This is a genomic window from Alteromonas gracilis, from assembly GCF_043642145.1.
GTDB lineage: Bacteria > Pseudomonadota > Gammaproteobacteria > Enterobacterales > Alteromonadaceae > Alteromonas > Alteromonas gracilis_B.
The window spans coordinates 1-57671 of record NZ_JBHZRZ010000003.1 but is presented as its reverse complement, the minus strand read 5'-3'; the positions used below and the strand labels follow the sequence as shown (position 1 = coordinate 57671).

Here is a 57671-nt window from a genome sequence, read left to right as displayed (position 1 = left end):
GCCTACGTTGAAGTAGTTGAATCATAAATATTAAGAGATTAATGAGTACACCAATTAAAATAGCAATAACGCCGGGAGAACCGGCTGGTATCGGGCCAGATTTAATCATTAAACTGGCACAAGAGGCATGGCAAGCGCAGCTTGTCGTGTTTGCCGATGCCGATATGCTTAAAGCTCGAGCGGCCGCTTTGGGGCTCCCGCTAACGCTAATCAATTACGATGCTAATAACCCGCAGGTACAGGCTGCGGGTTCATTGTTTATAAAGCAGATAGATAAATCGGTTGAAGTTACGCCAGGCACGCTTGATAGCGAAAATGGGCTGTATGTTGTGGAAACCTTGCGCCAAGCTTGTCAGGCAAATATAGATGGCGACTTCGATGCGGTGGTAACAGGCCCTGTTCACAAAGGAATTATTAATAAGGCGGGCGTGTCGTTTAGCGGTCACACCGAGTTTTTTGCCTACCAGTCAAACACCATCGATGTTGTCATGTTGCTGGCTACTGAAGGCCTAAACGTAGCACTCGCTACAACGCATATTCCTCTTGAGTACGTATCAAAAGCGATAACACGTGAGCGATTACACAAAGTCATTCACATTATAAATACCGACCTTAAACTTAAATTTGGTATTAAACAGCCGCATATCTACGTGTGTGGTTTAAACCCTCACGCTGGTGAAGATGGTCACATCGGTACCGAAGAAATTCATACCATAACTCCTGCGCTCAATGAGCTAAGAGAAGAAGGCTTAAATATTACAGGGCCTCTGCCCGCAGACACCATTTTTCAGCCCAAATACTTAGAAAATGCCGATGTGGTACTTGCTATGTATCACGACCAGGGTCTTCCCGTGCTAAAATACAAGGGTTTTGGGGCATCAGTGAATATTACACTAGGGTTACCCTTCGTCCGCACCTCGGTAGATCACGGTACCGCATTAGATTTGGCCGGTACAGGTGAAGCCGACGCAGGTAGTTTCAGAAAAGCATTGGAAAAAGCCATTGAGCTTGCACATCATCAACAATGAGTAAAACACATTTAGGCCATACGGCCAGAAAGCGATTCGGTCAAAACTTCCTTCACGATGACTATGTGATAGGTAAAATTGTTGCGGCCATCGCACCAAAAAACGAACAAAACTTGGTAGAAATTGGACCAGGTTTAGGTGCACTTACAGACCCTGTTTGTGAAGAAGTTGACGCGCTTACGGTTATCGAACTAGACCGTGACCTTGCTAAACGATTGCGACATCATCCTTTTAACGGCGATAAGCTGACTGTTATTGAGCAAGACGCAATGACAATGGATTTTGGTGCGCTGTGTAATGAGATGCCGATAAAGGATAAGAAGCTTCGCGTGTTCGGCAACTTGCCTTACAACATTTCTACACCACTTATGTTTCACCTTTTCGACCATGCGCATTGCATTGAAGATATGCACTTCATGCTTCAAAAAGAGGTGGTTAACCGCTTAGCTGCTGGACCTGGGTCTAAAAATTACGGAAGACTTTCTGTAATGGCGCAGTACTATTGCCACGTCATTCCAGTGTTGAATGTTCCTCCGGGTGCCTTTAAGCCACCGCCGAAGGTTGACTCTGCGGTAGTGAAACTTGTTCCGCACCAAGCTCCGCCTGTTGAAGTAGAATCGGTGAATACACTAGAACGCGTTTGTGCTCAAGCTTTCAATCAGCGCCGCAAAACCATTCGCAATTCATTGAAAGATTGCTTGAGTGAAGATGAAATTCGTGAGTTAGGTATTGACCCGACCTGTCGCGCTGAAGTGCTTTCACTTAACGATTTTGCAACATTAGCTAATGCTATGTCTGCAAAAGAGAGCCAACAAGAACAATAGGCGCTCTATGGATGTACTTGATATTCAGGTGCGGGTGAAAACCCGCCACCTGCCAGAACACTTACCCTCAGATTCCAAACAATTTGCTTTTGCCTATCACATCACTATCGAAAACAATAGTGAGCATACGGTGCAGCTTCTTAGCCGCTACTGGAAAATAACCGATGCAAATGGAAAAACATCTGAAGTTGAAGGCGATGGCGTTGTAGGTAAACAGCCTATACTGAAAGCTGGCGAACATTTTGAATATACCAGCGGTGCTGTCATTGACACACCCGTTGGCAATATGGAAGGCTATTACGTTATGGAAATGGAAGGCGGTGAGCGCTTTCGTGTTCCAATTAGTGTATTCCGCTTAGCTATTCCAAGTATACTTCATTAAGGATTTTATGCCCCAAGGTAACACCTACGTCATCGGCGATATTCAGGGCTGCTACAACGGTCTTCGTCGCATTTTAGACAAAGTAAAATTTGATGAAAATAGTGACAAACTACTCGCGGTAGGTGATTTGGTTGCTCGGGGAGAAGACTCATTAAGCACACTGCGTTATTTGCGCTCGCTTGGCAGTAATTTTTGCAGTGTGTTAGGCAATCATGACCTTCACTTGTTGGCTGTTGTAAACGATGTTCGCAAGCCTAAGAAATCAGACAAACTAGAACCTTTACTTAATGCCCCTGATTTACCAGAACTTGTTGATTGGCTTCGACAGTTCCCTCTGGCAATGAAGATAGATGACCATTCCATCATGGTCCATGCTGGGCTCTATCCGAAATGGTCTCTCAATGACTGTGTAGGGTTTAGCGATGAAGTAAGTCGTCTATTAAAGTCAGACAACTATCGCGCCTTTCTTTCTGATATGTACGGCAACAAGCCCAGCAATTGGTCTGATAAGCTACAGGGCGTGGAGCGACTCCGTTTTATTGTGAATGCGTGTACTAGAATGCGCTTTGTTCACAGCAACGGTACATTAGATTTCGATAATAAGTCGCACCCAAGCGCTGTTTCACACAGCACAAGTAGCACCATCAAGCCTTGGTTTGAGCTGACTAATAAAGCGTTACTGCCTAAAGAACGCGTTGTTTTTGGGCATTGGGCAGCACTTTCAGGGCAAACCAACTCATCAAAATTTATTGGGTTAGATACAGGCTACGTTTGGGGGCAGCGCATGACTTTGCTTAACTTACACTCTTCGTCAACAACGAGCATTTCTGCCTAGACCACTATCAACTTGCTCTTTTCCTATTTAAATTTGCTGGCTACAACGCTCGTTCAAGGGTTTTAACTGGTACTACCAGTAAAGGTTTGGATACTTTAATGCTAAATAAAATAAACATTAAGTGACTGTAGCCGATATAATTACTTAAGCCAGTAACGATGATGTTTCATTATCTTATCAGTGTCACTTCAAACTTGCGTGTTTAACGCTATATTTTGTTGGCTGAGACGGGTAATATCGTTAGATATAAAAACAAAAACACTCATCCAGGAGTTCCGATGAAAATAACGGTAGCCACACGCGTAATCGGGGGATTTGTCGCGATTAGCGCACTTCTGATTGTTATCAGTGTTGTTTCACTTTATAACCTCAACTCAATAGGCTCTGCGACCGAAGAAGTCAACGATGTAGCGTTGCCAACGGTAGCTGGCAGCAATGCACTTAAAGCAAGCTTCCTCAACATGGGCCGACTTACTTTCGAAAGCTACATCGAAGAAGACCTCAACGATTTAAAAGACAAACGCGCATCTTTTAATTCCGCCAAAGACACGTTTGAAAGCGAATATAAAAAACTGGCGCAAGCCGTAAGCGATGAACCTGACTTACGCAACACACTTAGTTCTGTACGCGAATCTTATGAGGCGTATGTTGCTAACGTAGAGACCATGTACAAAAACCATCAAATGTACCTAGATTTGCGCAACAGCATTCAGGACAGGTTAGGCGATGCCGAAGACAATGCTGACGACGCATCTACTTATCTTCTAGACTTCTCAGACCTTGACGCTGTTGAGCGCGACCCTAACCTTCGACGCGCGGCAGAAATTGGTAGCCAGCTTGAAACATCACTACTTTCTCTGCTTACTGTGTCTTACGAATACATTAAAACTGAAACACTAGTTCGCTCGCAAACACTAGGCAACGAAGTCGATCTTGTGGTTGAAAAAGTAGTGACTCAGTTAAGTGAAATGGTGCAAACGGCAGGCGGTCGAGACGACTCTGGTACCTTGGACGATATTAACGATTTAGTTAACAACGCAATCAACGCCATTAAAGCTGATGATGGTGTAGTACAACTTCATGTCGACCGTCTAGAACGCCGAAACGATGCAGAACAAGCTCTAAAAGCTTCAGATTCGAATATTGCGCAAGCCGTAGTGACGTTGGAAGACCTACTTAAGCTAGCGGATCAAAAAGCGACGCATATCGAAAAACAAGTAAACGGTGCTATATCTACCGGCAACACGTTTGTTATTGTGGTTGTAATTATCTCTATCGCCGTTGCAGCTTTCATAGGCTATGTCACTGTTCGCGCAATTACACGCCCGCTTTATCGCGTGAATGAACTACTTACGGTAGCCGCATCAGGTGACCTTACGCATCGCTTAGACGATTCAGCACAAGATGAGTTTGGCCTTTTAGCCCGAAATTGTAATAACCTTATTGGTAGTCTAAAAGAGTTGATCACGGCTATTAACGTTCGCGCAGAACAGCTAGCGGCCGCGTCAGAGCAAACTTCTGCAGTAACAGCGCAAACGACGCATTCAATTCAAGACCAAAAATCACAAATTGGCCAAGTAGCGACAGCGACTACCGAAATGCACTCTACGTCACAGCTTGTGGTGCAAAATGCTGAAGATACTCTTAGCCAAATTCGCCACGCCGATGCCGAGGCTGAAAACGTGCGTCAAATTTCATTGGAAAACAAGAACATCATCGAAGTTCTATCGCGCGATGTTCAAGAAGCGGCTGACGTAATCAACAAGCTTCACCAAGACAGCGCAAGTATTGGCGGTATCCTTGATGTAATTCGCGGTGTTGCAGACCAAACCAATTTACTTGCGTTAAATGCTGCCATTGAAGCGGCACGAGCTGGTGAGCAAGGTCGAGGCTTCGCGGTTGTTGCTGATGAAGTACGCACACTGGCAAGTCGAACCCAAGAATCGACGCAAGAAATCAACGCGATGATTGAAGTACTACAGGCCGGTGCTGAAAAAGCGGTATCAGTAATGAATCAAGGTAAAGAGCAAACCGCAGCGTGCGTTGCTCAAACCGAAAAGGCTACACAAGCACTGGATATTATCTCAGATGCTGTTCACAAAGCACATGACGTTAGCTCTCAAATTGAGCAGTCTGCGCGCGAACAGAACACGGTGTCTCAAGAGATCAGCGAGAAGCTTGAAACTATTGTAGGCATTGCAGAAGAGACAACGGCGGGGGCACAACAAACGTCTGAGTCTAGTCACGAAGTCGCGCGTCTTGCCGAAGAGTTACAGCAGTCAATTAGACAATTTAAAGTGTAACTCGCTTTATTTAAAGCAATTCAGTTTAACGCAGTAAATCAAACGCCAGCATTGCTGGCGTTTTGCTTTTAAGCAAAGTCAAATACTTCGATTATACTTAAAGGTTTAAACATACTGGTTTAAGCTTTGCGACTCACGACACTTCGCTCACAACTTATCATTGCCGTAACGCTTGTTGTGGCGACAGTTGTTGTTGTGCAAATTTGCATTAGGGCGTTTGTCATATTGCCGCAATTAAAAGAGTTGTCGCTGGAATATGTAAGGTTTGAATTACGACGCACAGCTTCTGAGGTTAACCAAGAATTTAGAGCCTTGGAAAACCTTGTGTATGACAATGCAGTTTGGGATGAAACATTCTCTTCAATTTCTAAAAAAGATACAACTTGGTTTGAAAAAACCTTTTTTATTCCTGCGAGTTACTCAACTTTAGGCATAACTGGATGGTATTTTTTTGATTCAAATGCACAGTTTGTGGCTGGGCAACACAGAAACCGTTCGGTAATTAACAGAACCATAGTTGAACAGATCGTCGCGAGCGGGGCGCTTTCGTTACCTAATAATTCAGATGAACTAGTGAAAACAACATTTGCTGTCATCGGCGGCTCACCAACAGCCTTGATTGCAAGCCCAGTACTACCATCAGATGAGCAAGGTGAAAGCAACGGAATAGCGCTTATTTTACAAGAAATCAACAAGGCATTTATTGATAGGATCACCCCTGATATAGACGACGACATACTCTTTCACACACTTTCTTCACTAAGCGAAAATGAAACTAAACAAGCCGTTAGATATAGCGAACTTAACACTTTACTAAGCAGCGACTTTAAACCCCAGAGCCAGCTTGAGCGTTTATATATACTATTTGCAAATTCACAAGATGACGCTTTGTTTGCATTATCAATAAAAAGGCCAAAGACACCAGATAAAGGCTTTATATTCGATATTAGCCTATTGGCAGGCATGCTTTTTTCTGTATTTTCACTTTTAATATTCTATGTGTTTATAAACAGAAAGCTTATTGCTCCAGTTTACCGATTGCTTGATTTTGTAAAGTGCGCACAAGATCAAAGAGATTTCACGCAGCGATGTAACTTGGATGGAAATAATGAAATGGCCCAACTCGGGGGCCAGCTTAATCAATTGTTTTCAACTATCGAGGAACACCAAAATGTACTCGCTGAACAAAACCGTGTATTACAAAGTTTAAGTACAACTGATGCGTTGACAGGCCTTTCTAACCGTAGGCATTTTGACGAATGGATGGAAAATCTCGCCAGAGATGAAAAAGCAAAAAATACTTCTATAAGCATGCTCATGATCGATATTGATCATTTCAAACTGTTCAACGACCAGTATGGACATGCAAAAGGCGATGAAGCCCTGCGCAAAGTTGCTCAATGTATAAAAGAGTCCTTACACCAAGCAACCGACCATCCCTTTCGCTTCGGAGGTGAAGAGTTTGCTGTTGTATTGCTAAATACAACGTTAGAAGAGGCTGAAAAAGTAGCGGAAAACATTAGGGCTTACGTAGAAAGTAAAGATTGTGAGCATGCAGCCTCGCCAACAAGTTCAGTCGTAACCGTTTCTATCGGCGCCTCATGCAGCCCCACAGGAGTATCTTTAGACAATCGTGAATTATTTAAAAAAGCCGATAGCGCCCTTTATGCTGCAAAAGAAGAAGGTCGAAATAGAGTTTTTAGCAAAAACTAGGCTAGCTTAACTAACTGCTCCATCGTGTTAAACAACGTGGAAGATGAACACACCTATTACTGAGTGGAGGCTCTCACAAATCATACTGAAGTGAAAAGTATGGCTCATACGAATTAGCCTTAAATTTTACTCTTATTGGGATTAAAGATAAGCGCCTGATTAATACTCCTTTTAACTTACTGTGAACCCCATAATAGAAGGCAAAACAAAAACGGCCGCCTATCAGGCGACCGTTTCCAGCAATGAATAAAATTTGCCGTGTTATTCGAACAGCGCAGTGTGAAGCTTGCGAACTACATCATCACTGTCGGTCTCGTTAACCAAAAACGATAAATTATGCGGGTTTGCACCGAAACAAATCATACGCAGATTGAAATCTGATACCGCAGCTAGAATTTTACTTGAAACCCCGGTAGCCGTTTGCATATTGTTACCTACCACTGTGACTAGGTCGTAACCCTTTTCAACTTTTACATCACAGATTGTTTCAAGTTCAGCAATGGTTTCTTTGTTTAGTCGCTGTGCCACAGAGTTGGCTGGATTATCTAGTGTAAATGATACCGAGATTTCTGATGTAGTGACCAAATCAACACTTAGTTTATGCTTAGCGATGATAGCGAACACCTGCTGTAGGAAGCCCTGTGCGTACATCATCTTAGGTGTTTTCACAGTTACCATTACCTGCTCTTTACGGCGAGTAATTGCGCGATAAGGAGGCTCGTGCTCACAATCACGCACAATCCATGTACCGCCCTTTTCAGGCTCTTTACTTGAACCAACAAACACTTTAATGTCTTTACGAAGCGCAGGCTCCATAGTGGCAGGGTGAAGTACCTTTGCACCAAAGGTCGCCATTTCCGCCGCTTCTTCAAAGCTTAGTTCAGGCAGTGGACGCGCTGCTGACGTAATGCGTGGGTCAGTGGTATAGACACCAATAACATCAGTCCAAATCTCACATGACTCTGCATCAAGCGCTTCAGCAAGTAGCGCCGCCGTAAAATCAGAACCACCTCGCCCTAGCGTTGTCGTGCGACCTTCCTCATCTGCACCAACAAAGCCTTGAGTTACTACTATTGCATCTTTAATTTCTGGTTCAAGTAGTTGTTTAGACAGCTTCTCAATTTCTTCAATTTGCGGTGCGCCTTCCCCAAACTCGCTGTCAGTGCGCAATACCTTTCGCACGTCGAAATTCATTGTCTTGACGCCTTGCTCAGCAAGCACAGAAGCAAACATTAGCGACGACATTCTTTCACCCATTGAAAGTAACTGATCTTTCAAATCATCGCGGTGCAGAATTTCTTCGTGAAACGCTAAGCTACGCATTTCTTCCAACAAATCGTTTAGCTTGAGCTCAATGGCTTCTTTGTCTTTCAGCTTGTTAAGAATTGCCAACTCAATGTTAATAATAGCTTGGCAAGTCTCTTCAATTTGCTGCTGTGTCATTGGCGTATGCGCTAAGCTTACCAGGTGATTGGTCACACCAGCCGCTGCGCTTACTACTACAATGCGCGTTTTGTCATTACCGGCAACAATTCGGGCGCAGTTTTGCATTACTTCGTAATTCGCAACGCTAGTTCCACCGAACTTAGCTATCGATAAGGCATTTGTCACTATATTTAACTCCAGAATAAAGCTAGCATGTCGCTAGCAGCAACCGCGCGTATTACGCGGTTAATCAATCGTTATTTGGTCGCCTACTTTAATATTATTCTCGGCAAACCACCCTTGGTTCATTTCCAACGCGTAAAGTACCTCTTTCGATGATCCGACCGACTCCAAACTGTGAGGAGTGAGAGGTTTTATATCCGTTATTACGCCTTTTCTGTCGATAAATGCTACGTCTAGAGGAACAAAGGTATTTTTCATCCACATGCCCGCAAACTTGGGGCTAGAAAACTTGAAAAACATACCACAGTCTTCGCACAAGGATTTGCGAAACATTAAACCTTGGGCGCGTTGCTCAAAAGTTTTGGCATACTCAACTTCATAGTGCTTGCCGCCAATCTCCAGTGTGATGGATTCAAAGTCCACTGAATTCAGCGACGATACAGGGTCAACCTGCGCTTTTGCACACCCTAAGGTTAATACAAGTGCAGCAACAATAAAGAAAGATTTTCCCATTAGACATTCCTTTTCGCCATAAAAAAGCCGGTCACCATTACGGTCACCGGCTTAGTAGTTTATACACTATTTTAAGCAACATTCAATGTTGGAATAATACGCGCTTTGGCTTCTTCTTCAGCCTTTTTAAAGCTGGGCATTTTATCGAAGTTTAAGTAGCGGAATACTTCACCCGACATTGCGTTAATCTTGCTGGCGTATTCCATGTACTCTTCAGCAGTTGGAATTCGCCCAACAATGGCGCCCACGGCAGCAAGCTCTGCTGAGGTTAGATAAACATTGGCACCATCGCCCAGTCGGTTGGGGAAGTTACGTGTTGATGTGGAAAGTACAGTAGTGCCTGCATCAACCCGCGCTTGGTTACCCATACAAAGCGAACAACCTGGCATTTCAGTTCGAACACCTACGCGACCATAAATGTTGTAATAACCTTCTTCCATTAACTGAGCTTTATCCATCTTGGTCGGAGGCGACATCCATAAACGGGTTGGCAGAGTTTTGTTGTATTGCTCAAGTAGCTTACCAGCTGCACGGAAGTGACCAATATTTGTCATGCACGAACCAATAAAGACCTCATCCACCTTGTCACCAGCAACATCAGATAAGGTTTTCGCGTCGTCAGGGTCGTTCGGACAGCACACAATTGGCTCTTTAATGTCGTTAAGGTCAATGTCGATAACCTCAGCATATTCAGCGTCTGCGTCGGCGCGCATTAATTCTGGGTTTGCTAACCACTCTTCCATTTTCTGTGCTCGGCGCTCTAGCGTACGTGGGTCGCCATAACCTTCGTTAATCATCCAGCGAAGCATAGTAATATTTGACCGCAGGTATTCAGCAATCGACGCTTCAGAAAGATTGATGGTACAACCCGCTGCTGAACGCTCTGCCGATGCGTCAGAAAGCTCGAACGCCTGTTCTACGGTTAGGTTCTCTAACCCTTCAATTTCTAAAATACGACCAGAGAAAGCGTTAATCTTGCCTTTTTTCTCTACCGTTAACAGCCCTTGCTTAATGGCATATAGCGGTATGGCGTGTACAAGGTCGCGTAACGTAATGCCTGGCTGCATTTCACCTTTAAATCGCACCAGTACCGACTCGGGCATATCAAGGGGCATAACGCCGGTTGCCGCAGCAAACGCCACTAAACCAGACCCCGCAGGAAACGAAATACCTAATGGAAAACGGGTATGAGAATCGCCGCCAGTACCTACTGTGTCAGGCAGCAACATACGGTTTAACCAGCTGTGAATAATGCCGTCTCCCGGACGAAGCGACACACCACCGCGATTCATAATAAAATCGGGCAGCGTATGCTGAGTTTCTATATCCACCGGCTTTGGATAAGCAGCGGTGTGACAGAACGACTGCATGGTTAAATCGGCGGTAAAACCAAGACAGGCTAGGTCTTTTAATTCATCGCGGGTCATAGGGCCTGTGGTATCTTGCGAGCCCACGGTTGTCATTTTAGGTTCGCAGTAGGTGCCCGGGCGAATGCCTTCTACACCGCACGCTTTGCCCACCATTTTCTGCGCTAGCGAGAAACCTGCGCCACTGTCTTTGGGCTGTTCAGGCGTGCGGAATAAATCCGTTGGGCCTAAACCTAATGTCTCGCGGGCTTTTTCGGTAAGACCTCGACCAATAATCAAATTGATACGCCCACCCGCGCGCACCTCATCCAGAATTACCTTAGACTTGTAGCCGTACTCAGCCAAAAGCTCACCGGTTTCGTGGTTGGTGATTTTGCCTTCAAAGGGGTAGATATCTATCACATCACCCATACTCATTTTGTCCACATCAGCTTCAAAAACTAACGCACCGGCATCTTCCATAGTATTAAAGAAGATTGGCGCAACTTTTGAGCCAATGCACACACCGCCACCGCGCTTATTCGGCACACCAGGCAAGTCTTCGCCAAAGAACCACAATACTGAGTTAGTTGCCGACTTACGTGAGGAACCGGTTCCGACTACATCACCAACAAAAGCAACGGGGTAGTCTTTACTTTTCACCTCTTCAATTTGTGTCATTGGCCCTTTTACGCCAGGTTCTTCTGGTTCTAGTCCTTCACGCGGCATTTTATAGGCAGCAAGGGCATGCAGAGGAATATCTGGTCGAGACCATGCATCAGGCGCTGGTGATAAGTCATCAGTATTGGTTTCACCTGTTACCTTAAATACGGTGTACGTAATTTTATCGTCCATTAACTTGCGCGATGTAAACCACTCACCTTCAGCCCAAGATTTAATGATGTCTGTGGCGTACTCATTACCCGCTTTATGTTTTTCTTCCACATCGTGATAAGCATCGAACATTAACAAGGTATGCTTCAGCTCTTTAGCAGCCATTGGCGCAAGCGCTTCATCATCAAGCAGCTCTACCAGTGTGGCAATGTTGTAGCCACCGTGCATGTTCCCTAGCAGTTCAACGGCTTTTTCTTTAGAGATAAGCTCACAACTGTCTTCGCCTTTTGCGATAGCACTTAAAAATCCGGCTTTAACGTAAGCCGCTTCATCAACCCCTGGCGGTACACGTTCTGAAAGTAGTTCTAATAGAAAGTCCCCCTCACCTTCTGGCGGATTCTTTAATAAATCAACCAAGCCAGCCACCTGCTCGGCATTCAGAGGTTTAGGCGGAATATTTTGAGCGGCACGTTCTTCAACGTGATTGCGATAGTCTTGTAACACAGTCTCTTCCTCTAAGTTAGCTTGCGCAATGGGAGTAAACGGTCTTGTACGCACTTGACGCAAGGTGTGTTTAATTAATCGTCAATAGTATAGCTTTTCAGGCCTTATTTTTACATTTGTGGCCCTTTTAATTTACTTATAATCGCTATTCATACCATTGCTTTTGAACGGCAAAAGCGATTAAAGATAAGCTATAACCACTATAATTAAAAATGCACGATGAATGTATAAAGCATTGAGTAGTAAAGACAAGGAAGTAACCTAAACAGTGCAATTGCAACTAATGAAAAACGTAAACGAAAGGTAACAGACGTCGCCTTGAACAACGAAGATGCTAATCATGCGGGGCTATTTTGGTAAATCATCCGAAGGTCTAGTACGAAGGTAACTAGCAAACCTTGGTTTTCCGTTTTTCGTTACGCCATAAAACTTGAAGGTAACCCAGCTTCCAATAACGGGTGGAGACTGGCGTTCATCTTCTGAAAACCCTGTGCCTAATTTAAACTGGATCCCATCTTGCGTTTCCACAAGAAGCGAGCCCATCATGCCCTTAAATCGGCCTTTTCCAGGGAGGTGTGCCAGTACTCTCGCTTCTGCATCCTCGAATCGTTTTATTTTGAGTAATTTATTGCTTCTACCGGGCGTGTACATAGCTTTACCATGATGGAGCATTAACCCTTCTCCCCCCTCCTTCGTGATTTGTTCTAGTTTTGCTTCAAGTGCATCAATGGATAAAAGTTTGAATTGAGAAATAACAGCAAATGTTGAATTGGGCGTCGCTTCATCAAGGCTGTTAAGTGCGTTTAATCGCTCATCAAACGGCACACCTTCCATTGGCATGTCAAAAGCCATAAATCTCACCTTAGCCCAACGTTTGCTTGATGCATTTTGTTCTGCAACGTTGATGTCGGGGTGAGATTCACTGCTAGCTACAGAGGTAGATAAAGTACTTGTTAACGCATACGGCTCAACATGAGTTAGCTTTGAAAGCACAATAGAAGCTGTGAGCTCAAATTCTCCTCGTCCTATCCAAAGCTCACCATCAATGGTTGCTTTGGGCCAGTTAGCAGTAAACCACGCTGGCGCGAAAATTTTGTTTCCGTTGCGGGTATGTAACTCAGTGCCATTCCAACGAGCGCGAATACCGTCTAGCTTTTCACTAACCCAATAATCTGCCACGTTGATTTCGTTCTTTTGGCTTTGGTTATATTGCTTAGCAAGCTGCAAACCTTCAACAATATTCGGTTGGGGCTGTGCATTAACGTAGTTAAAGGCGGTGATTAAAAATACACTCACAACAGTCAAAAAGTATTGCATTGGCTCTTCCTAGTAATCCGTAAACCTTGATTGCCTTAACGCTTTTAATAGAGAAGCCAAAACAAAGAAGGCAGAGTAAATTACTCTGCCTTCTTTGTTTTATTAACTGTACTTAGGAATGTTTTTTAACATTTTGCAATGCTTTAGCGTGTAACGATGTCTATGATAGAAAAGATAACGTCCTCGGCAATGGCTTCACCGGTGGTTCTTTCTTCGTCACGCTGTAATTGGTAAGTCTCCAAGCAGGCATTCAACTGTTCATTGGCAGTATTCACTTCATGTACATTGGCACTATTGGCTTGTGTAATGCAGTGCTCGGTTTGTTGGGCAGTAAGGGTGCTGCAACCGCTTGTACACACTGTAATTCCAACAGCTAAAGCGGTGTGCCAAACTAGCTGTTGAAGTGCACTTTGATGTTTCAATTAACCTACTCCTTAAGCAGAGACTGTAAGCGCGTTTGTCTATTTACGTAAATCTGATGACCGTCGTGCTCAGACGTAGAAAGCGCCAACGCCTTATTTACGCTTTCAAGCGCTTTTTTATATTCGCCCATCTGCTCGTAGCCGTATGCCAAACCATTGTATGCATCTGGCATTTCGGGGTACTTAGCGATGCCATGCGTAAATAGCGCTATGGCTTTGTCATAGTTTTGCAAACCTACATAGTGATAGCCAAGCTCGCGAATTACCCACTCAGGCGCAACAAGTGTCTCGCCGCGCTGCTGCGACACGCGGGCATAGTACTCATCGATACTGTCAATATCGCCATTAAATTGCTGGGCTCTTAAATAAGCAGGCAGAAATAGATGATGATAAGCGCTAAATGAGGAAGCGGCTGTCACTAAATTATGCGAAACCCCAGCATACGCTTCATTTTTCCATCGCAATCCAGCAGGTTGATTGGCTCGCATGCCAGAAATCATGTCGTCATAGTAAGGTCGCATTGGCGCGCCTTCGTTACCAATTGACGTATAGATAAAATGATCTAGTTCCTTGGACGATTTTAGGAAAGCGACGGTATTTTTAGCCGATGCGCCGTAATTCCACCATACCGCTGCGCTGTAAGTAAGTGCAGCGTTAAATAGCTCAGGCTTCTGACTAAGCGCGTAAAGTGCAAATACACCTGCTGCCGATGCGCCTTCAATTACGCGATAATCATGAATGCGATATTTGCTTTCAACCATTGGCATAAGTTCAGTGGTAATGAAAGAAAGGAATTTTTCACCACCACCGCCATAACCTACAGGCCCGTTAGGGTCTTGATTTGCTGTGGGGTACAGATCGCGAAGACGATCCGTATTTTCAATAGCAACAATGATAACTTCTGGGGCGGCATTCTGAGATTGCAGTGACTCAAGCACCGCATTCATCATGGGTAAATTGCCTGCGCCGTCTAGACGATAAATAACCGGGTATTGCTTGTCTGGGTTATCAGCGTAGCTTTTAGGCAGTTGCACTACTACCGTTCGCTGCTCGTTAAGCACTTTAGAATGAAACGCTTCAACGTTAAGTGAGTAACCTTGTTCGTTGCTGTTCGGTTCGCCTTGAACTGCGGGGCTGATAAACGTTAAAAGGAATATCGCTAACGTGGTGTGTAAGAGTAATTTCAACTTAAATCCTTTTTATGTAGCGCATTGATTATATGTTTAGTTTTAGCGCGTTTTTATCTTAGGCCAATGATTTAATAGGGTAATTGGCGATTAAACATTCAAGTTACTCTGTATACGTCGCTTTGGCAACATGTGAATTATCTGCTAACGTTTCCTTGCCTAAGTGCTTCATTAGCACTGTGTAAAGCTCCGTTTTATTTACTGGTTTTGTTAGGTAGCCATTCATGCCCGAGGCTAACGCCTTTTCAATCTCTTCGGAAACCACAGCAGCAGTGAACGCGATAATAGGAATATCAATATTAGATTGCCGTAAAATGAAGGCTGCTTCAGACCCGTTCATCTCAGGCATATGTAAGTCCATTAATATCAGGTCGAAATGCTGGTTTTGTGCAAGCTGTACCGCTTCTTTACCATTGTTTGCCAGCACCACGTTTAACCCTGTATCTTCCAACAATGATTTCGCCACTACCTGATTAATATCATTGTCTTCTGCCACCAATACCGTACGATTTGAGAAGACGGGGGTTTTGTGTTTTTCTTTAACAGCAACTACGCTTTTTGCGACCTCAAAGGGCAATTCGAAATAAAATTCACTTCCCTCTCCTGCGGCACTCTTTACGTAAACGGTTCCTCCCATCGCTTCAACCAAGCTTTTTACAATTTGTAGGCCCAGCCCTGTTCCGCCGTGTATGCGATTTATGCTGCTATTCGCTTGCGTAAAGGCTTCGAAAACGCGCTCTTGCTCAGATGCGTCGATCCCCTCTCCTGTATCGGTTACCGAAAACCTTACAAGCTGATGAGTAGATGATGCCTCCCCTTTATCAAGGCCAAGCGTTACACTTCCTTTTTGAGTAAATTTAATCGCGTTGCTTACTAAGTTATTCAATACCTGAGAAAGGCGTGTAGCATCGCCAACCACACATGTATTTAATGCCTTATCTACACTTATACGCAATGAAATACCTTTGTTTTGTGCTAATTGAGCGTAAAAGGCAACACAGTCCTTCGCCGTCGCTTTTAAGTCGAAAGGAATTCGCTCTAGCGATAGTTTTCCGGCATTTAGTTTAGATAAGTCTAATATGTCATTTAAAATACGGTTTAGCGACAACCCCGAGCGTTGAATTTTTTCTAAGTTGGGTCGCGCATTTTCTGAGATGTTATGGGAAAGCACGACATCAGTTAGCCCTAAGATACCGTTAAGTGGCGTGCGAATTTCGTGTGACATAGTGGCCAAAAAGCGTGATTGCGCTGCAGACGCCTGCCTCTCACTTTCAAGGGCCCGATTTAATTCCAGCGTTTTCTTTCGACTCTCTACAAGGGCTTGTTCTAACTGGTTTGCTAAAACATAAATGAGTAACGACACTACTAGGTTTGTCACACACAGCCTCAACCAAAGGCCTTTGTCATAGGGGCCATCGTAAAAAGGCACCAAAAACGTACAACATGCTAATACCATCATGGCGCTCACTCTCCATCCTTTGGAGAGCAGCAGTATAGGAAATATCGCTGCAATAGGTACTAACGTAGCAGGTAAGATCCCATTGCTAATTACAAGGTAAGGCGCTACTGGCATTGTCATCAAAGCCCACAGCTTGGCTAGCCTCTCTCTATAATGTGGCAGACTAATTCCCACCACAGCGAAGGCAAACCATGAAATACCGAAATATAAAGCAACGTAAACGTTCTTGGGTTGCGCTAGGGCTATTACCACTAAAATAAGAAGAGAAAAAACCAGGAGTATCTTAAACCCGGCACTTCTAAGCGCTGATGTAACGCCGTCAAACGATTCATACTCGGTTTGGTACTGCTCTGACATTACTTGTTCTTATATAACAAAGTACTTATAACTCAGTATAAACATGAAAGAATAAATCTGCAGTAAATTAATGGGGTCAGAGTAACGGTGCCATTAAATTTACTCTGACCCTAATTTTTCAAAAAAAAAGCCCCAACCGAAGTTGGGGCTTTTAAACTATTTAGATTGCTTTAAATACTTACACGCGTTTAACAGCAAGATCAGCTTCAAACTTTGGTGCTACTGCCAAATCTTCTGAAGGAGGTGCAAACTTTGTAAGGTCAATGCCTGCAACCGCTTGCTTGTACTCTTCAGTTGTTGGGAAGCGACCTAGAACTGTTGAAAGCACTACTAGCGGCGTAGAGCCTAGTAGTGATTCACCTTTCTTCTCGGCAGAGTCGGCTACAACGCGGCCTTGGAATAAGCGAGTAGACGTGGCAATTACTGTGTCGCCAGGCTCTGCTTTTTCTTGGTTACCCATACATAGGTTACACCCAGGGCGCTCTAGGTAAAGAATGTTGTCGTACTTAGTACGCGCTGCTTCTTTAGGCTTCGCATCGTCGAATTCGAAGCCTGCGTATTTCGCAAGTACTTCCCAGTCGCCTTCAGCTTTAAGCTCGTCAACAATATTGTATGTTGGCGGCGCAACAACTAGTGGCGCTTTAAACTCTACAGAACCGTTTAGTTTCTCTAGGTTACGCAGCATTTGTGCAATAATTTGCATGTCGCCTTTGTGAACCATACAAGAACCCACGAAACCTAGGTCTACTGGCTTGCCGTCGTAATAAGAAACCGGGCGAATAACGTCGTGCGTATAACGCTTAGATACGTCTTCATTGTTTACGTCTGGGTCAGCAATCATTGGCTCGTCGATTTGGTCTAAATCAACAACCACTTCTGCGTAGTATTTTGCGTTGTCATCTGGTGCAAGCGCTGGCTCTTCGCCCGACTTGATTTCAGCAATACGCTTGTCAGCAAGGTCAATTAGGCCTTGAAGCATATTCGCTTCGTTGTCCATACCCTTGTTGATCATGATTTGGATACGGCTCTTTGCAAGCTCAAGTGACGCAATCATTGTCTCGTTATCAGAGATACAGATTGACGCTTTAGCTTTCATTTCAGCAGTCCAGTCAGTGAACGTGAACGCTTGGTCAGCTAGTAGAGTACCGATTTGTACTTCAATTACGCGGCCTTGGAATACGTTTTCGCCTGCGAATTGCTTAAGCATTTGCGCTTGAGTCGCGTGAACTACATCACGGAAATCCATGTGCTCTTTCATGCTACCTTTAAAGGTCACTTTCACAGACTCTGGAATTGGCATTGCCGCTTCACCTGTCGCAAGTGCTAGTGCAACCGTACCTGAGTCGGCACCGAATGCTACACCTTTAGACATACGCGTGTGCGAGTCACCACCAATGATGATTGCGCGGTCGTCTACTGTGATGTCGTTAAGCACTTTGTGAATAACGTCAGTCATTGAGTGATAAACACCTTTAGGATCACGCGCTGTAATTACACCAAAGTTGTTCATGAAAGACATAAGCTTAGGAATGTTAGCCTGCGCTTTCTTATCCCATACTGATGCCGTGTGACAACCAGACTGATATGCACCGTCAACAAGTGGAGAGATAGTTGATGCCGCCATTGACTCTAGCTCTTGGCACGTCATTGGGCCTGTGGTGTCTTGAGAACCTACAATGTTAACTTTAACGCGAACGTCAGAACCCGCGTGAAGTGGTGCATCTGAGTTTACGCCAACCGCGTTGCGGTTAAAGATTTTCTCAACAGCTGTAAGGCCTTGGCCTTCGTGAGACACTTCTTTTGAAGCTGCGTAAACAGCTGGAGCTTTAGTACCTAAGGTACGTGCTGCGAAAGACTGTAGCTGCTTACCGAATACCACTGCATAAGAACCACCCGCTTTCATGAACTCCATTTTCTGAGGAGTAAATGATGCAGATACATCTGCTAGTTCTTCTGAACCGTTGTAAAGCTTCTTCGCTTTAGTATCGATAGTAAGTACAGTGCCTGTTGCTACCGAGTACGCTTCTTCAAGTACTGGGTCACCGTTTGCATCGCGAACGATTTCACCATTTTCGTCTGTCTTTTTAACCCAGTTCTTAAGGTCAAGACCGATACCACCGGTTACGTCTACAGTAGTAAGGAAGATTGGCGCGATACCGTTTGTACCAGCAACAATTGGCGCTTTGTTTACAAATGGAATGTAAGGACTAGTTGGCTCACCTGCCCATAGCGCAACGTTGTTCACACCAGACATACGTGAAGAACCTACACCCATTGTGCCTTTCTCAGCAATAAGCATGACTTTCGCGTTAGGATGCTTTTTACCTAGCTCAACAATTTCTTGCTGCGCTTCAGGTGTAATCATGCACTGGCCGTGAAGCTCACGGTCGGCACGAGAGTGTGCTTGGTTACCTGGAGAAAGAAGGTCAGTTGAAATATCACCTTCAGCGGCAATGTAAGTCACAACTTCAATTTTCTCTGGCACTTCAGGAAGTTTGGTAAAGAATTCAGCTTTTGCGTAGCTCTCAAGTACGTCTTTTGCAATCGCGTTACCCGCTTTAAATGCTTCTTCAAGACGCTCAGTATCAGCTTCGTAAAGGTAAACCTGTGTTTTCAATACTTCTGCAGCAGGTTTTGCAACCGCTTCATCATCAGAAAGTGCAAGGTCAAGTAGCGCTTCTACAGACGGGCCACCTTTCATGTGTGAAAGTAGTTCAAGTGCGAACTCAGGCGTAATTTCTTCTACTTTTTCTTCGCCAAGTACAATTTCTTTAAGGAATTGTGCTTTAACACCTGCAGCAGGTGTCGTACCTGGCAACGTGTTATAGATAAAGAATTTAAGAGAGTCTTCGCGGTGCTCGTTTGTTGTATCTTTAATTTGAGCAATAATTTCAGACAGCAGTTCTGCACTGTCGATTGGCTTAGGGTTAAGACCTAGTTCCGTTTTACGGGTTTCGATCTCTGCCAGATATTCTGAATACAAACTCATATAGTTCTCTCGGTCTTAGTTTTACTTGGGCGTAGTGTTAAGTCGGTCTTAGCTATACGCATATAAAAATGAGGGATATTTTAACCGATTTTTAGCAGTTACGTAATGACTGAAAGTATTCTAGAGCGCATTCACCCGCAAAAACGGTATTAGTGCAAAAACGCTTAATGAAGAGGTGAAAAATAGACGCATTTACAACGAACTTAAGTACTTAATATTTTTCAATAACTTATAAATCACATTCCCGAATAAGTACGGTAAACTACCCCTCAATGGTTTGACCAATAAAGATAAATAATAGTGTTGCAGTTATGACAAACATTCATTTTATTTATGGTGATACCAGTTCAAATAACCGTCAATTTTGCAACTAAGTTTCATTTTTCTCTGTTTTAACAGTGAACCTTATTCAGGTGATAGTTTGACCACTCTCGCATTTTCACCGTCGGTAAGAAGCAAAATGTTACCGTCGTGATCAGCAGCAACATCTCTGAACCGCTCATCAAGTTTATTGAAAACCATGTTTGACGTGTATCCGCTAGCGCTTTCATGAACAACAAATAAAGCTTTTGACTTTAAACTGGTCACCAAAAGGCCGTTCGTTAACGCTGGGTGCTGTGAACTGGTGTAATAGAACATAGACGATGGCGCAATTGACGGTGTCCAGTCTACTAATGGCGCTACCATGCCAGGGTAGGTTGAAAAAGGCGATATTCTAGCGCCTGAGTAGTCTTTACCAAGGGTAACAACAGGCCAGCCGTAATTACTTCCTTTGTGAAGAAGGTTCACTTCATCGCCTCCATCTGGACCGTGCTCGTGCAAAAACAACTGCCCGCTAGGCCCGTACGCTAAGCCTTGTGGATTGCGATGCCCTAGTGAAAAAACAAAGGGGCTTTCGGGAAAAGGTGGGTTAACAAGCGGCTTGCCATTTATGGTGAAACCCAGCACTTTACCTAACTGTGAACTTATTACTTGTGCTTGCTCACGATAATCGAAGCCATCACCGGTGGTTACCAGAAAGCTCAAATCTTCAAGTGACCTATTCCCAACAAGCTGAAGTAGCTTCCCCCCATAATGAACAGGTGTATCTTTTGCCTGTGCAACCTCTATTACCGGTTCAATGTGGCTTACTCCTGAAGTGAGCGAAAGCTGGGCTTTAACCACAGCCAAGCGGTTAGCACTATCATTGCCTTTAGAGTAACTAAGCAGCACTGTGCCGTTTTCAGGAAATTGTGAGGGGATCAAAATATCTAGCACGCCGCCCTGCCCATCGGTATATAAGTCATCAAGCGGTAGCTCAAAAGTCACTTCTTCGTTTTTATCATTAACGATAATGAGCGCGCCGTCTCGCGTAACAATGAGCACATGGGTAGTTGAATTCGTTTTGTCGATCACCGTTTTCATTGCTTTAGGAAAGGCAAGAGAAGTAACAATGTCTTCAACAACAATATGATTCGCAAAAACATTGAGACCATTAACGTCTGTGTGTACCGCAGCAAGCTGCTCGTTTTTTGCAGAGGCTTCGCTGAACCCAATAGTGAGACACAGTAAATACCATACCGAAAGCCATGACTTCATTGTAAATGTCCTCTTTTACTTATGATTTTTTGCATCGCATACTATGGTATACCACATTTGGGCGTTCACATTTCATAGAACGCACTAGGGCTTGTTGACCTTGGATAATCAAACATGACCAATTTTTTGAAACTCGTTGCGTGTCGTTTCCTACCCGCATGGGCTGTGGCATTTGCTTTAGCCAGTATATTTCATTCTAGCTCGGTGTTGCTAAGGCTTACCCAAATCAATGTGAACCTAGAACTTAGCGATTGGTTTTTTATGCTATGGCAGGATGCGCTCGGCTTGTTACCCACCTACGGTGTGATTATCGCTGTCACTCTGTCGTTAGCTTTTTTTATCACACATTTCATACTCAAGCGCCTTTGTTCCTCTAATGCAACACACAGTCCTACTTCTGTTCGATTCTTACTATTCTCGGCAGCTGGAGGCTTATCTTTCCTGCTAATGCTTATTGCAATGCAACCAATTTTAAATGTAACCCTTATAGCAGGCGCTCGCTCTTTTTCAGGCACAGCGGCACAGTGTATGGCGGGGGTGTGCGCAGGCTTTATCTACACTTACCTAAGTAATAAAAAACCTTCAAATTAATAAATAGTAATTATAGTACTAAATAACCCAACACAGATGTAAATGAAAAGTTAATTTTGCTACTGTTAAGGCACTAAGAAGATATTCACTTTACCCTACTCACATTGCCTTAATAGGAACAAGCAACATGATTACTTATCCGGAAAACGTGACCTGCCTTGCCGACTATATTGAAAGTGTTTTGCAGAAATTCGCAGATAGGCCCGCTTATACGGCCTTAGGACAAACGCTCACGTTTGCTGAAATAGACAGTAAATCATCAGCATTAGCACGCTATTTTGTTCACGAAGCCAAGCTAGCTCCGGGCACCAAAATTGCCATTCAACTACCTAACTTAATTCAGAACCCTATTGCTGTATATGCCGCACTGCGCGCAGGGCTTGTGGTTGTGAACACAAACCCGCTTTATACCGAGCGAGAAATGAAGCACCAGTTTACCGATAGTGGTGCAAAGGCATTGGTCATTCTAGGTGATTTGCTTCCAAAATTTACCAGCATAAAGAACGACACCAGCATTGAAACCGTAATTTGTACGTCGGCCACAGAGCTTCTAGACCCTAGTTCAGCACCTGAATTAGACGGCACCGTTTCGTTAAGCAAAGCGGTAGAGGTGGGTAGCACTTTGGCTGAGTTTGAGCGCCCAGCAATTAATTTCGACGAGTTGGCCATGTTGCAATATACAGGCGGAACAACGGGCGTATCAAAGGGTGCTGCACTTAGTAATAAGAACGTACTGGCAAACTGTATTCAAATGCTCGATAGAATTGGTGAAGGCTTTAAAGAGGGTGAAGAGGTGTTGGTATGCCCATTACCGCTTTATCACATTTATGCCTTCACGGTAGGCATGATGGCGCTTTTTGCTAAAGGCACACATATCATTTTGATTCCGAACCCACGGGATATCGACGGCTTTATCCAAACGCTTAAACCTCACAAAATATCGTCGTTTATGGGTATAAATACGTTGTTTGTTGGGCTTGGCAGACACCCTGAGTTTGCAAAGCTAGACTTCTCAAAGCTTCACCTTACTATGTCTGGCGGTACTGCACTTACACAAGCAGCAGTCTCTATATGGCAAGAAGTTACAGGTAATACAATTACAGAAGGCTATGGACTGTCTGAAACCGCTCCCGTTGTTTCGTTTAATATTCCAGGCAAGGAAGAAATTGGCACCGTAGGACAGGCGCTAGAAGACACTGAAGTTGCACTGCTAGATAGCAACGATAAACCTGTTGCAGACGGCGAGTCTGGCCAAATTGCCGTACGCGGTCCACAGGTAATGCTGGGCTACTGGAACCGAGACGATGAAACCGCAAAGGTAATGACCGACGATGGTTTCTTTAAAACGGGGGATATTGGTATTCGTACTGAATCTGGGGCAATAAAAATTGTCGACCGTTTGAAAGACATGATTATTGTGTCTGGGTTTAATGTATACCCCAACGAAATTGAAGATGTACTTACGTCGCACCCAAGCGTGATGGAAGCCGCAGTAGTCGGTAAGCCTGACGATAAAACCGGTGAGCGTGTGTGCGCATTCATTACTGTATCAGGGGAAGTGTCGACCGACGAAGTCGTCGAATTCTGTAAGCAGCACCTTACCAATTACAAAATCCCAAAATCGATTACTGTTTTAGAAGAGCTACCGAAATCGACAGTAGGCAAAATTCTTCGCAGAGAGCTGCGCTCCGCTTAAGTACAAGTTATTAAGGTTAGCCCTGCTTTTGGGTGGGGCTGCTTGTAAGATGCAGCACGTAAGTGCTGATAGTAACCTATAGCCGAAAACGTGTAAGTATTTGCTTATCGTTCTGCTTTTCGCTTTATTCGCCGCGCTTCTTGGCACGTTTGTTCTTGCACTTTTTTCCGCGTTATATACCGTAAAACCTACCGTTGTTTAGAATAAAAAATTAGCCTTAAAAAGGGTCGATTAATTAATGGAGTGAAGCAACCCTTTTTCACTTTTCTACCCGTTTTACGTGATATTACTCAAACCATGCTTCATTGATTTTAAGCGGAAACAGTAGGGGCGCTAAGTCTTCATAATGCCTTTTGTGCGCTTCACAGGTTGCGTTTTTAAGATAATTCTTTTCCCAAGGATCGTTTACAATCCAAAGTGTGTCTTCAATTGCTACTAACCCTTCCATTGACGCATTATCCATCGTGTACTGCTTACAACCCTCGTCACCTGCCACCTCGAAAATGATTGGAATTCTCTTGGTTGGTTTGCTGCCCTTGGTGTCTATTACCCACAGTTCGTTGTCGTTTCTTGCTGCAGCAAATAGGTAGCTCTCATCTGATGAATGGGTAAACATGGCTAAGCCATTGATGGGGTGATTCCCTGAAACGAATGAGGGAAGCTGTAAATCAGGTTCACTTACGGTGGCGAAATCGCCTGACTCAAAAAAGTCTTCACCAATATCAAGGGTGAAAATTCGAGGTTGGCCTGCTTTATCTTTTTCCAAAGCCAGATATAACGTGCCATCTAAGGCCATCGTCATACCTTCAATACCGTCGTTAGGAAAGTTACCTACCTCAAATTCAGTGGGAAATTGCAATGGACGCACATTAGACATTTCAACGTTGCCGTTTTCTTTGCGTGTTAACTTAACCAGCAAGGTTGGATAGTCAGTGGAACCCGTCTCTTCATATTTAGTTTCACAGCGCGGGCTCAATGCGCCAGTGCGGGTAGCGTCTTCAGTCACGGTGTAAATGATATTCGTATTTCTAGGGTCTACGGCTAACGCTTCTAAATCAGGTTGGTCGCTCAAATAGTTATAAAAACAGCTTCTGCGCACTGAACTTGCAAATGAGAAACGCTCTCTGGATGCATTAAGCGTGGCGGTTGCAGGAGAAATGCTGTGTAACTTCAGTTGTTGCGATGTATCCGCACTGGCATCTGCGATAGTGATGAGTTGACCGTCTAACACTTCTAACCCTGACGTTTGAGGGTCAAACATCACTTTACCTTCCTCATCGAGGATCCACTTTCCTATTGCAGACTCGGTTAAATCTTTAGGCTCAGGTTTAATGACAACGTCTTTCGGTTCGCTGCACGCACTTAACATAAGTCCCAAAATGACGGCAAGGGTGAGTTTTTTAAACATGGTGTGAAATCCTAGTTCGCTTTCGCAAGCAATTCGCAAACCTGTAAAACTGAAAAAATTGTAAGGGAGTATATCGAGCATACCGTTTATTCACAAAAAAGAGTAAGGTTATAGCGTTATGAATTGTCCTAAGAACAGTGTAAACAGTTTTGGTGACGGTAAATAACCTTATAGCCGCTAATGTTTACGTTTATGTGTATTTAAGCTGAAGATAAGTAAAGGAGAGCGTCATTTCTACGCAGCACTTGCCCCAGGTTATTGCAGGGCCAATAGTTAGAAAGGTGACATCTACGCAGTGTCATATTTGGGTTGTAACCAGCAATGTTGGTACACCAACGCTACGTTTATCAAGCAACGACGAGACTATCTCTGGCGACAGCCAGTGCGAGAGTGTTCGCGTTGGAGAGCGCGCTTTTATTCACCTGCTTTCATTTTCAGCGTCGCAGCCGTTTAACGATAGAGTACGAGTAAATTACTCAATGTCTTTTGACGACAAGGCTAATCAGGCTTCATGGGAAAAAGAACAAGCCGCCTTACTTTATGACGGGCAGACGGCTTTGAGTTTTCATTACACAGAAACCCCAGAAACCATACTTCACGGTTCTTGCCGCAAACCTCATTTTCCTGGTGAGGATGCGCTTGCGCAGGTTGATGTTCTTCATAAAAATGCATTTAAACAACAAGCGAACTTTCCCGATCTACTATTAATGTCCGGCGATCAAATTTACGCTGACGATGTTGCAGGGCCCATACTAAAGGCAATACATAGCGTTATTGACCGCTTAGGCTTGTACCATGAAGCGTTAGACGGTGCAGTGGTTAATAACACCAAAGAACTTGCTACGCACAAGCACGGATTTTACGAGCGCGAACAACTTTTACCGCAAATCGCAACCAATACCGTACTGTCTTCCATATTTTTTGGTGCAAAGAAAAAGCCTGTTTTTACTTCAGTAAATGCGCAAAACCACTTAATTGGCAGTGCTGAGATCTTCGCCATGTACCTTTTGGTATGGTCTGACACACTATGGGCTGATGTCGCCATAGACAAAGAAGGGATCTCTGAAAAATACAGCGCTATTTTTGACAAAGAAAATGACGCGCTTGCAGGCTTTGTAAAACAGTTGCCACAGGTGCGCCGAGCGCTGGCTCACATTCCAACCTATATGATCTTTGACGATCACGACGTAACCGACGATTGGAACTTAACTCGTGGTTGGGAACAAGAAGTATACGGTAACCCGTTATCGAAGCGCATGGTTGGCAATGCGCTTATTGGCTACTTACTTTGCCAAGGCTGGGGCAATGCGCCAAAGAAGGTCGCTCCATTAATAATTAAAGTGCAAGAGTCGATGGGAGAGAATGGTTTAACTTCTCACGATGATTTTATTGATGATCTTTTGGATTTTAACGAGTGGCACTATCGCTTAGATACTACGCCGCCGATTGAGGTTTTAGACACGCGTACACAACGCTGGCGCTCAGAATCGAGCATGAATAAGCCTTCAGGATTGATGGATTGGGAAGCGCTATGCGATTTTCAACATTCTATCATTGGCAAACAATCTGTCATCGTTGTGTCTGCCGCGCCTATCTATGGCGTGAAAGTAATTGAAGCTATTCAAAAAGTTTTTACGTTTTTCGGCAAAGCCCTTACTGTTGATGCTGAAAACTGGATGGCGCACAAGGGTACCGCCAACGTAATTCTAAATATCTTTAGGCACTACAAAACGCCCCCTGATTTCATTATTTTATCAGGCGACGTGCACTACTCTTTCGTGTACGACGTGCGCCTTCGTTTCAGACGCAACAGCCCGCACATTACACAGTTCACCTGTAGTGGCCTTAAAAACGCGTTTCCCGATGGCTTGATAAAATGGTTAGGTAGGCTCAACCGAGTACTGTATCGTTCAAAGTCTCCTCTTAACCTTTTCACCAGACGCAGAAATATGTCGGTGAAAGCAAGAGAGCCAAGTGAGGGATATGGCGAATTATTCAACGGTTGCGCTATTGGTGTATTAAAAATTTCACAGAAAAACACCGATGTTCAGTGCAAGGCTTTGTTGAGCAACGGTAAAGAGGTAGAATTCCCAGCTTCCAAAGATGATTAGTTCAAAAGAGGTATCGAATGAGTGATAGCGCACTGTCAATCGGGTTATTTTATGGCTCAACAACCTGCTATACCGAAATGGCGGCTGAAAAAATTCAAGCGCAGCTCAATAGCCTTTTTGACGAAGAGATCGTTAATCTTCACAACATAAAAGACGTTAACCTGACGCGAACCGCCGAGTACGACATCATCATTTTTGGCATTTCTACATGGGATTTTGGTGAGCTTCAAGAAGATTGGGAATCTCACTGGGAAGACGTTCACGGCCTAGATTTGGCGGGTAAAACCATTGCGCTATTTGGTCTTGGCGATCAATTAGGTTATGGCGAGTGGTTCCAAGACGCCCTTGGCATGCTGCACGATGCCATTGAACCGTCAGGTTGCAAAATTGTGGGCTACTGGCCAAACGAAGGTTACGAGTTCACAGCCTCTAAAGCGCTAACTGAGGACAAAAGCCAATTCGTAGGTTTATCGCTTGACGATGAGAATCAGTACGACAAAACAGACGCACGCATTGAGGCGTGGTGTGAGCAATTGCTCGTCTCGATGGCCTAGCGCTTAATTTGCTTAAATTGGAAGCTTGCGTTGGAAAATAAAGGCCGAATTCATCAGCAGTTTTACAGAAACGGCCCGAGCCATAGGGATGGCGCTGATGTTTCGTTTCAAGATATTCGTAAACTGTTTAATTTCGCCACGATTACGGTTGGCAGATGGGTAACAGCTGAAGAACAACAGATCGCGGCAAACCTCTTTTTTGACGCGCTTTACGATCTAGTTGCGATCCTCAATATTAATGAACAAGTCTTGTCGTTAAACGGATCGCTTTCACTTGCTTTTGGCAGCGGCGGCCAAAAACACAGTAGTGCTCACTATAACAGTGCGAAAAGGCAGCTTGCTTTGGCGAAGAACGCTGGTGCTGGTGCCCTAGCACACGAGTGGTTTCACGCGTTCGACCATTACATAGCACCACGCATGTTCGACGGCATAGCCTCAGGCAGTTTCGCAACACAAGCTTGGCTCGACAATGCGCCCATGAACACTCACCCATTGAATCAAAAATTGAGCGATTGCTTCTCACTATTGTTTTTAAATGATCAAAAAAGACCAAATGAGTACTTTGTGCGATCCGTAGAGGCTGATCGCGCATTAAAAATGTATTATTATGCTATGCCTCAGGAGATGGCTGCCCGAGCCTTTGAGGCCTGTATTCAAGATCACGAGATCAAAAATGCGTTTTTGGTGCAGGGTACAAAAAAATCAACGGAAGCTAGACTTGGCATTTATCCTCATGGTAACTTGCGCACATCACTCAATCAGGCATTGATGTTGTATTTTTACCAATTAGGTGTCGCTATTTCACACAAACAAACCTAGTTTGTTGTTTTATTACTGTGAAACTGAGTATTTTTTCAACAACAAGTGTTAATGAGCCCACTGTTTTTGTACAAAACCCTGTATATTTTTGTAACAAGCAGTATACTAAAGCGCTCGAACGTAACAGAAGAAAGAAGACGAGATGAAAAGAAAGAAGCATACCTCGGCTGAAGACGAGGCTCAGATTGATATGACCCCCATGTTGGACATCGTGTTCATCATGTTGATTTTCTTCATCGTAACGACCTCGTTCGTGAAAGAGAAAGGTTTGGATGTAAACCGTCCTGAAGATAATCAAGCGAAAAACGACCAGCCTTCAAAAGCGCTCTCTATCCGTATTGATGCTAACGGCACAATTATGATGGGTGGCCGCGAGGTTGATATTCGTCGTGTAGTTGCAAACACGCAAACGTATCTTGCTAACAACAACACAGACTCTGCTGCTATCCAAGCACACGAAGACAGTGAGCATGGAACAGTAGTTGAAGTAATGAACCAAGTTAAAATTGCAGGTATTCAAAAAGTATCTGTGTTGGTTAAAAAGAGCAGCTAACGCGCTTAGTTAATCGAAAATTAAACAAAAGCCACCTTCGGGTGGCTTTTTTCGTATAAGAGCTTATACCAAAGTATCTATTGTGCTATCGCATGAATTTTGTTCAGATAATACTATTCGGTGTGTCTGGAAAATCCATGTTGAAACTCGGTTCCAGACTAGGATGTCACTGGAGCCATTATGAAAAAGAAAATACTCTACACTGCTGTTCTTGCAGCCGTTATGTCAGCACCCTACGTGTCTGCTGCAAAAATCGAATTAAGCGAAGCCTTTGAATACAATGCCTTTATATTCGATAGCTACACTGGCCAATCGTCAGACGTTGAAGGCAGAATGGCTGTGGGTGGAGAAATGCGAGTCACCGATTTCAATGTCGGTTTGCTGCTACCTCCAAACATGGCAGAATCTGCGCTTGCCGTTGGCGGCAATTTACACTTCAATCGCGGTGATGTTCACGGCGGCACTACAACTGTATCAGGCATGGTTTTTGGTTCTGAACTTACGTTCGATAAAGCCTTAAACGCGCAACAAACCGTAAATCTTATCAATTCAACTGTCGAATCTGGCGGAATTTCATCACAGGGTGACGTTAAGCTTGGCAATTCGAAAGTGATTTCTGGTGACATTCACGCAAATACCGTAAAACTCGGCGGACCGAACAGCGTTTATAGCAGCGTAAGTAACACCGGTGAATATGGTTCTCAGGTGGAAGATGGTAACGTTTATGCTGAATCTGGTGTTGAGCTCGATAGCAGCGAAGTTAACGGCGCAGTTACGCTTAATGACGCTAATAACTATAGTGCTATCAACGGATCAAAATCAGCGGCCATCAACCAAGGTAGTGTAAAAAAAGCAGTTGTTGATAATATCGACTTTGATGCAATTGCCACTGAGGTAACTGCACAATCTCAAGAGTTCGCGTCAATGGCGGCAAATGGCGTAACGACATTATCTTGTACTGACGCAAGTGATCCGAATAAAGCTGTGGCCTGCACGGATCCTAACGACACCACATTGCATACTATTACCTTTTCTGGCTCTGACGATATCAACGTCTACAACATTGATTCGGGTTGGTTTAGTGCTGCCGACAAAGGCATTGTTTATGACTTCTCTACCACCAGCTACAACATTATTAATGTTTACGGAGAATCAGTAGAACTCTTTAACACTGGCTTTTTTAACACTGCATTCACGCAGGAAAATAAATACTTTAGAGAAAACGGCCAGTACAAAGACAACGATAACAACGTTAATAGGCGTCATGACGGCCGCTTTACGAACAATATTTTGTTCAACTTTGTTGATGCAGACTTTCTTACGCTGCATAGCGTAGGCGTAAAAGGTAGTGTACTTGCGCCATACGCAGAGCTTAGCTTTTACAATGGTCATGTCGACGGAAACGTCATTGCCAATCGATTGGTTACGCCATTAGTTGAACTCGTTAACGACAAGGGCGAAACTTACAATGCGCCAACGGGTCAAATAAATAATTACCAATTCGGTGCAATTGACGTGAGTGAACCCGCATCTCTTGCAATTTTGTTTGGTGCAGGATGTTTAATGTTAGCTAGACGCAGTAAGTCTAGCTAACAGCGAATAAAGCGGCTTTATAGAGCAAAGCCGCTGATGCGTGGCGATGACAGCAACAATTCATCACTTGTCACGCCGCGCCCTTGTCCTTCTCTCCATCTAATCTGAATACCCGCTTCGAATGCTTGATACTCGACAGCAAACGCTTTGCCAATGTATCCTGCCACAACCCAGTTGTGGTTAAAGCGATACTGACCTTCCGCCATTATGTTACCGCTCAACCCTGTGTCTGAACTTTCTCCTAATGTTTCGCTTAGGTCTTCGATATCACCAGCAAACCCAATAGGAAAGCGTAAATCGTCATCCTGTTTTACGCGCGAAAGGGCGAGAGATCCTCGCAGCCTTACTTGCCAGTTGAGCGCCTCCAGAGTTAAAAGCTCAGAATAGCCACCCACACTGATAAATTGACGAGGGCTAAAATATCCGCCATTTCCGTAGGTAAAACCGCTTAAATTTTTGTCGAAACCGGTATAGCTTACAAATGGGCCTATGCGCCAGTAGTCTAAATGAGTGGATACGTTGTTCGCGATATCGTAGCTTAGGTCACCACGTAGTGAAAAAGCACTATTTTCTGTCACCCGCTCGCCTTCTAAGCGACTCATTTGCGTGGTTCCTGCAACAGACCAGTTATCTGCTAAACCATGAGCAATTAACACGCGCACACCATTTTCTATCACGTAACCCCAAGGTCGCGCGTGATCCGCGTTAAATGTACCGGTTTGGCTTAATAGACTGTCGTCTTTAGCTTTTCGAAATAAGGTTGCCGCCACGGTTGTATCAGACATAAATTTTGACGCTGATATTTGCCCAGTAACCTTTGCATTTACTGGTTGATTGAACATGGCGTATTCGATGTTGGCATAGAAATTAAAATCTGGTTCCTGATAAGAGACTTCTCCGCGAAGTCCTTTGTCTTCGAATCCGCTAATACCTGAAAACGCACCTACTAACTGATCCTCACCAAACCAGTCGTTGGTTCTAGGCTTACCGCTATAAAACTGTTTGTAGTCGAGGGAAACTTGCCATAGCCAGTTTTTATAACCGCTGCCAATACCAATGTATTGAGACAAAACGTCGAAATTGCCTAGCCCTTCCCCGCCACTTCGGCTGCGTGTGTTAATGCCATACACTGCACTAATACCGTCTTTTGTTTGCGCGGTAACGGCGCGTTCATCTCCATTATTGTACGCCAATAAAAATTGCTTTCTTGGCCATGCACTTCGTGAAATACGCGCTTTCAGCATCGCTCTAACGGCGCGAAACTTCAGCGCCAATCGGTTTAACGTTGTTTCGTCATCTTGATTTAGCGTCATTAATTCGTTTGCAATAACCGTATCATCAGGCGATGTAGATAGTACTTGTTCAAATGCGGAGGTAGCGGTTATCGTGTCTTGAATTTCTTTCGCGGCCCAGCCAATAAGCGCTTGCTCATTAAGGCTTAACGGTCTCAAGCGTGCTAAGGATTCACCAGCCTCAATACTTTGCTTGTAGAGCCCTGAATCGTAGTACTTAGCCTGTCTGCTGGCTAACGTATCGGCGCAGCGCCTAAGAAATACTTCAGTATTGATACGACAAGCAAGAGTAAACGCACTGTTATTAGCTGCGTCATTTCCCTGAGCACTCAGTGCCAAGTACAAGCCCTCATTATCATTTACTAGGCGAAAAAGCGCCTCTGCAAATTTGTAATCTTTTAAGTCGTATTGCTGCCATGCAGCACCTTGTAATACCTCTTCAACATAGCCGCTGTTATCAGCATCAAGATACTGGTTTAGGATTGTCGTATCGCGCAAGGCGAGCGCCTGCTGCAACTTTATGCCTGTTATACTTTTAAGGCCTTGCTGTGCAGATTGCTTATCTTTATCAAACACAGCCGATTTTAAAGCCTGGGAGAACTGCTGCTTCGCCGCCTCGAGCATGCCTTTGTCGAGGGCAGTCCACCCCATAAGCAAATAAAAATCCGTTCGCTGTAGTTGATTACTAAGCGCTATCAGCATGTCTACTTTTCGCTTAGACGCATTCGCGCGCATTTTGGGCGTAAGCTGAGCAAATTGTTCTAATGGATGCGCTTTTGTATCTGCGCTGGAATGCGCTGGTTGGCTTTCGCGCTCTTCTTGTCGTGATCTATTGTTCTTCGATGACGTTGCAATTGCGGGCTTCAAAGTACCTTTCAACCGCCCGTTTATTCTGTTTAGCTCGGTTTCTACTTCTTCTGGCACTTGCCACGCGGGGTATCGCGCTTTTAAGCGTGAAAACTCATTATTAGCTTGCGTTACTTGCCGCTCGTTAATGTGGTACCACAGCCCAGTTAAATCAGGCTGCTCTTGTTGAGCAGGTAATATTCCTGAGTCTTTTTCTTTGTAAGTGGTTTTAGTCTGCGCAATGGCACAATTCGAAAAGCTCAAGGTAGTGAGCGTGCCTAAGGCCAAAAATAAAAAAGTGCGTTTGAACATGTCTTTCACGAGGCATTATCCGACACAGCTAGCATGGAAAGCAGCGTTAAGCTTGCAGAGTAATAATCCATATTTCGATTTATCTCAGGCCATACCGGTGTCTTTGATTTCATAATACTGTTTACCGCAAGCTCTACCGATTGCATGCCTTTTGTCATAGGGTATTCGGCGGTTTGCTCGGTTTGTAAATTTACGGTAGCGGGCGTGGGTGTTAATGCCCACCACGCATAAAAAGGGGCAAGTAATTTGTCAGTAAGCGCGTTGTCTTCACGAGCCTTTTGTGACCACGCAAGCTGCAGCGGAATACGAATCGCATTAAAACCAAACTCTGGTGATAAAACATTATTCAGCGTTAATTCACCCAATGCTTGATTATCATTCCTTTGCATTTTTGTTGTCTTAAAGCGCACCCAATCACTAGGCAGACGATAAGATGAAAACTGCATGTTTGAAAGCAAAGTTAAGCCTGTCTCATGTAACTTCGCCCAGCGCAGCGGCGAAGCCGATATTGTAGAGAGCTCTGTAATGGCTGGGAAAACCCAGTAAGACAAGTTAAGTTGCATACTCACTTTACCCTCTTGTTCAGAGGTAAAGCCGTATTCCCCTGGCAGAAGCAGCACATGATTATTGTGTTCTACCAGTAACTTTTGCTCAACGGCACGCACAATGTCGCTTGCGTCTTGTTGATAGGCACTTACTCCCCACTTTTTACTTGCGCGTAACAATGCCCAAGCAATCAGTATTTCGCCGTCAGAAGCGTTATTTGGGTCGTCGATACACGACGCTGAGTTATCAGCACAGGGGCGATAACGCCAGCTAAATAGCCCGTCATCTCGCATTAACGTGTGTTTTGTCCAACGCCACAACGCATCGAACGTAGCTTGATCGTCGGCGGCAACAGCAAACAACATACCGTAGCCCTGCCCTTCACTATGCGATACGTCGTCATTTCCAGTATCAACAACGCGTCCGCCGTCGATAAACAACGCCTTGTAAGCGATGAATTGGGCTCGAAACGCACTGTCTTCTTTTGTCGAGCAAGACACCAACAATAAGGTTAGCCCTATCAATAGTGTTGATTTAACCGCCTTGAGAAACGTTACCATGAATCTTGAACTTGTTTATTTCTGCGCTTAAGCAACAAATAAATAAGTAAGCTCACTACAAACACAACTAAGACAAAGGCAATCAACCAATACCAAGGGTTATTAGATAGCCAAAGTCTTAAGTGCAGCCAACGGTCATCCGCCTCACCTATTTCATATTTATCGGTTACTTGCATCACTAGCGATGGAGACAGTGGATCTTTCCATGCAAAGAAATCTCCGGCCATTTGCCCCCACATAGACAAGCTAACAAGATCTTCGACTCTAGATTGAAGTAATTCTGCGGATTGCGCCGCTATGATGAACATTGTGTCTGTTTGCGATGAAACAGGATGCGCGTGCGCAGTTAACACTGCTTGTTCGCCTAGATCACTTTCCTGCACGGTATGCCCATCAATGCGCATTTCCTTGAAAGACTGGTCATCCGTTAAATTTCTTATCTGATTGTATAGGTTATTTTGAAGTCGGTATGACCAGCGTTTCGTTGCTTCAATTGCCGTACTAAATTCAGACTGTTCTAGTTGCGCCAAGGTTTCTGGCGTACCAAGTACAATCATCGACCCCTCTGTTGCAACGCTATCGCCCGTTGCTATCTTCACGTTTAACAACGGTACTTGCGCTACTTGCGCTAATTTCGCAGACAGTGTTAGTGCGGAATTAAGGTAGTCGTCTGAAGGGATTGCAATTGTAGCCTCAGGTGCAGACTTAAAACGCGCAAACGGGTACGCGGTCTCAGAAAGTAATGCTAGATTAGGCTGCACGGCAACATTGCCCGCACTAGGCAACTCAATTGCTGAAGAATCATCAAGCTGAAACACAAGATGTGAACCCGGCACGTCATCGCATGGCACACCAGCCAATGGCGCTCTCATGGTCACATCAAAATCTAAGTTGTTTACACCGCCTTTAAAATATCGTGCGGGAATTCGAAGCTGATAGTCTCTGAATGACTGTCCATTCGTATTGGTTAATGCCAATCCATGCACTAATTCATCGTTTACACTTACGTTCATTATCGAGCCAGGCCCAAATCCTGCGCCGTAACCGAAGTCCAACAGTAAATTTACACTGGCATTTTCCGGCACGTAAAAGTCAGCAGGTAACCTTAAAGACACGCGCTTGTTGAAATCCCCTTCGTTTCTGAGCTGTGCAGTAGATACGCCAAAGTCTTGGAATGTATATTTATTATCTGGGTTCAAAATGCGATGACGTTGAAGCTTGTCAGCCTGCATTTCAGACTGCGACAGCACGGTAACTTGCGAAATCGGGTTTATTGCATCGTCCATTACGCCTAGTGCTTTAGCAGCTTCAAAAACTTCTTGTTCAGTTGTACCGCTTACGATCAAGCGATAGCTGGCAGGCACAATGACCTTGTCATCTTCTACAAAAGCAGGCGTTCGCTGCGCTTTTAAAAACGCTCCGTTGATGTCGTTAATTACTTCATCAGATAAAACAGGAGACAATGCTTCCACAGTGCCAACTAAGACATGAACAGGCTGCTTTTGTTTTACGCTTAAATACCACGATGAGCGCTCATACCGAGCGATATTCTGTTCGCTCCAGAAATTATCTTCCGACTTCCCTAGTTGAGGCAGAACGTAACCATCATCAAACGTATCATGTTCGATAATGAGCGGTTGGTACTGATTTCTAAGAGCAAGAGATTGAGCAACAATGGGCAATGTTTGTTGCTTGATTTGAGCAGTAGCTTCTCGCGCAGTGTAAAGCTGAACATTTCTCTGGCCACCAATACCTGGGTTAAAGAAGCCACTCAGCGCATCCAATGTGAAGCGCTTTTCGTTAATTGATGTACCAATTTTTAGCGTAGACCGATAGGCGTTAATTTCACTCCAAAGTTCTGGTGCATTCCCATTTACACATTGCTCAGCGTAATACTGACTGACAGCTAATGTTAAAGAGTTAAAACCGGCTCGCCACAAGGCGTTGGGAATGGTAATTTCAGACACCAGAGAGGGTCTATCGGGATCAAAGGCAATTTGCCCTATCGTCGCGTTATTGAATCTGACATAAAGTTGCGAACGCTTTTTAATCAGTGCCTGTGAACTCACTACCTCTAGTGTTAGCACGGCATTATCTACCTTTGATACAGAGCTAAGAGGAATTGGAATATCAATGGTTGCGAATTTACCTTGCAAGCGCACGGTACCTTCCCCGCCAAAAAAGTCGGTCAGCCGGTATGTATCGGTTTGTGCCGCTAGGGTAAAAGGCGCGCACAAAAACAACATGAAAATAAGGTATTTTTTTATCATTGATTTTCCTTTACTGGCTTAACTAGCGAACCTAATTTACCAGCGAATTTTCCTATTAATACAAGCATATGCAATAAAACAGGCTTTAATCCAATTTTTAGCACGTGTTTAGCGCCAAACCAGTAGGAAATAGCCCTTGTTCTTCTTCTTTGAAACGATATCCAACGCAAACTATCACCCAAGCAGTAGGCGATAACTTCATTCTCTTGCTCTTCCGACTGAGGCATGAAGCGCACCCTAAGTATTTTCGATTGACTGTCGAAGTGCAGAACATGAATGGGTAAATGTACGTTTTTACTGAGCGCATGGCTCCACGATGTAAACGTGGCGTTGTCTGGCACTAAGGCCCCTTCCCCCTTTAAACGTAACCTTGCACCACCTAAAGATAAATCAACTAAGTCACCCACCCATGCTTCATCGGTATTGGTCTTTATCACAACACTATTGCTTGCAGGCAGACGTGCTTGGCTTCGAACTTGTTTGCGCTCTAACAGTACACTCAGTACCGACAAAAGTAATACAAGATTAAATGCGTTCCACAACATAACCACTACGGTAAGTTCACGGGTCAGTGGCTCGGTTACGTATTTGTAGACCCCACTTCCCAATGCAAAGGTAATTACTAATATTAGCCAATAAAACACGCTAGATAACGGCGACACAAAGGTTCTGTCTAAGCTTTCACCTTTTGGGGTCACCACAAATGATGGAGCTCGTGGTTTAAGAAAAACCTTAATTAATGCGTTAAGTGTAAACGCACACTGTAATATTTCGTATAGCTCGGAAACTAGCGGCCATCGCGTTCGACCAAACAACATGGTGGAAACCATATACGTTGCGATAACGTGAGGTAGGGTAAACGCAAAGATTTCGAGTATTGAGGCGTGATAAACCTGAAGGCCAAATACAAGATAGGCCAGCGGCATGAGCAAGAAAATAATACGAGCAAAAGGAAACAACCAAAACATGATTGAGCTCATGTAGCCCACTCGCTGATACCACTTCAACCCTTCTGCTTTATACGGTTTTTTGAGTAATAGAATTTGCGTCATTCCCTGCGCCCAGCGCATTCGCTGTTGGATGAAAGCATCGAAGGTTTCAGGAGCGAGGCCACTTACCATGGGCCTGTCTACATATACAGATTCATAACCCATTTTATGAAGATCGAGTGCAGTTTCCGCGTCTTCAGTGATTGAATCACCGGAAATTCCGCCCACTAAATCTAAGTGCTTTCTGCGCATAAGCGCTGCCGAGCCACAAAAGAAAGAACTGCCCCAATAATCTAGACCTTTCTGAATGGTTCCATAAAACATATCGTTTTCTGAGGGCATTCGAGTAAACGCGGAAAAAAAGTTTCGCTCGACAGGGTCTGGGTTTGCCATGAAATGTGGCGTTTGAACAAGAAAAACCTTCTCGTTTTTAAGCATCCAAGGCACGGTTCTATCTAAGAAGTCTGATGTAGGCACGTGGTCAGCATCTAAGATAACAATGAGATCAGCTGATGTATTTTGAATAGCGCTATTAACATTACCAGCTTTAGCAAATTCGTTTTTAGCTCTTGTGTGATAGGTAATATCCAAACGTTTACACAAGGCTTGCAGGTCTTTTCGGCGCTTCAGAGCAACAGCTGCTGCCACAGGGTCAGCTGCGTTTATCTTTTGGTCTGTACCACCATCATCTAGCAAATGAATACTGAGCTTTTCTTTTGGATAATCAAGCATTTTAGCCGCACGAATAGTGACTTCTAATATTTCCTCGTCTTCGTTATAGCTAGGAATCATCACATCAACGCTTGGTAAGCTAGTTTGGTCAATGCCTTCAAGTGAAAGGAGTGGTCGACTTAGCGGGAAGGCATTAACAATGGCCCCGAAAATAGATGTAATGCCCGCATAAATTTCAGCTGCGAAGAGCAGCCAAACAGCAATCATCGAAAACAAATCAGAATAGGTAAGCGTGTAAATCCCCCGCCATAACAGGTATCTAACGCTGAGCGCGATGGCTAAAACCAGTGCGAAAATTCGAAATAAGTGCTGATATTTTTGCGCGTGACGCGCTTCTTTACTGCAAAGTGAGATTGCGATGAGAATAACAATAGACGAGAGTAATTGGCCCAATGCATCCATGGGCGCTAACAGTAGCACCCCTAGAATAAAGGATGCCACTAAAAGAACGATTATGAACTGTGAAGTATAATGTCTACGGGTTTGCGAATAATCCAAGTTTGCGATCCAATACGTGCATTTGCGTTACACATGCATAGTTCGCCCTGTTAATTAACGTAATTTTACCGTCCGACATGTCTATTTCGTGGTTACTTTTATAGAACATCCGAGATATGGCATCTCGCTGCTTTTTATTACTATTCGATGCCAAAAACCATGCCGGGTACGTTGCAATTCCAAAAGCAGCCGCAACAATTAAACCGTAAAACAATACTGGAGACATCGTGGGCGCCGTGTACAGGGAAAATAAGAACATAGCCATACTTGCTACCGTAAATATACCAGTAATTTTACGAAAACGTATAACTTTCATAAGTTTATTTTCAGCGTCCATCAGCATGAACAAGCGCTTCTTCCACAGTTGTTCAGTCTCTAAACTCGTTCGCTCTTCGACAAGTTGAGGTTTGCTCGACGCCTGCTTCGCGTTTTGAAACTGTTTGGCGCGACCTAATGCGTTCACCACAGCATCTTCGTTGACGGCGCTTTGAAACGAACTTTCAAGCGTTGACGAATGGTTAAATTGATTTGAGCTATCGACTAATTTCACTGCGCACACTCCCCTCATTACTACGTATGAGTTTACTTCTGTACATCCAGAGGAAAAATTGCTGAAACCATACTTACTGATTAATAATGATACGCTTTGATACGTATGTGGGTATTGAACTTTAGCTCATTGGACTTTCGTCTAAGCCAGAAAGTACAAGGGATATAGAGGATATAGGCGTTTATTTTCAGGTATTTAGGAACAGTAATTCAGAGAAAGGGATCGACAAGTTTTATAAGCAAAGCAGTACAATTTAGACTAATTGATAAGGCGAGTAAGGCTTAGGTATGCCGCCTATTTAGGTAAAAAATTTTGGTTTACACAAGAGCACGTACAACGCTGCAATGTTAATTTAGGTCTACACGCATCAGTTTACGGTGTTTGGTTTGCGCAACTTGCTAATGATGCTAATTAGATTGCTTACATTGAAGACAGTGCCAAAAATGCTTCCTACTGAGATGGCGTAAAAAAGTCCCAACGTTTCAGCAACAAGAAATACTTTTCGAATAGTATGAGTGTCGCGTATAACCAGTGAACCTACTGTGAAAATAAGAGACGACGCGTAAGCAATAAATATTATCCAGCTGTGTTCTAGCACAAACCATTCATACGCTAGAAAACCAAGGTTTACTGCCACAAAAAAGAACAAAATAGTATTGCTTCTATGCTTAATCGCAATGAAATTGCGTACACTGGCAAGCAATGTTCCAATTCCCGCTGCCATCGCATCTAACATAAAAAAATGTGCGCTTAGTGCCGCTAACGCAAACGCAGATATAAGTAGATACTTGTCTACATGAGTTTGTCGATAACCAATAAAGTTTAATACTACGGCGATAGCACCAAAGGCTTCTGCAACTATGTTCATTTACTGTAGCTCGTTAAAATTTTAGATAAAAAGGCTGGCACAGGGCTTTGTATTCACACGTATATTCGCCCTGTGCATTCCTAATGGTGAGCGTTTTTTTGCTAGCCGCCATCGAAGATAAAGCGTTAGAGTCTTGGGTTACCGTTTTTATGTCTGAGGTAACCTTTCTAAAATGAAATGCACAAAGATAAGGCTGTTTATCTGGCGTATGTCTTACATATAGAAGCTTTTCTAGTGCAAAACCTTCAGACGCTGCTGTCTGACATACCGTTGACTCCATCGAAAAAGGGTATACGCAATACAAATCTCCTTGGGATTCAAGCAGCGTATAGCTTGCTTTCAGCAGTCCAGCTGGGTCGAGTGTAGAAGTTTGCCTAGCCACATTTCTAGCATGGGTTTGCGCGTTGTAAGCATTCGATTTTTTAGTCGGTGAATCGAAATACGGTGGATTTGAGATAATCAGTTTGTATTGGTGTGGCGGCATAAAGGCACAAACGTCACAATGATAAATAAAAAGCTGATTCGCCCATTTGGCGTTTTTAAAATTCGATGCAGCCTGCTTGGCAGCGCTTTCATCAATTTCTATAGCGTCGATTATTATCGACGTTTGATATTCAGTTTTTTGATTTTCAGAGCTTTGGGGTTCATCGCCGCTATTTTCAGTGCGCTTTGGCGACAGAAGCTGTGCCTTTTGTGCCATCATAAGCGCTAATATGCCACTTCCTGTACCAATGTCTAAAATACGCTGCATACCACCACTTGTGGGGCGAGGCTCAGCCCAACTCCCTAACACTAGGCTGTCAGTGTTCACTTTCATTGCACATTGGTCTTGAGCAACAGTAAATTGTTTGCAGCGAAACATGATGTGGTTGAATTATCTTATTTTGAGAAAGCCGCGCATTCTATACCATGTTTATCGACGCTTCACGTTAAGGTTATGACATTCACCTCCAATGCTGAAGCGACATCATGTTTCTGGCTACGTCTACAGCATGCACAGGTCGATACTTCTTCAGCGGCCCTTTCATTATGCTTTGCCAAATAGGGGCGGTTTTTTGCGCGATGTCTTCTAGCGTGCGTGATTCGTCGCGGTTACCAAGCAATAGCGAAGGCCTGACCGCCGACGCATTAGGTAACTGAGGCATGCGCATAATTGCGTTTTCTAACTCGCCCTTTACTCTCAAATAAAAGTTGCTGCTTTTGGCATCGGCGCCCACTGAAGATATCCATACAAAACTGTCTGCGCGCTGAGCGCGAGTAAGCTGGGCTGCCACGTGTACATATTCGAAATCGACGCGACGAAACGCTTGCTTAGAGCCTGCCTTTTTAAGCGTGGTTCCCAAACAGCAGTACACGTGGTTAACGCTAAAGTAGCCCTGATAGTCTTGAAAGTGCTCAAAGTCGATAACCACGGGCTTTAGTTTTTTGTGAGTGTCGGTAAACATGTTGGAAGGAAGCGGTTTTCGGACCAAGCACGTTACTTCATTGTACCGTCTGTCTTGTAACAGCATGTTTACGAGCGTTCGTCCCACTAAACCTGTCGCTCCTAGCACCATTGCGGATTTCATACGTCGCACCTTGTATCTTAAATTGATATAACTACAATCAAACCTTCGACAGTCAAATATGCAGATAAAAATGAAAAAAGCCCTTTTAATTGGAGCCGCTATGCTCTCTACTGCTTTAAACGCTGAAACGCTCACAATAGAGCGTATTTTCGCTTCACCTTCTCTTGATGGTAACGCACCCCGCTCGCTAAAAGTATCACCAGACGGCCAACGCGTAACGTTTCTTAAGGGCAAGCAAACCGATTACGAACGCCTTGATTTATGGGAATACCATATTGAAAGCGGTCAAACTCGCATGCTTTTCGATTCAAACGACCTTCAAAGCGGCGAAGAAGTACTTTCTGACGAAGAAAAAGCGCGCCGCGAGCGCATGCGCCTGTCTGGCAGCGGTATTGTTAGTTACCAATGGTCTGACGATGGTAAAGCGTTACTGTTCCCTCTAGGCGGCGATGTGTTTTATCACAAGCTTGGCGAAAAAGGCGCAAAGCAATTATTAGATACCGACGCATTTGAAACCGACATTAAGTTGTCACCAAAAGGCAATTATATTTCTTTTATTCGCGATCAAAACCTTTATGTAAAACACATTGAGTCGGGTAAAGAAACCGCTATTACCAAAAAAGGTGGTGGCAACATTAAATTTGGTATGGCCGAATTTGTAGCGCAAGAAGAAATGGGCCGCATGACCGGATACTGGTGGTCACCTGATGAAAGTAAAATTGCCTTTACCAAGGTAGATGAAAGCCCGGTAGACGTAATCACTCGCTCTGAAATTTATGCCGACGATATCAAGCTAATTGAACAAAAATACCCTAAAGCAGGTACGCCAAACGTATTGGTTGAGCTGGCTATCCAAGACATTAACTCTGGCGATCGCACCTGGGTAGATTTAGGCAAAGACAAAGATATTTATTTTGCCCGCGGTAAATGGATGCCGAACAGCACCACCTTTACCTACCAGTGGCAAACACGCGACCAGCAAAAACTAGCGCTTCGCGCGTTCGACCTTAATAACAAAAAAGAGAACGTACTGCTTACAGAATCAAGCAATACGTGGGTAAACCTGCATGACGACCTGTATTTCCTAAAAGATAAAGGTCAGTTCATTTGGGCCTCTGAGCGTGACGGGTTCAAGCACCTTTACCTTTTCGACAACAGCGGCAAAATGGTCAAACAGTTAACCCAAGGTAACTGGGTAGTCGACAGTGTTGAAGCCATCGATACTGCAAACAACCGCTTGTACTTCTCTGGTCGTAAAGACACGCCATTAGAAAGTCATGTTTACAGCGTGCCGCTAGATGGCGGTGAGATTTCCCGCGTAACGGAACTTGGCGCATACCACAGTGCTGCGTTTAGCAAAGATGCTTCTATCTTTATTGATCGTTTCTCTACCATTAATTCGCCTGCGCAAGTTAGCTTAAATAGTGCGACCGGCGAGCGAATTACTTGGCTTGAAGAGAACAAGGTTGAAGAAGGCCACCCGCTTCACCCTTACATGGATAGCTGGACAGCACCAGAATTTGGTGACATCACCACAAAAGATGGCGCAACCCTTAAGTATCGTATCTACACACCTGACAGTGCGAAGCAAAATCCTAAGCAGAAGCACCCTGTTATTGTTTACCTTTACGGAGGCCCTCACGCACAAGTGGTAACGAATAGCTGGGCGGGCAACCGAGGTTTGCTGTTCCAACATTGGGTTGACCAAGGTTACGTGGTATTCACACTAGATAACCGTGGCTCTAACTATCGCGGTAAAGGCTTTGAAGATCCTATTTACAAGAAAATGGGCTTTATCGAAGTTGATGATCAAGTGGCGGGCGTAGAGTTCTTGCGCACCCTTCCCTTTGTTGATGCGGATCGCATTGGTGTGCACGGCCACAGCTACGGCGGCTACATGACACTGATGAGCATGTTCAAGGCGGGCGATTATTTTGCAGCAGGTGTATCGGGTGCACCAGTAACCGACTGGCGCTTATACGATACCCACTATACCGAGCGCTATATGGGTAACCCAAATACTGATGACGATGCCTACACCGCGTCTTCAGTATTCCCGTATGCAAAAGACTTGAAAGGCGACCTTTTGATATATCATGGTATGGCTGACGACAATGTGTTGTTTACTCACTCAACCATGCTATATAAGCACCTTCAAGATTTGGCAATTCCGTTTGAGACCATGGATTACCCGGGTAAAAAACACAGTATTCGTGGAAAGCAAACAGGCATTCACTTATATAAAACCATAACCAATTTCTTTAATCGAACGATTAAGTAATCATAAGCAAGTAAAATATAAGGGCATAAGGTTAATTTATCCTTATGCCCTTTTTTATGGGTATTCAACTTTATAATAATTTTTAGCGACTAGGTTTGTTTAATTTTTTTTCTTAGTGTAGTTTCGATTTTGAGCATTTTGCTCACCCACCATAAAATCAAATAAAAAGGTGGGTTTAAACAACAAGTGAAATAGAGTGGTACTATGAAAAATAATAAATTTACCCCTTCATTAATTGCGGCAGGCTTAGCACTTTCGAGTTTTGGTGCACTAGCAGACAGCGATCGTTACATCATCCAGGTAGACAACAACGCTAAAGGTATTGTTAAGGCAATTGCTAAACAATCGGGTGCAGAAATTCATGTTGATGCCGATGGGTTTATCGCTGCAACGTTTAGTGGCAAGTCTTTAAGCGATGTTAAGGGCTTATTAAACAACCCTCATGTAAAGCTAGTTGAAGCTGATGAAAAGCGCGTGCCAATGGCGCTGTTTAATGATGACGCTGGCGACCCTGCACAAACACAATTAACTCCCTATGCGGTTTATCAATCTCAAGCTGACCAAGTTGTATTTGATAGCAACGCGGGCATGAAAGTGTGTGTCATCGATTCGGGACTAGATTCATCGAATGCCGATTTCAACTGGTCTGCAATTACCGGTGACAACGACGCTGGCACAGGTAACTGGTTTGAAAATGGCGGCCCACACGGCACGCACGTAGCGGGCACTATCGGCGCAGCAGACAACGGCTTTGGCGTCGTGGGTATGGCACCTGGTGTTGATATGCATATCATCAAAGTATTCAACGCATCTGGCTGGGGCTACTCATCAGATTTGGCCCAGGCAGCACAACTTTGTTCTCAGGCTGGTGCAAACATCATTAATATGAGCCTTGGTGGCGGTGGCGCGAACTCTACAGAAGAAAACGCGTTTAAAGACTTCGTAGCGGCGGGCGGTCTAGTGGTAGCAGCAGCGGGTAACGACGGCAACAACGTTCGTTCATATCCAGCGGGTTACTCATCAGTAATGATGATTGGCGCTAACGATGCTGACAACAACATTGCTGATTTCTCACAATATCCTTCGTGTACATCGGGTCGCGGCAAGCGCGTTACTACCGACGAAACCATTTGTGTTGAAGTAACTGCCGGCGGTGTTGACACGCTTTCTACTTACCCAGCGGGCGGTGCATCAATGTCTACTATGAGTGCTGACGGCGTTGGTTTTGCTTCATCTGCAATGGAAAATACAGGTTCTGTTACAGCTACAACCTATTTCCTAGGTCTGGGCGACTCAGTAGATAACGGTGCTGCTGGTAAAGTATGTGTTATAGATCGCGGCAGCGTGTCTTTCTACGACAAGGTTAACAATTGTGAACTATCTGGCGGTGTAGGCGCTGTAATCATCAATAACGAACCAGGAATGCTTTACGGCACGCTCGGGGATACTAACAATACGTCTATCCCTGCTGTAGGTGCAGCATTCGAAGATAGAAGCGCATTAGTTGCAGCATCTACCATTGATATTTCAATTGGCGCAAGCGACTACGGCTACATGAGTGGTACTTCAATGGCAACGCCAGCTGTTGCTGGTATTACGGCGCTAGTATGGTCAAATCACCCGACTTGTACTGGTGAAGAGATACGTAACGCACTTAAAGCAACCGCGATGGATGCGGGAGCAGCAGGTAAAGACGACTTCTTTGGTTACGGTATCGCTCAAGCCGCTGATATGAATAATTACCTAACACAAAACGGTTGTGCTGGCGGCAATGGCGGTGGTGACACTGGCGGTGGCGATACAGGCGGCACTGGTGAACTAACGCTTACAGCTACAGGCTACAAAGTGAAAGGTACACAACGAGTTGACCTAACGTGGACAGACGCAACATCATCAAACGTTGATGTATATCGTAATGGTAACGTGATTTCTACCACAGCAAACGATGGTACTTATACTGATGTGCTTAATGTTAAAGGCGGCGGTAATTACAGTTACCAAGTGTGTGAAGCAGGAACCACAACGTGTTCAGCTAGCGTAAGCGTAGTTTTCTAAACTTGTTACGACCAATGTTTCTAGCGATAACCAGCAGAAACTAACCTGAACAAAATGTTTACAAAAAAAGCGGGCGTGTGAAGTGGCCCGCTTTCTTTTTAAAATAATTAAGCGTTATTAACTAAACATCTGTGTAGCTAAGTTTTGCTGTACCGCCTGGGCAGACGATGCACTCAATTCTATTTCGATTGGGTCGGCTTTGCCGGACAACCAAACTTTAAGCTCGGCATCGGTATCAAAATGCCCTGCCGTTTCAACAATGAACTGAGTAATCGACTTATAAGGAATGGAGTGATAGTTGACTTTGCGCCCAGTAAGGCCTTGCTTGTCTATCAAAATTAAGCGCTTATTGGTAAATACGCTTAAATCGCGCACTAGCTTAAACGCAGAGGTAACGGTTTCATTGGCGGCAAGAATAGGCGTAAGCTCCTCTTGTACGTCTGAAGCACTGGTCTCACTTGCATTACCCATAATGGTATCGAATAAACCCATAATCATTTCCTTTTAGGCAGAGGCAAGTTTTACTCGCCATTGAACTCTGTGCGCCAGCGGTTTGGGTTTATCCAAAGCAAAGCCTTGGCCGTAGTCTACTTTAAGTTCTTGAAGCACGTCTGCGGTAGCGCTATCTACGACAAACTCGGCAACCGTTTGTTTACCCATACTGTGCGCGATGCTGTTTATCGCTTTCACTGTAGCATGATCGATGGGATCGTGAGCAATATTTCGCACAAATGAACCGTCAATTTTGACGTAATCTACATCTAGGTTCTTCAGGTATGTAAACGACGACATCCCAGCGCCAAAATCATCCAACGCAAAGCTACAACCAAGATCCCTTAAGGTTGAGATAAAATGCTTGGCGGCAGCCAAGTTAGTCACAGCGGTAGTTTCCGTTATCTCAAAACAAATCTTCTCAGCGGGCACCGACGTGCTTTGCACACGTTTTGCGATTTTGTGTAGGGCCATTTCATCGCCTAGCGTAATACCCGATAAATTTATGGCAACCTTACCAACTTTGTCGATATGGGCAGGGTTGCTTTCGAGGGTCTTAAGCGTGTTGTCTATTACCCACAGATCCACTTTGTTCATCAAACCATGACGCTCTGCAAGGGGAATAAATAGCCCAGGGCTTATGAGGCCGCCATCCCTTGCATTAAGTCGAAGCAAAATTTCATAGTGCTGTAGCTGGGATGCCCACTCTTGACTCGGCACTTTTAATGGCATAATAGCTTGGCTGTACAATTCGAAACCATCGTATTGCAGAGCGTGATGTAATGCATGAAGCACTTGGTTTTCACTATCATCAATTGCCATTTGTGAATCGTCGTCGTGAAAAACAAAGTATCGGTTACGTCCTAGATGCTTGGCTTTATAGCAGGCATTATCTGCCGCTTTTATTAGCGCTTCAGCACTCTGGGTACTTTCGTTAATTTCTATAACGCCAATGCTTGCACCAACAAAAAACAGTTTTTCGTCATAGACAAAGCGATAGTTTGAAATGGCTAAAAGTAGTTTATCTAAACGCTTAGTAACCTCATTCAAACTTTGGTTACGGAATATAATGCAAAACTCATCGCCGCCTATTCGCGCTAGAAGGTCTTGACCATTAACGTACTGTCTAAAGATGGTAGAAATTTCTTTTAACAGCTTATCGCCTGCAGGATGACCGCAACTGTCGTTAACTAGCTTGAAACGGTCCATGTCGATAAAGCACATAACGCTTTGCTTTTGATATGTTTTAGCGTTAATTGTGCTTTTAATACTATTCAATTCGCCTGTTGTAAACCTGCTCTCGATTTGGTGCGTATTATCTTCACCTTCATAGATAACATGAATTTGTTGCTGGCTTTCTTGATGCACGCTGTCTTTATGGGTTTCTTGAAGAATTTCCCTTAGCTTTTCATCAAATGCATACCGATTAAACAACCCCGTTAGCTGATCGTGATTTGCTTGAAAATATACTTCTTCTTGCAGTGCAAGCTCTTTCGTCACGTCTCGCGCTATGCCCTCAACCGCCACCAACATGCCTTCTTCGTTGAGAATAGGGGTGTCAGAAAACTCGATAGCCAATGACGTGCCCGCTTTTCCTTGATAATGCACAATATAGGCTTCTGGTTTCTCGCCTCGAGCAATCATTTGACGTATATCGAAGGTTTCGTCTGGTATTTGAAGTACGTAGCGCGACTCGTTTGCACAAAAGTTTTCGGCGCTAAACCCTAAAATTTCTTCAATGCCCGCACTTACATACACAAAATTGTGATCAACAGTTTTGGTGTAAACGAAGTGCTTGTGCATCCCATCCACTAACCGACGGTACTTTTCTTCGCTGCGCTTTAAATCATGCTCAGCTCGAAATCGCTCTGTAACATCCCTCACAGTAATTGCAATATTGTCGCCCGCCTTAACTACCTGAACTTTTATCCAGTCGGGAGTAATAGTATCGCTAGTGATGGATATATGAGCCTCGTAAGGGACGCCGTGTAACGCAACATTTTTTGCATTAACAAACTCACTGCTTAACCCTAAATAACGGGTTTGTTCGGCTAAGTTCATGGAGCGAAGTGCATCACACGCCCCACGAAATAAGTAACGACTGTAAGAGTTCGCCTCAACAAGAGAAAAGTCATTTTCGATGGGCTGATAAATAAGCAGTGCATCAAGCGATGCTTCGCTAGCTGTAAGATAGCGCTGCTGGCTAACGAACAAACTCACCGCTCCTTTTAGCTGCTTATGCAGTACATAGCTTACCAAGACCGACATTAGTAGCCCCGTCAAACTTATAAGCAGGCCAGTATTGTAGGGGCTTATCTGCGACTGCATTGAAAGAGAAAACTGGCGCTCAAGGAAAGTAAACGGCGGTAGTGACACTATAGTGCCATCATTCGCTAATTCACCGCTTTGAAACAGCGTGGCGTTATCTGAGGTAAGCTTAAAGTTAAACTGCGGGCCAACAAGTTCGCCCAGCATAACGCCTAGTATGGTATGAACGTCAAAACCCGCGACTAAATAGCCGTGCTCGGGCTCTTGTGGGCTAATCGCTCGACCTACAATAATAAAGTGATGTTTTGCCTGAGGGGAATAAAGCAAGGTACTGTCTAAATCTTCGGATAGCGTATGAATATTTAACCCTAAAGCGTCCATCGGTTTACCAATAAGACTGTTATTGATTCGCGTTTTAATGCCCGAAGACGGTGTAGTCACCCATTCAATCTCACCTTGTGCGTTTACGAAAACCAACGACGAAAAACCGCGTTGCATTCCCATTAAGGATAGCGATTGCGCATTAAACCAATCAACTTGGTTGGGACTGAATGTCGGCCAGTTTCGCATCAGGTTGTGAAGGGCTTGAATGCGTTCGTTGGAAAAAACTTCAAGGCCTATTTTGACCTGTTCAGCAACCGATTGCGCTTTAGATACTCGCGCAGCGCGCTCATCTTTTTGAATAAAGACGCCAGCAGAGATAAAAAATAAGGCAAGAAGTAGAAACAACACCGTTGGTAAGGCGTAAATCCGATGGTGAAGCTTGCTTAACATGTAACTATCTCCGAAAACTAGCGCGGTGAGGGTAGCGAAGAATTGTGAAACAAATATGAAAAGGCTTATTTATTAGCATGAAAGAGACTCTGGCGTATTTGAAGCGTATCTGGCAAGGTATGAAATCAGTTTTTCGTTTAATTTGTATTAAGCCCCTATAAGCAAGCCACTGCTTCACCCGCGCTTATAATTCTACGAATTAAAAACTTATAACCAAAAGAGCAATGATTAATGAGTACCTCCCCCAATTTTGACGACATAAAGCTAGCGCATGAGCGTATTAAAAACGACGTAAAGCATACTCCAATCATGGAATCGTCACTGCTCAATAAATGGATGGGTAACCGCATTCTTTTTAAAACGGAGTGCTTGCAAACTATAGGGGCATTTAAAATACGTGGGGCGATGAACTTTTTAGCGCGACTAAAAGAAGAGGGACGACTTCCCAATCACATTGTTGCCAACAGTTCAGGGAATCATGCACAAGCGGTAGCTCATGCAGCAGCGCATTTTGGTGTGAAAGCAACAATTTTCGCAAGTGAAGCCATATCGCCCATTAAAGCCGCCGCTACGCAAAGTTACGGCGCTGAACTTAAACTCTTTCCCACTCGTCCAGAAGCTGATGAAGCGGTTTTAAACGCTTCGAAAGCGCCAGGTACCGTGTGGATCCCGCCATTTAATCATCAAGATATTATTGCAGGGCAAGGTACGGCAGCATTAGAGGCACTTAACGACATTGGTCATGTTGATGCCGTATTTGCGCCATGCGGAGGTGGCGGCCTTTTGTCAGGCACACTATTAGCAACACGTGCCCTGCAACCCAATGCAATGGTGATTGGCGCTGAACCTGCCGAGGCAAACGACGCTTCAATGTCGCTGCAAGCGGGTGAGATTGTGGCGCTAGACCACATACCACAAACACTCGCAGATGGCGCTGCTACGCCGTCGGTAGGCGACATTACCTTCCCGATACTGCAAGAGCTTGATGACTTTTATGAAGTAGATGAACTGCAAATTGCTTACTGGACTCAGTGGCTACATCATTTGCTAAAGCTTCACATTGAGCCCACCTGCGCTATGACGATGGCAGCGGTGGCAGCTTGGGCCGCCAACTCACCACCGGGGCAAACTGCGCTTGTCATACTTAGCGGTGGTAACATTAGCCAAGCTACCATGGCCAACATTTGGGAACGAGATTTCTTGTTACAGCCGCCCATTCTCAATTTTACCGATGATGTCGAATTTAACGAAGACGAAAACGCTGAAGCGTAAATTCTACAAATCAAAAATAAGAAAATATTTTTAAGGCAGAAACTCAACATGAACTCTACATCAACCGAACGCTTCGCGAGTAAAAGCGAAGTACGCTTTGCTATTAAATCGTTATTTACTGCGGCTACTTGTGCAGCTGGTTTGGCAGTATCCACCGTCAATGCGGCAACGCTTATCGATAACGTGAAAGGCTACACGTTAAATGATTCAGGCAAGCTAATTACCTTTAAAAACCTTGTGATTGACGAGGGTAAAGTTACCGCGTTAGATGTCGACAAGAACGACGTGCGCATCGACGAAACCATTGATGGCAAAGGCAAAGTTATGCTGCCAGGGCTTATTGATGCCCACGGACATTTGTTGGGTTTAGGCGCCAACCTTCTTGAAGTCGACTTGCGTGAAAGTAAAAGTGCGCAAGAGGCGGCCAAAATGGTTGCCGATTATGCATTTGCAAACTCTCAGCAAGCTTGGATTACTGGGCGGGGCTGGAATCAGGAATTATGGTCAGATAGAGCCTTCCCTACCGCTGCCGACTTAGACAAAGTTATATCTCAGCGGCCTGTTGCGCTTACCAGAGTAGACGGCCATGCGACTTGGGTAAATACCAAAGCCATGGAGCTTGCAGGCATCACTAAAGACACCAAGTCACCTGCCGGTGGCGAAATTGTAAAAGACGCCAACGGTAATCCGACTGGTGTTTTCATTGATAATGCGTCGCTGTTAATTGAAGCGCACTTACCTAAAGCTAGCAACGCCGTTTACGAACAACAGCTGAATGCTGCGAGTGAGCACTTACTAGCAAACGGCATCACATCAATGCACGATGCGGGCGTTGGTAGAGATGTCTACGACTTTTATTTAAAAGAAGCCGTTGAGGGCGATTTACCTGTGCGCATTTACGCCATGGTAAGTGCGACAGACCCTGAATTAAGTACCATATTAGGCAACGGCACCATTCGTGATAAAGATGACTTTTTATACATTCGCTCGGTGAAGGCTTATGGCGATGGCGCACTAGGAAGTCGAGGCGCAGCACTCTTAGAGCCATACTCAGACGCACCACACCAGCACGGCTTGCTATTAACGCAACCCGAAGACATGACCCAGCTTTTCACCACGGTTATCGGCGCTGGATTTCAGCTTAATTATCATGCCATTGGCGATAAGGCGAACCATGTCGCTTTGAATGAGTTTGAAACGACCTTCGCCAATATCGGCGGCAGTGAACTGCGTAACCGCATAGAACATGCCCAAGTGATAGCGCCCGACGATTTGGCGCGTTTTGCCTCTTTAAAGGTGTTACCTTCTATGCAGCCAACCCACGCCACCAGCGATAAAAATATGGCTGAAGATCGCATTGGTAAAGATCGTATGAAAGGTGCCTACGCGTGGAAGACGCTACTAGAGTCGGGCATAGCCCTGCCCTTAGGCTCTGATTTCCCCGTAGAGCTAGCGAACCCCTTTTACGGGCTTCACGCTGCGGTTACTCGCCAAGACAGAAACAACCAGCCTGTGAAAGGTTGGTATGCTCACGAAGCGTTAACTATAGAGCAAGCGTTTAAAGGGTTTACCTTAGACGCTGCTTACGCTGGTCACATGGAGGACACACTAGGTTCGTTAACGCCGGGGAAATGGGCTGACTTTATTTTGGTGGACCAGGATATTTTCTTAATAGACGCCAAAGACATTTGGAAAACACAAGTACACGCTACTTATGTGGCAGGCGAGAAAGTTTTCTCTATTGATGCAGCGTCGAATTAAATCGCCTGTAACTAATTTTTCACTCACAATAAGCAGGCGCAAAAATTAAGCATTGATAATGAGTAGTTCAAGTAACAATATTCTGGCTAAAGGTATAGGCGGCATAGGTGCCGCCTTGTTAGTACTAAACGGGCTAATAGGAGCGGGAATCTTCGCCCTGCCTGCGAAAATGGCCGCAGAATTAGGTGCATTTAGCCCCTATATCTTTTTGATTTTTGGTGCACTAATGCTCACCATCGTATGGTGTTTTGGGCAGTTAGCTGTGCAATATCAAGAAACGGGCGGGCCCGTGGTATACGCCCGTAAAGGGTTTGGAGATGCTGCGGCCTTTCAAACCGGTTTTATATATTATTTAGCTCGCGCAACAGCAATTGCTGCCAATATGCACGTGCTTTTACTGTATGCAGGTTATGTGTGGCCTGAGCTAAATACAGGCACAGGTAAATCTATAGCCATTATTGTACTTACCACCATATTAATTTACGTAAATATTGTTGGTTTAAGGGCTGCCATGCGCTCTCTTGATACTATTTCAATACTAAAACTAATTCCTTTTGTGGCCCTTATTGGTGTTGGTTACTGGCAGCTAGACTTCTCGGCAACATTATCAAATGACATGGCATCTGTTACACCGTCGTTAGATACGATATCAGCGGGAGCCTTACTAACACTCTATGCATTTATTGGTTTTGAAACAGTGGTAGTGACAAGCGGCGAAACCCAATCGCCGAAGAAGACCATACCGCGGGCATTAATGCTTACGGTTTCTGGCATTGCCTTGTTTTACTTCTGTGTTCAATGGCTATATTGGCATACCGTTGGACCTGCAAAACCAGACAGCGCACCACTTATTGCGCTGGCCAACACTATCTTTGGTGAAACTGGCGCACTGATTATGACACTTACGGCAGTGGTTTCTGTAGCAGGAAATTTGCTTGCCAATATGATTTCAACCTCACGCCTAACTTATTCAATGGCCGAGCAGTCGCTTATTCCCGGCAAATTAGGCGATGTGTTAGGTAAAGTACATCCGTCTTTCGCAACCCCTTACCTTTCAATTTTAGTATTGGGTGTATTTGCCGGTATCATGGCACTAAGCGGCAGTTTTGTATGGCTTGCCATTTCAAGTGTACTCGCGCGACTGGTGGTTTATGCTATTTGTATTGTTGTCCTGATAAAAGCACAACGTAAGTTAAGTCACAAAGCCCAGCAGCCGCTTTTTCAAACTCTTAATTCACTGAAGCGTTTGGTACCCTTTGTAGCGCTATTTGTTTGTGCGTGGTCTGTTACGCAGTCGTCGACGAACGCTTGGTTATTTTTATTAGGTGAATTAGTAGTTGGCGCGTTACTTTATATTGCGCTTGTTTATTTGCCGTTAAAAAACAAAGCATAGAAAAGGTTACATAGTGGAAATTCAAGTAATACCTGTTACGCCCTTCGCCCAAAACTGCTCGTTAATTTGGGACCCAGCCACCAACAAAGGCGCATTTGTTGACCCAGGTGGTGACATTGAAAAGCTGATTGAAGCTGCCTCAAGCAAAGGCGTGAGTGTAGAAAAAATTATACTAACTCACGGGCACTTAGATCACGTTGGCGGTACCGTTGCTATTGCCGAGCATTACTCGGTGCCTATTGTGGGCCCACACCTTGGAGATAAATTTTGGTTAGATGCATTAATGCAGCAAAGCCAAATGTTTGGTTTTCCTCCGGCAAAGCCATTCTCTCCTGACACTTGGCTTTGTGATAACGATACGATTTCGGTCGGTGGGTTAACCTTAGAAGTGTTGCACTGCCCGGGTCACACGCCTGGGCACGTGGTGCTGGTAGAGCGCACCAGCAATAGCGTAATTGTGGGCGACGTAATTTTCGCAGGCTCAATTGGCAGAACTGATTTTCCGCAAGGCAACCATCAGCAGCTTATCGACTCAATAAAGCAAAAAATTATGGTGTTGCCAGATGATATGACGATTTACCCAGGTCATGGGCCAACCACTACTGTTGCTACCGAGAAAGCAACTAACCCATACGTTTCAGGCAGGTTTGGTTAAGCTTGCAACAAACTGCGAGCCTATAAAAAAGGCGAAGAACGCTGTTTGTGCGCGCCTTCGCCTTTTTTGTTTTCAGTCAGCGTAGTGATTGTTTACAGACAAGATTTGCAAAAAACACTCAACAGACTTTATGCTAATCAGCTTATTCGTAAGCACCGCTAGCGTAGTGTAATTCATAGCTGTGGCTATAAATTTCTAAGATGTTTCCAAACGGGTCTTCCATGTAAATCATGCGATATGGCTTTTCGCCTGGATAGTAGTAACGCGGCGCTTTCATACGCTTCTTACCACCAGCGGCTACAATTTTCTCGGCCAAGCCTTCAACGTCTGGGTCTTGTACACAGAAGTGGAAGATGCCAGTTTTCCAATATTCGAAGTTGTTCTCAGGGTTTTCTTGATTGCTAAACTCAAAGATTTCTACGCCCACACGATCGCCGGTTGATAAATGAGCAATGCGGAACTTACCCCAACCTGGGCCGAAAACGTCAGTACACATCTCACCAATAGCTGAGTCGTCTTCTACGATTTCAGTGGGTTTCATAATTAGGTACCAGCCAAGCACTTCGGTATAAAACTTCACGGCCGCTTCTAAATCAGGAACTGAAATACCAATATGTGAAAACGTACGTGGATAAGGTGTTTTTACTGCTTCAGTCATCACTTACTCCTTTTGAGTGCAAGTATTTAAATGTACTAAACGCGTCTTTCGATTTTGGTAGAAGCTTCACATCGAAATAGCGCTTAAGTGAACGTGGTTAAATAATAGCTAGACAACCAAAAAACCTGAAATTATCATTATTTCTAAATTTGATAATTTCAGATTATACAAAATGATAAATCCGATCTGGCTAGACACATTTATTACTTTAGTAGAAACAGGCAACTTTACCCGTACCGCAGAACAGCGCTTTATGACCCAACCAGGAGTAAGTCAGCATCTTAAGAAGCTAGAAGAGGCTTGCCAGTGCGAGTTAGTTGTTCGATTAGGCAAGGGTATACAGCTTACTGAGCAAGGCCAACGGGTTTATCATTATGCAAAAGAGCAGCAGGCAAGCGAACAACGGTTTATTGCCAGTTTAAAATTTGATGCTGCTTATGAAGGAAAGTGCGTGGTGGCCTGCTCTGGGGCTATTGCCCAGCGTATCTACCCTGCTTTGTTAACGCTTCAAAAGCAACACCGCGCGCTTCATATTCATGTAGAGGTGGCACCGCGTAGAACTATACTTACAGGCATTGCAAACAACACGCTAGAGCTTGGCATTGTGACGAACATGCCCAACAATGAAGACGTGCAAAGTGAGTATTTAGGAGAAGAGTCGCTAGGGTTAATACTTCCGCGCGATTTAGCTGACAAAGCAGCTGCGCTGGAGAGTTCCTCTAAAGAAAGCACTGAAAAAGTAGAAAGAGAGCGTGAATTACGTGCGTTAAAACCGCAAGAATCAATTAAAGAGGTTGTCTCTACCTTAGGACTTATAAATCATCCAGATGCAATGCACTACCTACAGCGTTACTTTAACGATTGCGGTGAAGCGGAGCTAGCAACGCTAAATCCTGCCAAATTAAAACACGTGGGATACATAAATCAGTTATCCCAAATACTGCTGCCAGTAAGCGAAGGCTTGGGTTATACCGTACTGCCAACCAGCACGTTAGACTTTGTTTCGTTTGCCGACAAGCTCACAGTTTACAAAGCCAAAAACGAAGTGACCGAGCCGCTGTATAGCGTACAAACTCCACACAGCGCCCTACCCGCTCGCTACGAAGTCGTAAAATCCGCCATCTCAAAAATATTGGGGTCAGAGTACATTTAACTGAATATTGGGGTCAGAGTACATTATTGGGCCAGCTTAACGGCTATGCATCGAGCATTTTGAAGGTGGGGCCGTGAAAGTTACTCTGACCCCGTAATTCGTTCTTCCAGTAAAGGCTAGTCATGAAGCGACGGGGCGGGCGCTACCATTTCGACCTCTTTATTGTTTTCAGGTAAATCCACCTTGCCCGAGGCAATAACTTCGCCTTCTTGCCACAACTTCCACTCGCCCCGTTCGTAGATATCCCACTGTTCGTCGTTGGTTAGCGGTTCGGTAGCAATAATACTCACTACATCCTTAAGCGTGGTTTCAGCTGCAAAATCAATTTCCACTTCCACATCGCTAAGACATGCAGGCCCAAATGGTGCTCGCCGGGTAATGCTGGCTAGCTTTGTGCTGCAAAACGTAAACAGCCAGTCACCATTACTTAGTAAACAATTAAAGACTCCCTGTTGAGCATACCCTTTTGCTAATAACACCAGCAATTCAGAAAGCTTCTTAGGGGAAGCCTCTTGCGATAAAGTTTGTCTAACACTATTCATAATGTCGCAAAATAGCGCTTCGCTGTCGGTGTCTCCTATCGGTTGGTAGATACCTTCTTGAAAAGAAAAGTTGGGCAGTTGTCCATTGTGAGCAAATACCCAGTACTGCCCCCACAATTCGCGAGTGAAAGGGTGCGTGTTAGCCAAGTTAATATTGCCTACATTCGCTTGGCGAATATGGCAAATGGCATTTTTGCTTTTAATGGGTAGCTTCGAAACAAAGTCAGCAATGGGGGATGTAGCGCAAGGCTCTGGGTCGTGAAACATGCGTAAGCCCTTGCCTTCGTAAAAGGCAACGCCCCAACCGTCTTTGTGAGGCCCAGTTTCACCTCCGCGACGAGTCAGCCCGGTAAAACTAAAGCATAGGTCAGTAGGAGTATTCGCACTCATGCCTAGAAGTTCACACACAGCGTTTATTACCTATTGCAATTAATGAAGCCTTGATTCGTTGAGAATACGCAAGGTGTAACCCGGGATCAATTCAAGATTAATCAGTAAAGTACTTTTGAACCGCGCTGCAGACGAGAAATTGGGGTCAGAGTCTGAGGTATCCCCACAAATAATATAGTGATATTAGGCAGATAAAAAAAGATGGAACATTCATGACGTTTGGTGATCAGATCAATCGCCAAACATCACCGAGACCAAACTGCCATGAATGCCCTATCTATTGTGAACAAAGTCGTTTCGCTTGTCAGCTTCAATATGCATAAAACTCGACTAAGTGCGGTAACGGCGTGCGTGAAAAGCTTGCTGAGCGGGCGCGCTGCAACTGTAACAAGCATAGGTCGAGGGATTAGTACTAATGCCTT

Annotated in this window: 43 protein-coding genes (1 of these 43 running past the window's edge); 21 read left to right on the top strand and 22 right to left on the bottom strand. The window is 44.4% G+C overall.

The window, feature by feature from the left end:
• From surA to ACHUFN_RS07160, 7 genes are all read left to right on the top strand, one after another.
• Positions 1-27, top strand: the 3' end of a protein-coding gene (gene surA / locus ACHUFN_RS07190; protein WP_394221648.1) for a peptidylprolyl isomerase SurA. Its footprint begins 1287 nt before the window's first position; only the last 27 of its 1314 coding nucleotides appear in the window; the start codon falls outside the window, past its left edge; the stop codon is at positions 25-27.
• A 14-nt stretch (positions 28-41) separates the two neighbouring features.
• The gene (gene pdxA / locus ACHUFN_RS07185) at positions 42-1028 is read left to right on the top strand and encodes a 4-hydroxythreonine-4-phosphate dehydrogenase PdxA (RefSeq protein ID WP_394221647.1); all 987 of its coding nucleotides are present in this window, start codon (positions 42-44) and stop codon (positions 1026-1028) included.
• Positions 1025-1852 carry a 16S rRNA (adenine(1518)-N(6)/adenine(1519)-N(6))-dimethyltransferase RsmA gene (gene rsmA / locus ACHUFN_RS07180; protein WP_394221646.1) on the top strand — a complete coding sequence of 276 codons (828 nt, stop codon included), beginning with the start codon at positions 1025-1027 and terminating at the stop codon, positions 1850-1852. Before pdxA ends, rsmA begins: the two co-directional genes overlap by 4 nt.
• 7 nt (positions 1853-1859) lie before the next feature.
• Positions 1860-2234 carry a Co2+/Mg2+ efflux protein ApaG gene (apaG, locus tag ACHUFN_RS07175; protein ID WP_394221645.1) on the top strand — a complete coding sequence of 125 codons (375 nt, stop codon included), beginning with the start codon at positions 1860-1862 and terminating at the stop codon, positions 2232-2234.
• A gap of 7 nt (positions 2235-2241) precedes the next feature.
• Positions 2242-3069, top strand: a complete 828-nt coding sequence (locus ACHUFN_RS07170) for a symmetrical bis(5'-nucleosyl)-tetraphosphatase (RefSeq protein ID WP_394221644.1) — start codon at positions 2242-2244, stop codon at positions 3067-3069.
• A 278-nt stretch (positions 3070-3347) separates the two neighbouring features.
• Complete coding sequence (locus ACHUFN_RS07165; RefSeq protein ID WP_394221643.1) at positions 3348-5372, top strand: HAMP domain-containing methyl-accepting chemotaxis protein; 2025 nt, start codon at positions 3348-3350, stop codon at positions 5370-5372.
• 126 nt (positions 5373-5498) lie between these two features.
• The gene (locus ACHUFN_RS07160; protein WP_394221642.1) at positions 5499-7085 is read left to right on the top strand and encodes a sensor domain-containing diguanylate cyclase; all 1587 of its coding nucleotides are present in this window, start codon (positions 5499-5501) and stop codon (positions 7083-7085) included.
• 261 nt (positions 7086-7346) lie between these two features.
• Here the strand turns inward: ACHUFN_RS07160 and lysC are convergent, their stop codons facing one another.
• The 9 genes from lysC to ACHUFN_RS07115 form a co-directional block, all read right to left on the bottom strand.
• Positions 7347-8696 carry a lysine-sensitive aspartokinase 3 gene (lysC, locus tag ACHUFN_RS07155; RefSeq protein WP_394221641.1) on the bottom strand — a complete coding sequence of 450 codons (1350 nt, stop codon included), beginning with the start codon at positions 8694-8696 and terminating at the stop codon, positions 7347-7349.
• Between the two features lie 60 nt (positions 8697-8756).
• Entirely contained in the window at positions 8757-9206 is a 450-nt protein-coding gene (locus ACHUFN_RS07150) for a DUF192 domain-containing protein (protein ID WP_394221640.1), read from the bottom strand.
• Between the two features lie 71 nt (positions 9207-9277).
• Positions 9278-11890, bottom strand: a complete 2613-nt coding sequence (gene acnB / locus ACHUFN_RS07145; protein ID WP_394221639.1) for a bifunctional aconitate hydratase 2/2-methylisocitrate dehydratase — start codon at positions 11888-11890, stop codon at positions 9278-9280.
• A 348-nt stretch (positions 11891-12238) separates the two neighbouring features.
• Positions 12239-13207 (bottom strand): DNA ligase, encoded by a 969-nt coding sequence (locus ACHUFN_RS07140; protein ID WP_394221638.1) that lies wholly within the window; start codon positions 13205-13207, stop codon positions 12239-12241.
• A 143-nt stretch (positions 13208-13350) separates the two neighbouring features.
• Positions 13351-13629, bottom strand: a complete 279-nt coding sequence (locus ACHUFN_RS07135) for a DNA ligase (protein ID WP_394221637.1) — start codon at positions 13627-13629, stop codon at positions 13351-13353.
• Between the two features lie 5 nt (positions 13630-13634).
• Positions 13635-14816 carry an alpha/beta hydrolase-fold protein gene (locus tag ACHUFN_RS07130; RefSeq protein WP_394221636.1) on the bottom strand — a complete coding sequence of 394 codons (1182 nt, stop codon included), beginning with the start codon at positions 14814-14816 and terminating at the stop codon, positions 13635-13637.
• Positions 14817-14919: 103 nt separating this feature from the next.
• Positions 14920-16632, bottom strand: a complete 1713-nt coding sequence (locus tag ACHUFN_RS07125) for an ATP-binding protein (RefSeq protein ID WP_394221635.1) — start codon at positions 16630-16632, stop codon at positions 14920-14922.
• A 178-nt stretch (positions 16633-16810) separates the two neighbouring features.
• The gene (locus ACHUFN_RS07120; RefSeq protein WP_394221634.1) at positions 16811-19621 is read right to left on the bottom strand and encodes a bifunctional aconitate hydratase 2/2-methylisocitrate dehydratase; all 2811 of its coding nucleotides are present in this window, start codon (positions 19619-19621) and stop codon (positions 16811-16813) included.
• Positions 19622-20026: 405 nt separating this feature from the next.
• Entirely contained in the window at positions 20027-21199 is a 1173-nt protein-coding gene (locus tag ACHUFN_RS07115; RefSeq protein ID WP_394221633.1) for a PQQ-dependent sugar dehydrogenase, read from the bottom strand.
• A gap of 114 nt (positions 21200-21313) precedes the next feature.
• Between ACHUFN_RS07115 and ACHUFN_RS07110 the strand changes: the two genes are divergently transcribed.
• Both ACHUFN_RS07110 and ACHUFN_RS07105 read left to right on the top strand, forming a co-directional pair.
• Complete coding sequence (locus tag ACHUFN_RS07110) at positions 21314-21790, top strand: hypothetical protein (RefSeq protein WP_394221632.1); 477 nt, start codon at positions 21314-21316, stop codon at positions 21788-21790.
• A gap of 127 nt (positions 21791-21917) precedes the next feature.
• A complete protein-coding gene (locus tag ACHUFN_RS07105; protein ID WP_394221631.1) occupies positions 21918-23486 on the top strand; it encodes an AMP-binding protein in 1569 nt (522 codons plus the stop codon).
• Between the two features lie 286 nt (positions 23487-23772).
• Here the strand turns inward: ACHUFN_RS07105 and ACHUFN_RS07100 are convergent, their stop codons facing one another.
• Positions 23773-24894, bottom strand: coding sequence for a hypothetical protein (locus ACHUFN_RS07100; protein ID WP_394221630.1), 1122 nt, complete (start codon positions 24892-24894; stop codon positions 23773-23775).
• Positions 24895-25139: 245 nt separating this feature from the next.
• On the opposite strand from ACHUFN_RS07100, the gene ACHUFN_RS07095 reads away from it, so the two are divergent.
• From ACHUFN_RS07095 to ACHUFN_RS07075, 5 genes are all read left to right on the top strand, one after another.
• Positions 25140-27005 (top strand): metallophosphoesterase family protein, encoded by a 1866-nt coding sequence (locus tag ACHUFN_RS07095; protein WP_394221629.1) that lies wholly within the window; start codon positions 25140-25142, stop codon positions 27003-27005.
• Between the two features lie 17 nt (positions 27006-27022).
• The gene (gene fldB, locus ACHUFN_RS07090; protein ID WP_394221628.1) at positions 27023-27559 is read left to right on the top strand and encodes a flavodoxin FldB; all 537 of its coding nucleotides are present in this window, start codon (positions 27023-27025) and stop codon (positions 27557-27559) included.
• A 30-nt stretch (positions 27560-27589) separates the two neighbouring features.
• A complete protein-coding gene (locus ACHUFN_RS07085; RefSeq protein ID WP_394221627.1) occupies positions 27590-28378 on the top strand; it encodes a CLCA_X family protein in 789 nt (262 codons plus the stop codon).
• A gap of 142 nt (positions 28379-28520) precedes the next feature.
• Entirely contained in the window at positions 28521-28931 is a 411-nt protein-coding gene (locus tag ACHUFN_RS07080) for an ExbD/TolR family protein (protein WP_394221625.1), read from the top strand.
• A gap of 180 nt (positions 28932-29111) precedes the next feature.
• Positions 29112-30524 (top strand): collagen-binding domain-containing protein, encoded by a 1413-nt coding sequence (locus tag ACHUFN_RS07075; RefSeq protein ID WP_394221623.1) that lies wholly within the window; start codon positions 29112-29114, stop codon positions 30522-30524.
• 17 nt (positions 30525-30541) lie between these two features.
• On the opposite strand, the gene ACHUFN_RS07070 is transcribed toward ACHUFN_RS07075, so the two are convergent.
• From ACHUFN_RS07070 to ACHUFN_RS07035, 8 genes are all read right to left on the bottom strand, one after another.
• The gene (locus ACHUFN_RS07070) at positions 30542-32983 is read right to left on the bottom strand and encodes a cellulose synthase subunit BcsC-related outer membrane protein (protein WP_394221622.1); all 2442 of its coding nucleotides are present in this window, start codon (positions 32981-32983) and stop codon (positions 30542-30544) included.
• Positions 32980-34080: a glycosyl hydrolase family 8 gene (locus ACHUFN_RS07065; protein WP_394221621.1), complete on the bottom strand. Its 1101-nt coding sequence runs from the start codon at positions 34078-34080 to the stop codon at positions 32980-32982. The genes ACHUFN_RS07070 and ACHUFN_RS07065 overlap by 4 nt, the downstream gene beginning before the upstream one ends.
• Positions 34074-36350, bottom strand: coding sequence for a cellulose biosynthesis cyclic di-GMP-binding regulatory protein BcsB (locus ACHUFN_RS07060; RefSeq protein ID WP_394221620.1), 2277 nt, complete (start codon positions 36348-36350; stop codon positions 34074-34076). Before ACHUFN_RS07060 ends, ACHUFN_RS07065 begins: the two co-directional genes overlap by 7 nt.
• Positions 36347-38569 carry a UDP-forming cellulose synthase catalytic subunit gene (gene bcsA, locus ACHUFN_RS07055; RefSeq protein ID WP_394221619.1) on the bottom strand — a complete coding sequence of 741 codons (2223 nt, stop codon included), beginning with the start codon at positions 38567-38569 and terminating at the stop codon, positions 36347-36349. Before bcsA ends, ACHUFN_RS07060 begins: the two co-directional genes overlap by 4 nt.
• Entirely contained in the window at positions 38547-39119 is a 573-nt protein-coding gene (locus ACHUFN_RS07050; protein WP_394221618.1) for a hypothetical protein, read from the bottom strand. Before ACHUFN_RS07050 ends, bcsA begins: the two co-directional genes overlap by 23 nt.
• 367 nt (positions 39120-39486) lie before the next feature.
• Positions 39487-39987 (bottom strand): YgjV family protein, encoded by a 501-nt coding sequence (locus tag ACHUFN_RS07045; protein ID WP_394221617.1) that lies wholly within the window; start codon positions 39985-39987, stop codon positions 39487-39489.
• A gap of 13 nt (positions 39988-40000) precedes the next feature.
• Positions 40001-40804 carry a tRNA1(Val) (adenine(37)-N6)-methyltransferase gene (locus ACHUFN_RS07040; RefSeq protein WP_394221616.1) on the bottom strand — a complete coding sequence of 268 codons (804 nt, stop codon included), beginning with the start codon at positions 40802-40804 and terminating at the stop codon, positions 40001-40003.
• A gap of 127 nt (positions 40805-40931) precedes the next feature.
• The gene (locus ACHUFN_RS07035; protein WP_394221615.1) at positions 40932-41555 is read right to left on the bottom strand and encodes an NAD(P)H-binding protein; all 624 of its coding nucleotides are present in this window, start codon (positions 41553-41555) and stop codon (positions 40932-40934) included.
• 70 nt (positions 41556-41625) lie between these two features.
• Here ACHUFN_RS07035 and ACHUFN_RS07030 point away from each other — a divergent pair, with 70 nt between their 5' ends.
• Both ACHUFN_RS07030 and ACHUFN_RS07025 read left to right on the top strand, forming a co-directional pair.
• Positions 41626-43836 carry a S9 family peptidase gene (locus ACHUFN_RS07030; protein WP_394221614.1) on the top strand — a complete coding sequence of 737 codons (2211 nt, stop codon included), beginning with the start codon at positions 41626-41628 and terminating at the stop codon, positions 43834-43836.
• 204 nt (positions 43837-44040) lie between these two features.
• A complete protein-coding gene (locus ACHUFN_RS07025) occupies positions 44041-45891 on the top strand; it encodes a S8 family serine peptidase (RefSeq protein ID WP_394221613.1) in 1851 nt (616 codons plus the stop codon).
• A gap of 117 nt (positions 45892-46008) precedes the next feature.
• Here ACHUFN_RS07025 and ACHUFN_RS07020 read toward each other — a convergent pair whose 3' ends face one another.
• Positions 46009-46383 (bottom strand): PH domain-containing protein, encoded by a 375-nt coding sequence (locus ACHUFN_RS07020; protein WP_394221612.1) that lies wholly within the window; start codon positions 46381-46383, stop codon positions 46009-46011.
• A gap of 12 nt (positions 46384-46395) precedes the next feature.
• A complete protein-coding gene (locus tag ACHUFN_RS07015; RefSeq protein WP_394221611.1) occupies positions 46396-49425 on the bottom strand; it encodes a putative bifunctional diguanylate cyclase/phosphodiesterase in 3030 nt (1009 codons plus the stop codon).
• 231 nt (positions 49426-49656) lie between these two features.
• On the opposite strand from ACHUFN_RS07015, the gene ACHUFN_RS07010 reads away from it, so the two are divergent.
• Genes ACHUFN_RS07010 through ACHUFN_RS06995 form a run of 4 tightly spaced genes read left to right on the top strand, consistent with a single transcriptional unit; the run spans position 49657 to position 54506 of the window.
• Positions 49657-50697 carry a serine/threonine dehydratase gene (locus ACHUFN_RS07010; protein ID WP_394221610.1) on the top strand — a complete coding sequence of 347 codons (1041 nt, stop codon included), beginning with the start codon at positions 49657-49659 and terminating at the stop codon, positions 50695-50697.
• A 48-nt stretch (positions 50698-50745) separates the two neighbouring features.
• Positions 50746-52458, top strand: coding sequence for an amidohydrolase (locus tag ACHUFN_RS07005; RefSeq protein WP_394221609.1), 1713 nt, complete (start codon positions 50746-50748; stop codon positions 52456-52458).
• Between the two features lie 58 nt (positions 52459-52516).
• Entirely contained in the window at positions 52517-53851 is a 1335-nt protein-coding gene (locus tag ACHUFN_RS07000) for an APC family permease (protein ID WP_394221608.1), read from the top strand.
• Between the two features lie 13 nt (positions 53852-53864).
• Entirely contained in the window at positions 53865-54506 is a 642-nt protein-coding gene (locus ACHUFN_RS06995) for an MBL fold metallo-hydrolase (protein WP_394221607.1), read from the top strand.
• 142 nt (positions 54507-54648) lie between these two features.
• On the opposite strand, the gene ACHUFN_RS06990 is transcribed toward ACHUFN_RS06995, so the two are convergent.
• The gene (locus ACHUFN_RS06990; RefSeq protein WP_014950763.1) at positions 54649-55164 is read right to left on the bottom strand and encodes a lactoylglutathione lyase family protein; all 516 of its coding nucleotides are present in this window, start codon (positions 55162-55164) and stop codon (positions 54649-54651) included.
• A gap of 172 nt (positions 55165-55336) precedes the next feature.
• Between ACHUFN_RS06990 and ACHUFN_RS06985 the strand changes: the two genes are divergently transcribed.
• A complete protein-coding gene (locus ACHUFN_RS06985) occupies positions 55337-56317 on the top strand; it encodes a LysR family transcriptional regulator (protein WP_394221606.1) in 981 nt (326 codons plus the stop codon).
• Positions 56318-56433: 116 nt separating this feature from the next.
• On the opposite strand, the gene ACHUFN_RS06980 is transcribed toward ACHUFN_RS06985, so the two are convergent.
• Positions 56434-57267, bottom strand: a complete 834-nt coding sequence (locus ACHUFN_RS06980) for a class II glutamine amidotransferase (protein ID WP_394221605.1) — start codon at positions 57265-57267, stop codon at positions 56434-56436.
• Positions 57268-57671 lie beyond the last annotated feature (404 nt).

Bases quoted from the DNA above. Each gene is read 5' to 3' on its own strand.
- pdxA (WP_394221647.1), top strand. From the start codon at position 42: ATGAGTACACCAATTAAAATAGCAATAACGCCGGGAGAACCGGCTGGT.
- rsmA (WP_394221646.1), top strand. From the start codon at position 1,025: ATGAGTAAAACACATTTAGGCCATACGGCCAGAAAGCGATTCGGTCAA.
- apaG (WP_394221645.1), top strand. From the start codon at position 1,860: ATGGATGTACTTGATATTCAGGTGCGGGTGAAAACCCGCCACCTGCCA.
- ACHUFN_RS07170 (WP_394221644.1), top strand. From the start codon at position 2,242: ATGCCCCAAGGTAACACCTACGTCATCGGCGATATTCAGGGCTGCTAC.
- ACHUFN_RS07165 (WP_394221643.1), top strand. From the start codon at position 3,348: ATGAAAATAACGGTAGCCACACGCGTAATCGGGGGATTTGTCGCGATT.
- ACHUFN_RS07150 (WP_394221640.1), bottom strand. From the start codon at position 9,206: ATGGGAAAATCTTTCTTTATTGTTGCTGCACTTGTATTAACCTTAGGG.
- ACHUFN_RS07140 (WP_394221638.1), bottom strand. From the start codon at position 13,207: ATGCAATACTTTTTGACTGTTGTGAGTGTATTTTTAATCACCGCCTTT.
- ACHUFN_RS07125 (WP_394221635.1), bottom strand. From the start codon at position 16,632: ATGTCAGAGCAGTACCAAACCGAGTATGAATCGTTTGACGGCGTTACA.
- ACHUFN_RS07120 (WP_394221634.1), bottom strand. From the start codon at position 19,621: ATGAGTTTGTATTCAGAATATCTGGCAGAGATCGAAACCCGTAAAACG.
- ACHUFN_RS07115 (WP_394221633.1), bottom strand. From the start codon at position 21,199: ATGAAGTCATGGCTTTCGGTATGGTATTTACTGTGTCTCACTATTGGG.
- ACHUFN_RS07110 (WP_394221632.1), top strand. From the start codon at position 21,314: ATGACCAATTTTTTGAAACTCGTTGCGTGTCGTTTCCTACCCGCATGG.
- ACHUFN_RS07105 (WP_394221631.1), top strand. From the start codon at position 21,918: ATGATTACTTATCCGGAAAACGTGACCTGCCTTGCCGACTATATTGAA.
- ACHUFN_RS07100 (WP_394221630.1), bottom strand. From the start codon at position 24,894: ATGTTTAAAAAACTCACCCTTGCCGTCATTTTGGGACTTATGTTAAGT.
- fldB (WP_394221628.1), top strand. From the start codon at position 27,023: ATGAGTGATAGCGCACTGTCAATCGGGTTATTTTATGGCTCAACAACC.
- ACHUFN_RS07080 (WP_394221625.1), top strand. From the start codon at position 28,521: ATGAAAAGAAAGAAGCATACCTCGGCTGAAGACGAGGCTCAGATTGAT.
- ACHUFN_RS07075 (WP_394221623.1), top strand. From the start codon at position 29,112: ATGAAAAAGAAAATACTCTACACTGCTGTTCTTGCAGCCGTTATGTCA.
- ACHUFN_RS07065 (WP_394221621.1), bottom strand. From the start codon at position 34,080: ATGGTAACGTTTCTCAAGGCGGTTAAATCAACACTATTGATAGGGCTA.
- ACHUFN_RS07060 (WP_394221620.1), bottom strand. From the start codon at position 36,350: ATGATAAAAAAATACCTTATTTTCATGTTGTTTTTGTGCGCGCCTTTT.
- ACHUFN_RS07045 (WP_394221617.1), bottom strand. From the start codon at position 39,987: ATGAACATAGTTGCAGAAGCCTTTGGTGCTATCGCCGTAGTATTAAAC.
- ACHUFN_RS07040 (WP_394221616.1), bottom strand. From the start codon at position 40,804: ATGAAAGTGAACACTGACAGCCTAGTGTTAGGGAGTTGGGCTGAGCCT.
- ACHUFN_RS07035 (WP_394221615.1), bottom strand. From the start codon at position 41,555: ATGAAATCCGCAATGGTGCTAGGAGCGACAGGTTTAGTGGGACGAACG.
- ACHUFN_RS07030 (WP_394221614.1), top strand. From the start codon at position 41,626: ATGAAAAAAGCCCTTTTAATTGGAGCCGCTATGCTCTCTACTGCTTTA.
- ACHUFN_RS07025 (WP_394221613.1), top strand. From the start codon at position 44,041: ATGAAAAATAATAAATTTACCCCTTCATTAATTGCGGCAGGCTTAGCA.
- ACHUFN_RS07020 (WP_394221612.1), bottom strand. From the start codon at position 46,383: ATGGGTTTATTCGATACCATTATGGGTAATGCAAGTGAGACCAGTGCT.
- ACHUFN_RS07015 (WP_394221611.1), bottom strand. From the start codon at position 49,425: ATGTTAAGCAAGCTTCACCATCGGATTTACGCCTTACCAACGGTGTTG.
- ACHUFN_RS07010 (WP_394221610.1), top strand. From the start codon at position 49,657: ATGAGTACCTCCCCCAATTTTGACGACATAAAGCTAGCGCATGAGCGT.
- ACHUFN_RS07005 (WP_394221609.1), top strand. From the start codon at position 50,746: ATGAACTCTACATCAACCGAACGCTTCGCGAGTAAAAGCGAAGTACGC.
- ACHUFN_RS07000 (WP_394221608.1), top strand. From the start codon at position 52,517: ATGAGTAGTTCAAGTAACAATATTCTGGCTAAAGGTATAGGCGGCATA.
- ACHUFN_RS06990 (WP_014950763.1), bottom strand. From the start codon at position 55,164: ATGACTGAAGCAGTAAAAACACCTTATCCACGTACGTTTTCACATATT.
- ACHUFN_RS06985 (WP_394221606.1), top strand. From the start codon at position 55,337: ATGATAAATCCGATCTGGCTAGACACATTTATTACTTTAGTAGAAACA.